This is a genomic window from Labrys sp. KB_33_2 (assembly GCF_052114505.1).
Taxonomy (GTDB): domain Bacteria; phylum Pseudomonadota; class Alphaproteobacteria; order Rhizobiales; family Labraceae; genus Labrys.
On sequence record NZ_JBFREW010000019.1, the window covers coordinates 1 to 55,776 of the forward strand.

Genomic DNA, 55,776 nt, shown 5'->3' on the forward strand with positions numbered 1-55,776 from the left:
ACAATCGAAAGAGGCTGCATTCCTCCATCGGCTACAGGCCTCCCGATGAGTTCGAGCAAACCTTGACCCGCTCATCCGATCTCGTAAAAATCCATCCACAAAACCCTGTCACTCAAATTTGAGTGTCTCACTTCAGGGGTGCACTCCAGCACTGTCACCGTAATTCCGAGGGGAAAATGCGGAAAATTTCTCGTTTCGTCACGATCGTGACGCTGTTGCTTGCTGCTTGTACTGTTCAACCGCGTCAAGCCAGCGTAGGGGCTTCTATCCGCCAGGACTTTCGCTCGAAATGCAAAGTTCCAGACTTCGCAACCCTGATCATTAACGACCGAGCTAAAGCAAAGGTGGAGGCCGCGGTGTATATGCGTTGCCTCAATGGCGAAGCCAGACAGCAGGGGCTACAGCGGGCAAAGCCCGTTTGTGTGGCTAAGGGTGTAAGGGGCGGCACCGCTGAAATGAGGCAATGCCAACTTGCCGAGGGACATGCGCAGTGTCTTCGATCGATCCGCGACTATCAGGGCTATGCCAGCCAATTGGGATCCGCCAATACCAACGGCCCCACCGCAGAGAGCACCTGCGCGCAGATCTATCATTAATCAAAGATTCTGCGGATAGGTTAGTAGTCGCAACAAGCACGCGAGGTAGAACTTACTTCTCTGGTCGAGCTTGATCACGGGGACAGTGCATTTTATTGGCGATGCCAAATCCAATTGAAATTAAATGCACTGTCACCGTAACCCGTGTCTATTGCTGGGGAACTGGTCCACTCCCAAAACTGCTAGTTTGTCTGCATCTAGATTGGCAAGGGCCTTCGCTCCAATTATCTCTTGCAATAGCTGTTTAACGGCCTTCTTTTTCGCTGCTTCAAGTCGATTGATAAAGGACTCTGGATCGTCCAAAATTGCCATAGAAGCTCTATGGCCTATAATAAAACGATCAAGGACTTGAGATAGGTGGCCAATATTCCGCTTCTCCTCAAGGCAATTTCGAAATGATGCCAGGCTCATTATCTTTTCTACAATGGATTCAAGCTTCTTATCAGGCGCTCGAAGCTCGTATTTATCTCCAAATCTTCTTATTTCGCTACCTAAGAACGTTACAGCATCGGATGGAGCCCGAATTGCTGTCTTACTGGTTTCTGACAGCTCAGGAATGTTAAGTCTAACTTTCGTCAATTGATTTTGAATAAACGCGAGCGCGCCTTCGCATTCGCTGCGGCTGGCTGCAAATAGGGCTAAATCATCAGCATATCTTAGAATGGAAATTTTATGCTTCACCAACGTTCTATCAAAATCACGTAAAAGCAGATTGGATATTAGGGGGGATACAGGCATACCTTGCCGAAGCCCTCTGCCCTTTATTATGCCGTTCTCTCTCGCGATTTTTGCTCCATCTCCCCCCCCGTCATCTAATTCGCAATCGACAGCATTGCACAATAACTGAGCAATTACTTTGGAACGCACCCGGGATGATATAATTTTTTTAACCTGATTGCGGGGAATGTTATCAAAGAACTTAATTATGTCGGCTTGAAGCACCCAAGGTTTTGCTTCGCGTTGGGCCCGAGCCTCACGTTGTGCATCGGCTAAAGTTCTGCCCTTAGTAAAGCCATAACTCACGCTGGAAAAAGCGGCTCTTCGGAAGCGCACATCATTTTCGAGATGTGCCAACAAAACTCTCTGAAGCAAACGATCACGTACTGTCGGCACAGATATAATTCGAAAGCCGCCAGAATTTTTTGGCACGGGCGCGAGTCGAAGCTTACTAAAGCTGAAGCTTCCACTCCGCAGCTCCGCGCGGATATGTGCTATTTGAAGGTCAAGATTCGAACCGAACGCCGCCGGCGTGACATTGTCGACACCTGCCGAGCCAGCACGAGTTTTTCCGGTGCTTGATTTACCTTTTGCGTCCCTGCTGCGCCGCCAGACTTCTCGAAAAGCTTCGTGAGATAAAGTCTTTGGCAATCGTCTCACACCATTCTCCCCCAAGTACCAGAGCAAAGCTCCCTGGGGGCACGGCTGGTGGGTTCCGAGTAACCTGCATCCGAGGATGACAGAACGGAACCGTAGTCCGCCTCCTCAGCCTGGCGCTGGGCGCAAGCATTCGAAGTCGGAGAAACGAGGCGACCAGTTGGCAACTTTAACTCAACCGATACTCCAACCATCAGGCCGATGGCAAGAAGCCCCGCGATCACCATCTGAAAACCGCCCCGCAGGCGCGGAACAAATCGTGAACGAACGGTAATCTCGACGCGGAAAGCGTCCCCCACCGTCCGGCCTCCGTCATTTAAGCTGTTAGCTCGAGCCTGGATACGCTTTTCGAGCAACATCTGTCCTCCTTTCATGGGTAGTTCCGAGTAACCTGCATCCGAGGATGACAGAACGGAACCGTAGTCCGCCTCCTCAGCCTGGCGCTGGGCGCAAGCATTCGAAGTCGGAGAAACGAGGCGACGAAGGCCGTAGCGCAGGAAGCGAACCGGGCCTAGTATTCAAATAGATGATTCGCTGACATTTGAACATAGATCTGCCGTGTTATTCTACAGCGAACACCCGAAACAGACTTAAGTTGGGAACAAAGGACTGCAATTACTAGAATAAGGTCTACCTCTTCCACCCACGTCCAGGCTTCCCGCCACCCTTTCGCCTCGCCTCAGCCCCCAACGGCACTTCGCGATCCGTACCCGGGCCCATGCTGTCCAGACCCGGCTTGGTGGCCCGCGTCTTCGGCAGGTTGGCGGCGTCGCCATAGGCCTTCGGGCCCTTATAGGCGCCGGCCTTCTGGCGCACATTGACCTGGCGGGCCGAGCCGTCGTCGGCCACGGCCATTTCGGTCTCGCGCAGGCGCTTGAGTTCGTCGCGCAGGCGCGCGGCTTCTTCGAAGCGCAGGTCGGCGGCGGCGTCGCGCATGCGCTTTTCGAGGTCGGCGGTCACGGCCTCGAAATTGTGGCCGATGGTGGAGACCTTGTCGGCCAGGCCCTTGTCGACGGTGACGCGGTCGCGCTCATAGACCGAGTTGGTGATGTCGGCGATGCCGCGCTTGACGCTCTCGGGCGTGATGCCGTTGGCAGTGTTCCAGGCCACCTGCTTCTCGCGGCGGCGGTTGGTCTCGGCGATGGCGCGCTCCAGCGAGCCGGTCATGTTGTCGGCATAGAGCAACACGCGGCCGTCGACATTGCGGGCGGCGCGGCCGATGGTCTGCACCAGCGAGGTCTCCGAGCGCAAGAAACCTTCCTTGTCGGCGTCGAGAATGGCGACCAGGGCGCATTCGGGAATGTCCAGGCCCTCGCGCAGCAGGTTGATGCCGATCAGCACGTCGAAGGCGCCGAGGCGGAGGTCGCGGATAATTTCGATGCGCTCGATGGTGTCGATGTCCGAATGCATGTAGCGCACGCGGATGCCGTGGTCGTGCATATATTCGGTGAGGTCCTCGGCCATGCGCTTGGTCAGCACGGTGACGAGGGTGCGGTAGCCCTGTTTCGCCACCTGCTGCACCTCGCCGAGGAGATCGTCGACCTGGGTGCGGGCAGGGCGGATCTCGCATTCCGGATCGATCAGTCCAGTAGGGCGGATCACCTGCTCGGCGAAGACGCCGCCGGTGTGCTCCAGCTCCCATTTGCCCGGCGTGGCGGAGACATGCACGGTCTGCGGGCGCATGGCGTCCCATTCCTCGAAACGCAGCGGCCGGTTGTCGAGGCAGGAGGGCAGGCGGAAGCCATATTCGGCCAGGGTCGCCTTGCGCCGGAAGTCGCCTTTGTACATGGCACCGATCTGCGGCACGGTGACGTGGCTCTCATCGGTGAAGACGAGGGCGTTGTCGGGCAGATATTCGAACAAAGTCGGCGGCGGCTCGCCGGGCAGGCGTCCCGTCAACCAGCGCGAATAGTTCTCGATGCCGGCGCAGGAGCCGGTGGCCTCCATCATCTCCAGGTCGAAGGTGGTGCGCTGGTCGAGGCGCTGCGCCTCGAGCAGGCGGCCGCCGGTATAGAGCTGCTGCAGCCGGACCTTGAGTTCGTCCTTGATGCCCTTGATCGCCTGGTTCAGCGTCGGGCGTGGCGTAACGTAGTGCGAATTGGCGTAGACCTTGACGAATTGCAGGTCCTGGATCTTCTGGCCGGTGAGCGGATCGAATTCGGCGATGCTCTCGATCTCGTCGCCGAACAAATTGATGCGCCAGGCGCGGTCCTCGTAATGGGCCGGGAACAGCTCGATGACGTCGCCGCGCACCCGGAAGGTGCCGCGGCCGAAATCGGCGCTGATGCGCTTGTATTGCAGGGCGACGAGGTCGGCGATCAGCTGCTTCTGCTCGACGCGCTCGCCCACGCTCATGCCGAAGGTCATGGCGGTGTAGGTCTCGACCGAGCCGATACCGTAGATGCAGGAGACCGAGGCGACGATGATGACGTCGTCGCGCTCGAGCAGGGAGCGCGTGGCCGAGTGGCGCATGCGGTCGATCTGCTCGTTGATCGAGGACTCCTTCTCGATATAGGTGTCCGTGCGCGGCACATAGGCCTCGGGCTGGTAATAGTCGTAATAGGAGACGAAGTATTCCACCGCGTTGTTGGGGAAGAACGACTTGAACTCGCCATAGAGCTGGGCCGCCAGCGTCTTGTTGGGCGCCAGGATCAAAGCGGGGCGCTGGGTGCGGGAGATCACCTGCGCCATGGTGAAGGTCTTGCCCGAGCCGGTGACCCCGAGCAGCACCTGGTCGCGCTCATGGCTCTGCAGGCCCTCGACCAGGTCGGCGATAGCGGTAGGCTGGTCGCCGGCCGGCTGATATTCCGAGACGAGTTCCAGGCGGATGCCACCCTCGCTCTTGTCGGGGCGCGAGGGGCGATGCGGCGTCCATATCGGCTTGCCGATCATGCGCGGGTCGCCGGTCTCCAGCAGTTCGGAGAGGGCCTTGATGGTGCCGGCCGAACCGCCGAGCTTATCGAGCCCGTCGGGATCGAGCTGGCCGTCGTCCTTGGCGCGGGTCTTCTTGTCAGGTGCCTTGCGCTTGACCGCACGGCCCTCCATCTCGGCGCCCCCGCCGGCCGAGGGCACGCCCAATTTGGCGGCGAGCTCCGGGTCGAGACCGGTGACGGCACCGGCGTCGAAGCCGCTCTGCGGCCCCTCGCCGAAGCCCGGCTTCTCGTCGTCGCGCAGGCTACTTTTGGCCTCCTTGAGCAGGCCGGGATTGAGCAGGGCCTTCAGATGCTCGTCGAGCGAGGGCAGGGCCGGCCGCGACGCCTTGGATTTCGGCGTGCGGAGTTTCTTCGGAGCAGGGGTCTTGCTCGAGGAGGGGGCTTTGGGTGTATCGGACATGCCCTGATAATGGGGTGAGTCACGCGCCGGGGGAAGGGCCGTCGTCGGAAACTTGCTGACAACGTCCTGTCAGCAGGGTGGCGAAGTTTCCTGCGGCACGACAAGGCCGGCCCTGTTGTGCTAGCGACGGGTTCTTCGTTGCCTTCGGAGTTTCGGATGATCCGTCCTGCAAGTTTTATCATGACAGCGGCCCTGGCCGTCGCAACCCTCGCCTGGCAAGGCCCGGCCCAGGCCGCCGGTTTCGACTGCCGCAAGGCGCATAGCGCGGTCGAGAAGCTGATCTGCGCCCATCCGAAACTGTCCCGCCTCGATGACGAGATGAACAGGCTCTACCAGGCCATCGAGGGCGAGACGCGCGGGGTCGACGGCGAGACCGGCGCGGTCAGCGACCCCTTCGGCAAGGACCAGACCCACTGGCGCGAGACGGTGCGCGATGTCTGCACCGACGCCTCCTGCATCGAGCGCGCCTATGTGGCGCGCATCGGCCAGGTCAAGAAGGACTGGGCCTCGGCCCTGGGCGAGGGGCAGTAGGGGAGTTCAGAAGTAGGCCCCTCGTCATCCCCGGCCGAGCGCCTCGCGAGCGCAGCGAGAGAGCTAGGGTATCGTCACAAGCTTCGCTTGTGACTGGGATCCAGGGGCCATGGATCCACGCCTATCGACCCCTGGATCCCCTTCCCTCGGCCTACGGCCTCGCCGGGGATGACAGAGCAGCTATTCTTGAAGGGTACCCGTGCTCTCGTCTTTCCGGCAGTGGTCAGTTGCCGCCTCAGCTGACATGAAAGTCTGTGGCGACCAAAGGCAGGCCAAGGCTGGCGGCGACGGCGCGCGAGGCCAGGTTGTCCCAGGACGTGCTGTAGAAGGGCACGGCCCCCAGCGCCCGCACGGCCTGCGCCCAGCCGGCGACGACCGCGACGGCATGGCCATGGCGGCGGTGGTCGGAGTGGGTCTCGACCCCGGCGCAATGCACGGCATCGGAGATGCGCACGCTGGCGCAGATCGCCACGGCGCGATCGCCCTCGACCACAGCCAGGAAGGGCCGCCTGTGCGGTACGTCCGGCAGCCAGTCGGGGAAGAGCGGCCGCAGCAAGTCCGTATTGCCCTCATCGATGGCGATGGGTTGCCGTTGCGGCGGCGGGACGGCATCCGCTCGGTAGACCGGCCCGGCCCAGATCTGCGTCACCGGAGCCTGGTGGCCGAGCAGGTCGAGATAGGCTTCCTCCCGGGCCGGACGCTCCCTCGGCACCTCGCCCAGCGCCTCGTCGCGACAGAGCTCGCCGAGGCGAGCGACCAGGCCGTCCGGCATGTCGACGCGGCAGCGAAACAGCGGCCCGGCCGGCGTGCGCATCAGATGGAAGCGGGGCGCCGGGTGGGAGTCCCACTCATTGCTGTGCAGCAGGCGCCCGCGGCCATCGGTGGCATAGAGCGTGTCGAGACGGCGGCTCAGCAAGGCCCGCTGGGAATCTGTGTCGAGAGGCATGGACCGAGCCTATCGATGCGGTGCCGGGCAGGCAATCGCAGGGAGCGAACGTCCTGTATCCGCCGAAACTGAGGTCGCCGGTCAAACGGTGCAAGAGATTGCCGCTGCTCTAGATTGTCCCGGCTCCGGCTCGTGCTAGATGTCGGATCGTCCCTCCGGAATTGGAATCACCCGACATGAAGCTTCAGCTCGCCCTCGGTGCCGCTGCCCTGGCCCTGATGCTGCCCACCCAGGCCCTGGCCGAATGCGACATCACCGATGCCCTGCTCAAGCAGGCCTATCCCGACGCGCAGCAAGGCGACAACGGCCTGCTGGTGAAGGGCGGTGGCTATGATCGTTCGATCAACCCGGACGACGTGGTCTGCAAGGCCTGGCCCTACCGCCCCGAACTGATGCTGGCGGCGGTGCCGCTGATCGAGGCCAAGCCGCCGGTCGAGGGCGAGAACAAGGGCGATGTCGAGATCATCATCGCTGATGTCGCCACCGGCAATCCCGTGGCGCGGCGGCAGGAGAAGGGCATGGCGTTCTCGGACGCCATCCAGTTCGGCTCGATGAGCCTCGACACGGCCCGCTACGATGTCGGCGACGGGCTGCGTGCCTTCGGCCTGCGCACCTCGCAATCAGGCAGTTCGCGCGTCAATCCCTATAACGAGCAGGCGCTCTGGATGTACACCTTCGACAAGGGACGCATCGAGCGCGTGCTGGACGGGCTGATCGTCGAGCGCAGCAATGGCGAGAACAATGGCGATTGCGAGGGCGAGTCGACCTTGGTGACGCGCACCGTCAAGCTCGGTCCCAAGGTCGAGCTGGGCTATCGCGACCTCACGGTCGAGCAGAGCGTCACCCATGAAACCTCCAAGAAGGTCGGTGGCGAATGCAGTTTCGACAAGCAGCCCGGCAAGGCGGCGCGGTTTGAGCTGATCTACGACAATGGCCATTACCGCCCGGCCGCCGGCGTCAAGCCGCGCAGCGAGGGCGGCGATATCGAGAAGGACCTGTTCTCCACCATCGAGATCGGGGCACAGCCGTGATCGCACGCCGTCTTGCCTGGCTGCCATCGCCTGTCTCCTGCCGGCCGTCGTCATGCCCGTCGATGACGCTGGGCTGAGGCAAAGAACGCGACGCCAGTCATCCCTTCGCCCCGCTTGCGGGGAGAAGGTAAGGATGAGGGGCAGCGTGAGCTCGCAAATTGTTCGCGGAGCTGAGAACGGGGCGAGGGGCGCTTATGTTGGCCTTATCGGCATCCAATCATCTCGCCCAGCCCTTGTCCTAGAGCAAAGCGCGTTCGAGACCGAACGCTTGTTTGCTCTAACTCCTTGTTTCGACGCGTCTTTGCGATTCTTGACGATTCCATCAAATCACAAAACGCTTTAGCAGCTATGCCGCCTGCCTGGCATTTGTCTCAGGAACCGCTCTCGGCCATGAAGCGGCGGTAGCCGCTGGACCGCAGTTCGCAGGCCGGGCAAGTGCCGCAGCCATAGCCCCAATCGTGCCGATGGCTGCGATCGCCATTGTAGCAGGTGTGGGTCTGTTCGCGGACGAGGTCCACCAGCCGGTCGCCGCCGAGCTCCCGCGCCAGCGCCCAGGTCTGCGCCTTGTCGATCCACATCAGGGGCGTGTGGATGATGAAACGGCTTTCCATGCCGAGATTGAGCGCCAACTGCATGGCCTTCATGGTGTCGTCGCGGCAGTCCGGATAGCCGGAGAAATCGGTCTCGCACACGCCCGTGACGAGATGGCGGGCGCCGCGCCGATAGGCGAGGGTGGCGGCGAAGGTCAGGAAGAGCAGATTGCGCCCGGGCACGAAGCTGTTGGGCAGGCCGTTCTCCTGCATGGCGATCTCGACGTCGCGCGTCAGGGAGGTTTCGCTGATGCGGCCGAGTATGCCGAGGTCGACCAGATGGTCTTCGCCCAGCCGCGCGGCCCAGGCGGGGAAGGCTTCGCGAAAGGCGGCAAGAACCACCGGGCGCATCGCCAGCTCGATGCTATGGCGCTGGCCATAGTCGAAGCCGACCGTCTCCACGCTGTCGAAACGCTCGAGCGCCCAGGCCAGGCAGGTGGTGGAATCCTGGCCGGCCGAGAACAGGACCAGGGCTTTGTCAGACATGGTTTTCTCCATCCCGAACCTCTTCACGACAGCCATTCATGCCCTTGGAATGGCGGGGTTTTTCAGCCTTCTTCAACCGCGGTGGCGAGGCGCGGGCCGAGATGGGCGTGGCCGCGCCGGCGGGCGAGCGTCTCCTGGCGATGGCGTTCGCGCGAGGAGGCTTTCTGTGTCTCGGTGAGGGTTGCGGCGCAATAGGGGCAGCTCACCCCTTCCTCGTAGTCGGGCGATTGCCGGTTCGCTGCCGAGAGGGGCGACAGGCAGCCATGGCAGAGGGTGAAATCTTCTTGCCTGAGGCCATGGCCGACGGCGACGCGCTTGTCGAAGACGAAGCAGGCGCCCTCCCACAGGCTCTGCGCAGGCGGGATCTCCTCCAGATAGCGCAGCACGCCGCCCTTGAGATGATAGACCTCCTCGAAGCCCTCGCGCAGCATCAGGCTGGTCGCCTTCTCGCAGCGTATGCCGCCGGTGCAGAACATCGCCACTTTCTTGTGCCTGGCGGGGTCGAGATTGTCCCTGACAAAAGCAGGGAAGTCGCCGAAGCTCTCCGTCCGGGGATCGATGGCGCCCTTGAAGCTGCCGATACGCACCTCGAAATCGTTGCGCGTGTCGATGACCAGTACCTCGGGATCGGAAATCAGGGCGTTCCAGTCCCCGGGCTCGACATAGGTGCCGACACGCTCCAGCGGGTCGACGCTCTTGTCACCGATGGTGACGATCTCCTCCTTAAGCCGCACCTTCATGCGCAGGAAGGGCATGTCCTCGGCGAAGGAGGTCTTGTGCTCGATGGCGGGCAGGCCGGTGATCGCGCGCAGGCGCGGATGGAAGGCCGCCATCGCCTCGGGCGTGCCGGCCACCGTGCCGTTGATGCCCTCATGCGCCAGCAGGATGATGCCCTTGATGCCGAGCGAGCAGGCGAGCTTGGCCAGCGGCTCGCGCAGATCGGCGAACCCCGGCAGACGGGCGAAATGATAGAAGGCGGCAATTTCGATGGTCGGCATCGCCGCTCTTTAGCGCCAATGGAGGCGGGGGTAAACCTTGCCGGCACCGCCGGCTGGGCGCCGGGGGTGCCGGAGGTCTATTGCGCCGCCTGCCGCGAAGCGACGATGGTGTCGGCCTGCCGCCCCGAGAGCTCGGCCAGATGGTCGAATCTGGATCGGAAAGTGCCGACGCCCGCGGTTGCCGAACGCAGTTCGATGATCAGGTCGGTGATCTCGGCTTCCGGGATCAGCGCCTGTACCACGTCCCAGCCTTCCCAGCCGTCGCGGGCATCGAAGCCGAGGATCTGGCCGCGCCGGGAGGAGACGATGGCGTTGGCCTTGGCCGTGGCATCCGAGGGCACCGAGATCTCCACCGCCAGCACCGGTTCCAGCAGCACGGGGCTGCATTGCGGCATCGCCTCGCTCATGCCGATGCGCGCCGCGGTCTGGAAGGCCATGTCAGAGGAATCCACCGTGTGGTAGGAGCCGTCGGTGAGGGCCACGCCGACATCGACGACCAGGAAGCCGAGCGGGCCGCGCTTGAGATAGTGCTTCACGCCTTCCTCGACCGAAGGGATGTAATTGCGTGGCACCACGCCGCCGGTGATCTTGTCGATGAAGGCAAAACCTTCGCCTCGCGGCAGCGGCATCACGTCGAGCACCACGTCGCCGAACTGGCCATGCCCGCCCGATTGCTTCTTGTGGCGTCCGCGCACGCCCGTCACCGATTTGCGAATGGTCTCGCGATAGCCGATCTGCGGCTGGTTCGAGTCGACGGCGACGCCGAATTTCGAGGCGAGCTTCTCCACCGCCACGCGCAGATGCATCTCGCCCTGACCGCGCAGTATGGTGTCGCCGAGTTCGGCATTCTGCTCCATGGCGAGCGCCTGGTCCTCGTCGGTGAGGCGTTGCAGGGCGGCCGAGAGCTTGACGTCGTCCTTGCGGTCGCGAGCCCGGACGGCGAGCGACATCACCGGTTGGGGGGCCTCGATCTCGGGCGGCCGGGGCACGGCCTTGCCGACAGCCAGCATGTCGCCGGTATGGGCGGCATCGACCTTGCCGAGCGCCACGGTATCCCCGATCTGCGCCTGCGTCGTCTTCTGGGTGGTCTGGCCCAGCAGCCGGGCACAGCCGGCGATACGGCCGGTCTCGCCGGAGGATGTCGTCACCGTCATGCCTTCCTGGAAGGCGCCGCTGAGCACGCGCGTCAACGAGAGCTTGCCGGCATGGGCGGTATGGAAGGTTTTCATGACATAGCCGAGAGGCTCCGATCCCGGCGTTATGCCGAGCCGTGCGGCGGTCTCATGAATGCAGGGCGCCTCATGGCGCAGCGCCTTCATCAGCCGCAGCATGCCGTTGCCATTGACCGCCGAGCCCATCAGAACCGGCACCGCCAGGCCGTCGCGCAACTCGTGGGCGAGATCGTCGAAGACCCGATCGCGGGGGGGCTCGACCTCTTCGAGAAGCTGCTCCATCAGGGCATCGTCATGATCAGACAGTCGCTCCAGCATGGAATAGCGCGCATCCTTGCTTTCGTCGCGTTCGTCGGGCGGGATCTCCACCACCTGGGAGGCCGCGTGTTCCTGGTAGATGAAGGCCCGTTCGAGCGCGAGGTCGACATAGCCGACTGCAACGCCGTTCTTCCAGATCGGGATCTGGCGCAGCAGCAGCGGCAGACGGGAAGCCGGCTGCAGCAAAGGCAGGGCGTCGCGCACGCTCTGATGCGAATTGTCGATCTTGTTGAGGAAGAGAAAGCGCGGGATCTTCTGGTCTTCGAGTTCGCGCAGGATCAATTGGAGGGCCGGGACCTTCTTCTCATCGGCCTCGCAGACCACAACCGCCGCGTCGATCGCCGGCAGCACGGGCCGCATCTCGGCCAGGAACTCGATCGAGCCGGGGCAGTCGATGAAGGTATAGGTCTCGCCCATGAAGTCCACAGAGGCGATATTGGCCTCGACGCTCATGGTGTGGGCGCGCGCCTCGGCGCTGGCATCACCGATGGTGGAGCCGGCCGCCACGGTGCCCTGGCGCTGCAGGGCGCCCATGCGTGCGAGGATGGCTTCCAGAAGGGTCGTCTTGCCGCTTTGGAACGGGCCGACCAGGGCGATACAGCGCGGCCCGCTGGATCGTCTGCCGTTTGGAGTGTTCTGCGTCATTGTCGCGTCCCTCCTGTTCTGGCCGCCGCTCTTTTGGGCGGCTGACCAAAGCGTCGCGCCGATTGGAGGTCGTGGCAAGGGAAAAGTGACATGCGCTGCCGAAGGCGGCGGTGCCTATGCCGCCTGGCGGACCATTCTCTGTTTTTCATTTGAGCGAGATTGGGAGTGTCGGCCTCCCGGCTGACATCTTGGAACGAGGGCTTGTCGGCCAGTAAGATGTCAGCCGGGAGGCTCACACTCCGCATATCGGGCGGCGCTCCCTCATGAACAGACGACCGTCATCCCGGAAGGCGGAAATCGGCTCGCCAGCCAAGCTCGTCGGAAGCCTTGACGGTCGACAGTTCAGCGCTTGCTTCTGCGACATTATAGGCGCCGGGCCGGCCACGATCGATCGCGAGCAGCGCCGCCTGCGCCGCAGCATCGACATGCACGGACATCRCCCGGCTGGGGATGTCGCTGCCGGTGCCGGGCCCATAGAGATAACCGTAGCGCAGAACCACGCCTTCGATCGGCGCCTGGAGCACGGCATCCTCCAGGGCGATCACCCCATGCACGCTGACCGCGCCCGGGCCCTCGGCCCCGTGATTGAGGGGATCGGTTTCGATGTGCGGCAGCGGGCCGGGTGCATAGACCCAGGCAATGCTCTGGGCGATGATCCGCCGGGCTCCGGCCGCGAGAGCGGCAGCAACCAGATTGGCGCTGCCTTCGCGGCGAATGCGGGCATTGCGCGGCACGAATTCCGCCATGCGGGCCGGATCGAGGGCCGGGGGGAGATCGGTGAGCTGGTGGATGACGATTTCGGGTCTGGCGGCTGTCACGGCGGCGATCAGGGCGTCGCGGTCGAAGACGTCGACCACGACCGGTTCGGCGCCGAGTTTCCGCAAAATATCGGCTTTGGCAGGCGTGCGCGTCGTGCCGACGACCCGGTGACCGGCACGAAGGAGCAGGCGCGTGAGCGGCGCCCCGACGGCACCGGTGGCACCGGCCAGGAAAATGGTTCGAGGCAAAACGGTTGGGTGCGAAGCGGTTCGGGACATGGCTAACCTCGTTTCAGAGCGACTGGCTTCTGAAATAGCCTTGGCATGAGGTCAGCGAAAAGTGCCAAGAATTGCGTGAATGGCTGTACCAAAATAAAAATGCGCCGGATGGCGGGGGGACCATCCGGCGCGTTAGGCGACCAGTTCAATTCGCTTGCGGGGGGACTAGGCGAAGAACCCAATGGTCGCTGTTACTACTGTTGCAGTCGCGAGAAGTCCGACGAGCCAGAGCGCCAAGGTCAGTTGACGTTCTGCTTCAGCCGCCGAAACGCGCATGGCGCGGGTGTCGGCCTTGAGCATATGTGCGGTTGCCTGATTGACGGCCATCGTGATCTCCTCGAAACGCTCGACTGGAAAACATCTAACGTCCTGTCGTCTAAAACTTCGTCCGGCGGAACGAAGTGCGAAAACGCACGCGGCACTCAACTCGGTTACTTCCAACCACGCATCACGCCGCCAAGAACTCGAGTGGCCATGAAGCGCATCGGCTACAGTCAAAGCATCGCTGCCGATCACGGCAGGCTTTTGCGCGTTCTCGGGCGGCGGTGAGGAAGTTTCACGGCTTTGTTGTGTCGATGTTGCCCGGAGCCGGGCGCGTTCATGGCTGAACGCGCCTGCTCCATAGCTCTTTGGTTTGACACGCCTTTGCGGTTCTCGCCGTCACCGTCAAATCCCAGGATGGTTTAGGAATGAACCCGCGCAGCCTCTCCGGCAAGTTGTGCATTGGACGTAATCTTTGCGCTTGAACGGAGGCTGGCCCGCGCCTAAGCAGAAGCGCGCCCTTCGGGGCGGGCAGGGGGCCGCCCGTGAGGCCGCCTCGCGTTCCCTACACCCGCTTCATCCACGGCTTACAGGAGTTTCCAGCCATGGCTTTTCTCGCCGACGCCCTCTCGCGCATCAAGCCTTCCGCGACCATCGCGGTGAGCCAGAAAGCGCGCGAACTGAAAGCGGCGGGACGCGACATCATCGGCCTTGGCGCCGGCGAGCCCGACATGGACACGCCCGACAACATCAAGAAGGCCGCGGTCGACGCCATGATGCGTGGGGAAACGAAATATCCGCCCGTCTCCGGCATTCCGCAGTTGCGCGAAGCTATCGCCGCCAAATTCAAGCGTGAGAACGGCCTCGACTACAAGCCATCGCAGACCATCGTCGGCACCGGCGGCAAGCAGATCCTGTTCAACGGCCTGATGGCCACGCTGAACACAGGCGACGAGGTCGTCATTCCCACGCCCTATTGGGTCTCCTATCCGGAGATGGTGGCCCTGTGCGGCGGTACGCCGGTCTTCGCCGAAACCACGCTGGCCACCAATTTCAAGCTGTCGCCCGAGGCGCTGGAAAAGGCGATCACGCCGAAGACGAAATGGTTCATCTTCAACTCGCCCTCCAATCCGTCAGGCGCCGCCTATAGCCGTGACGAATTGAAGGCGTTGACCGACGTGCTGCTGCGCCATCCCCATGTCTGGGTGATGACCGACGACATGTATGAGCATCTCGTCTATGGCGACTTCGCCTATTACACGCCGGCCCAGGTCGAGCCCAAGCTCTATGACCGCACCCTCACCATCAACGGCGTCTCCAAGGCCTATTCGATGACCGGTTGGCGCATCGGCTATGCCGCCGGCCCCGAGGCGCTGATCAAGGCGATGGACATGATCCAGGGCCAGCAGACTTCGGGCGCCTGCACCATCGCGCAATGGGCGGCGGTGGAAGCGCTCAACGGCACGCAGGACTTCATCCCCGAGCGCCGCAAGATCTTCGAGGGCCGCCGCGATCTGATCGTGGGCATGCTCAACCAGGCCAAGGGTATCCAGTGCCCAACGCCGGAAGGCGCCTTCTACGTCTACCCCTCCTGTGCCGGCACCATTGGCAAGAAGGCGCCCAGCGGCAAGGTGATCGAGACGGATGAGGACTTCGTGTCGGAACTGCTGCAGGCCGAAGGGGTTGCCGTAGTGCATGGCTCGGCTTTCGGCCTCGGCCCGAATTTCCGCATCTCCTACGCGACCTCGACCGAGGCGCTGGAAGAGGCCGGCCGCCGCATCCAGCGCTTCTGCAACACGTTGGTCTGATCTTCCGGCATCAAGATATAATCAGGCCTGCCTCCTCAGGGGGCGGGCTTTTTTATTGGGCGGAGGGCATGACGACGCTGCGATAGTAGCTCACTGCTCGCTCTTCTCCGTAATCCGGGTCAGGCAGCAGCCCTCCTTTCCCGGGGACCAAAGCTCGATCTCATAGTCGAAGCCCGCTGCTTCCAGGGTCGCCTCGTCGAACGCCGAGGCGCAGTAAAGCAAGGTAACGATTTCCTCCTCACTGCATCCGGCCTCAATCCATGCATCCTTGATGGGGCACGCCATCATCTTCACTTCGAGGCATCTGCTGTCGAGCCGCCGGATGTCCGGGCAAAACACGGATCCATCATCGGGCGATCTTGCAAAGCCTCTCGCCATGCATTCGAAGTCCCTCGGGGCGCAGCCCGCGAGCGACTTGCCGATCCGAAGGCCGTGGGCACGGCTGGCGCTGCGCATCACATCTTTGGCTTCGTCTTCGCCGTAGCGGGCGTTGAGTTCCCGAAAGACCATGAGATAGGCGGTGCCTCGGTCCTTGATGGCGTCATACAGTAATTTGTTGGTCGGTCTGTTGATCAATACCCTTTCCTCCCAGCTTTCGGCCGGCGCAGGCTTCTCCTATTCCGCGATGGTTTCTGCATCTGCCTTCCGCCACGATTGTGAGCCGCGCTTCCTGGTTTGGCACGATCGCACTTTCGGGTCCGGATTTTCCGTATGCCCGTCTACGGCAATGATCATGCTTGGCGAACAGGAAGGCGCCCTCGAGATTGACCATCAGGCAATGCCGCCAATCCGCGACCTCGATATCCTCGATTGGAGCCGTGGGGCCGGCGATGCCGGCATTGGCGCACAAGACATCGAGCTGTTCGCGTTCCCAGGCTGGCGGGCAGGAGGCCAGGGCGTCTGCGTCGACGGCCCAGACATGCGCGCCCGCCTTATGAAACGTCTCGGCCATGGTCCGGCCGATGCCGCTGCCTCCCGCCGTGATCAGAACGCGCTTGTCCATGGTGCTGCCCCCTTGGTTCGCCCGCCGGGCTAAGAGGAGGCTACGCTTGTGGGTACCCGGCGCAGGGGCGGGAAGCGACGGAAAGCGTGCCTGCTGCGACCTGAATCCGGGCTCCGACTGTCTCAGGGGCTATCGCCGCCTACGACCGCTGCTCAATGGTACAGGTCCCTTCAGCGCTGCCGAATTCCGGCCGCGAGCCACAGGCCGGACACCAGGACCACCACCAGCGCGGCATGGAACATCTTGTCGCCGCTCGTCTGCGGTCCGATGCCGATGGCGATCATCACGGTGCCGACCAGCGTACCGAGAAGCGCAAGGCCTTGAGCTGCGAGGGCGGTGAGGCGGACGAGGGACGGGCGAGCCAAGGCGGTGACGAGACCCAACGCCAGCACCACGGCGATGATCCCCTCCGCAGTGGCGGCCCTCGAATCGAGCCCTCCAATGGGCAGGAGGCCGCCGTGTACCATGGAAGCGCCGGCAAAAAGTGCGATGTCGAGGGCGAGCAGGGTTGCGATCCGCGCCATCACGGCACTGGCACCGCGTTTCCGACCGCTCCCAGACCGAGGAGGCGCACAGCGGCGGACAGGGCTTCGGCGGGTTCGGTTTTCCCCTGAGGCGAACGCCAGGCGACGAAGCCGTCCGGCCGCACCAGCACCGCTCCATCGGGATCGAGGCCATAGGCGGTAGGCCAGCGGCCGTCGATGTCGACGATATCACTATCCGGGCCGATGATCTCACAAGCGAGCGGCATGGAGAACTGCTGGCGAGCCTCCTCCACGGCCTGGCGCCAGACAGCCTTGCTGGCCAGCAGCACGAAATCGCCGCCGAAGAGATCGAGGCTGGACAGGCGCCGCCCGTCGCATTCGAGCCAAAGATGCGGGGCGCGGGTGCCGGGCCGCCCCGCCAGCATCGTATGCGCCTCGAAGGGACCATCCGATGCAGGACCTGCGGGCAGAAAGGCACCGGCGTCGAAGCGCTGGCCGAATACGACGTCATAATCCGGCACGAGCGGTGCCGCCGGTGGCAGGCGCTTGGTGGGATCCTTGAACCAGCTTTGCAGGCGCGCGAGGGCCTGGGCCAGCGTCGCCTGCGCGACAGGGCGGCGCTCGACGTCATAGCTGTCGAGTAGGCTCGGCCCCGCCTCGCCCTTCAGCACCATGGCCAGCTTCCAGGCAAGGTTGTGGGCGTCGTGAATGCCGGTATTGCCGCCGAAGGCGCCGGTCGGCGGCATCAGATGGGCGGCGTCTCCGATGAGGAAGGTTCGGCCCTGGCGAAAGCGATCAGCAATGGACGCGGCAACGTCCCATGCCCTGATGTCGATCGGCTCTGCCTTGATGTCGGAGCGGCCGGCGGCGCGGATCGCGAGGTCGCGGCAGCGGGCCGCATCGAAGTCCTCCACGCGCTCGCCCTTCTGCGGATAATATTGCAACGCCAGCAGCCAGCGCCCGCCGGCCCGCGGCGTGACAGCGCCGTTGAGATCGGTGATGAAACAGGAAGTGAAGCGCCGGTCCTGCAGGATCGGCGGCAGGTCGGTATCGAAGATGATGCTGATCCAATGCTGCAGCGAGCCGGGGCCGCTGCAGCCGATGCCGAGCCGCTCGCGCATGCCGCCATTGGCGCCGTCGGCCGCTATCGCATAGTCGGCGTACACGACCTCCTCTTCCCCGCTGGCGAGGTTGCGGATGCGGGCGCGCACCCCTCGGGCGTCCTCGTCGAAACCTTCGAGTTGGCTGTTGAAGCGGATGTCTGCGCCATGGTGTTCCGTATGGCGGCGCAGGATCGGTTCCAGCACGTGCTGGTCGCAGGTGGCAGGCTGGGTGGGGCTGAACGGATGGGCGTCCGGCCAGCCAAGATCGCTCCAATGGATATCGGGGTCGGCGAGGTTTTTCGCCCGTGCAATGCCACCACCTTGCTGATCGCCGGTCCGCTCGGCGCGAATTTCGGCCTCCAGGCCGATGCTGCGAAAGATTTCCATGCTGCGCGGCGAGATGCCGGTGAATTTGTACTGGATCGAGGTGCCGGGGTGCCGCTCCACCACAAGGCAGCGTACGCCCCGACAGGCCAGCAGCGCGGCCGCGGTCAGGCCGGTGAGGCCGCCGCCGACGATGAGCACCGACGTTCTGATTTCCGGTGTGGTTCCCATGGCTATCGTCTCCTTTTGATATTATTTTGATTGACTAAAATATTTTAATAGTCAAATATTTTTATTGAACGAATTTCGGTGCCTTGGAGAATGCCCGCATGACGCCGTCGGATCGCAACCCTGAATCCGCGTCTGCGGCCTGGCGGTTGATGTTCGATTTTCTGATGCGCTCTTCGCCACAGCGGCTGGAGAGCCTGCACAGCCGCGGCCTGACCCCCAACGACTCACGGGTTTTATTCACGCTGGACCAGGAAGAGGCGCGTCCGATCGGCACGCTGGCGCGGCAATGGGGTTCCGATCCCTCGACGGCAACCTGGCTGGTTGATCGGTTGGAGCGGGCAGGCCTTGCCGAGCGCTCGCCGGCGCCTGGTGACCGCCGGGTGAAGCTGGTGCGGCTCACCGAAAAGGGAGAGGCGACCCGCAAGGCACTGATGGAGGAATATTATCGCACCCCGCTCGAGGTCGCGGCTCTTTCCGCCGGCGATCTGGAGGACCTGATCCGGATCTTCTCCAAATTGAACCAAAGTGGGGAATGATCAGGCCTCATTGCGGCGCTTGAAGTCCGGGCAACAGTAAAAAACAAGCAACGACAAAAGAAAAAGGGCAGCCCGAAGGCCGCCCCAATTCGCTCGTCTTCTCGTTATTGCTCGCTTAGCGGGATGCGAGACGCTCCATCTTCACCTTGGCGGTGCCGGAGGACACCATGCCGACGGCGCGGGCCGCGCCGAGGGACAGATCGAGGACACGGCCCTTGGCGAAGGGACCCCGGTCGGTGATGCGCACCACGACCTTCTTGCCGTTGCGCAGGTTCGTCACCTGCAGCTTGGTTCCGAAGGGCAGGGAGCGATGCGCGGCAGTCAGGCCGCCCGGATTGAAACGTTCGCCATTGGCCGTGCGGCGACCGCTAAATTCCTTGCCGTAGTAGGAGGCCACACCGACGGAGTCAGCATAGCTAGTTCCCGTCATCGTTAGTAGAGTAATTGCTGCGGCAAAAAATGTAGCGTTCGTCGTTTTAGACGTCATTCAGTCAAGCTCTCAAATGTTGGGGATGTGCGGGGTTATAAGGTGAATTGTGTTCTCAATATGATTGAAAAAAAAGCACCGATAAGCTCAGGGACTTAGCTTTATTGTCGGAGCTGTGAGACATTAGTCTCGACTGGATTTCGAGATGAAATTCGCTTCTGATTTGAGCCGTGATGGCGCGCGCCGGCAGGGACGTGCTAAGAGCGCCGTCATGGCTCTGATTTGGACCCTCACGGACGGCAAGGCGGGCGATGCTCTGCAGTGCCTCGGCGTCGCCGAGGCGGTGCTGGCGCAGGCCGGCGGTAGCATCGTGGAACACAAGGTATCACCGCGGCGCCTGTTCGCTCTTGCCATGCCCTGGGGACCGCCTGATCCCCTCGATCTCAAGGGACTGACGCCTCCCTGGCCGGATCTGGCCATCGCCTCCGGCCGGCGTGCCGTGCGCTATCTCGCCTGGCTGAAGCGGCGCTCGCCATCGACGCTCACCGTGTTCTTGAAGGATCCGCGCACGGGAACCGGTGCGGCTGACATCATCTGGGTGCCGGCGCATGACCGCCTGCGGGGTGCCAATGTGCTGGCGACGCTGACCTCGCCGCATCGGCAGGCACCGGCCGTGTTGGCGGCGGCACGCGCGGATGTACGCGCCGAACTGTTCGCCTTGCCGCAACCGCGCGTCGCCGTGTTGGCGGGCGGCCCCTCCAAGGACGTGGCCTTTGGCAGCGATGATGTCGACGGCTTCGTCTCGGCGCTGTCACGTCTGGCCGAAAGCGGGGCGGGGCTGATGGTCACGCCCTCGCGCCGGACGCCGCCCGCCATGGCGCAGGCGATCGCGCAAGCCCTCACGGGCAAGCCGGCCTGGATCTGGGACGGGAAGGGTGCCAATCCCTATGCGGAGATGCTGGCGTTGGCCGATGCTTTCGTGGTTACCGCCGATTCAGCCAACATGCTCAGTGAGGCGGCGGCGACCGGAAAGACCATCCATGTCTATCTGCCAAAAGGCGTTCCGGCCAAGATCATGCGGCTTGTCGATGGCCTGATTGCGCACGGGGCTGTGGTGAAGTTCGATGGGCATCTTGAAAACCACCCCTATGAACCCCTAGATTCAACCCCTTTGATTGCTCAAGAAATCCTCGCGCGCCTTCGCGCTGCATCCTGATTGGAAACCCGGTATGGCTACCCGTCACTCCAAGCTCATCATCCTCGGCTCGGGCCCGGCGGGTTATACCGCAGCGATTTACGCTGCGCGCGCCAATTTGTCGCCCCTGCTGATCTCCGGCATCCAGCCCGGCGGCCAGCTCACCATCACCACCGATGTCGAGAACTATCCCGGCTTTTCCTCGGTGATCCAGGGCCCCTGGCTGATGGAGGAGATGCGCAAGCAGGCCGAGCACATGGGCACGGGCATGGTTTCCGACCATATCTCCAAGGTCGACCTGTCGCAGCGTCCTTTCCGCCTGGAAGGGGATACGGGTGACGTCTATTTCGCCGATGCCCTGATCATCGCCACTGGCGCCCAGGCCAAATGGCTGGAAATGCCGTCGGAGGAGAAATTCCGCGGCTTCGGTGTCTCGGCTTGCGCGACCTGCGACGGTTTCTTCTTCCGCAACCGCAACGTCATCGTGGTCGGTGGCGGCAACACGGCGGTGGAAGAGGCGCTCTACCTCGCCAATATCGCGGCCAAGGTGACGGTGGTGCATCGGCGTGACCATTTCCGTGCCGAGAAGATCCTGCAGGACCGGCTGTTCAAGCATCCCAATATCGAGGTGGTCTGGAACAGCGCGCTCGACGAGATCGGCGGCAACGAGATCCCCCTGGGTGTCACCCACGTCAATCTGCGCAATGTCGAAACCGGCGTCGTGACCAAACACGATACGGACGGCGTCTTCATCGCTATCGGCCACAAGCCCGCCTCCGAGCTCTTTGCAGGACAACTTACCTTCAAGAATGGCGGCTATATCCAAACCGTTGTTGGTACGACGGCGACCAGCGTGCCGGGCGTCTATGCTGCGGGTGACGTTGCCGACGACGTCTATCGTCAGGCCGTCACCGCGGCCGGCATGGGCTGCATGGCGGCGCTCGAGGCGGAAAAATGGCTTGCTGCCGAGGAAGTCCACAGGGAAGCAGCGGAATAAATCGATTTCCGCCCTAAATTCGCCACCCGTTTCAAACTTCTAGGCAATCATCATATACTCTGCGCAAATCAGATCTTCGCGCGTCGCCAAATATGACGTTGAACCAAATACGACGTTGAATTCGGGCGGCGTTGAACCGAAGCAAAGCAAGGGTCGAAGCGCAGAATCTGGAGCGGGGCTGAACTGGGTGCTTCATGGATTGGGATAAGCTCAAGGTCTTTCACGCGGCTGCGGAGGCCGGCAGCTTCACGCATGCGGGCGACGTGCTCGGATTGTCGCAGTCGGCGGTCAGCCGGCAGGTCTCCGCTTTGGAGGGGGACCTGCGCACGCCGCTGTTCCATCGCCATGCGCGCGGGCTGATCCTGACCGAACAGGGTGAGATGCTGTTCCGCACCACCCAGGATGTCATGCTCAAGCTGGAAGCAGCGATGGGCGCCCTCAGCGACAGCCGGGAAAAGCCGAATGGCGAATTGCGCCTGACCACCACGGTCGGTCTCGGCACCTATTGGCTGACGCCGCGCATCGGGGAGTTTCTCGACCTCTATCCCGATATGCGTCTCAAGCTTCTGCTGACCGAGCAGGAACTCGATCTGGGCATGCGTGAAGCCGATGTCGCGCTGCGCATGCGCCAGCCCGAGCAGGGGGATCTCATCCAGCGCCGGCTTTTCACGGTGCATTTCCATGCCTATGCCGCGCCTGAATACATCAAGCGCTTCGGCCAGCCGCGCAGCATTGAGGATATCGACCGTCATCGCATCATCAGCTTCGGCGGTACGGCTGGCAGCTTTCTGCAGGCCATCAACTGGCTGAACACGGTGGGTCGTGATCCCAAGGATCCGCGCGAGCCGGTATTCGAGGTCAATAATCTGGGTGGCGTCAAGACCGCGGTGGAGAAGGGGGTCGGTCTCGCCGTGCTGCCCGATTATCTCGTCGGTCGCGAGTCGACGCTGGTCCAGGTGCTGACCGATGCGGAAATGCCGCAGCTCGAGACCTATTTCGTCTATCCCGAGGAGATGAAGAATCTGGCTCGTATCCAGGTTCTCAGGGATTTCCTGGTCAGCAAGGCCCAGCGCTGGGCCTTCTAGGCTCAAAGCCACTCATTCGAGCATCGTCGAGTTTGCACGATCTTTGTCCAGGGCAATCGGGTGAAGGCGTTTTGTCATCCTCAGCCCCGACTTGCTTTGCAAGTCGTGGCGGGGACGCGCTGCAGCGCGAAGCGCTGAAGTGCAGATCCGGGATCGCATGACGGAAAAAGCGCTCCTATCGGCTTGCGATCCCCGGACCAAACTATTGTTTGGTCTGACTGCGCCGCGTCATGAATGACGCAACGCGCGCGGGATGACCGCATGGGCGTTCATCCGATTGCCCTAATCTTTGTCATTGCCGGGCTTGACCCGATGCTTGGTTCCACGCCCGGCTTTTTGAATAGCGGGGTCAAATCCGGCTATGCCACATCGGAACGTTGCTCACTTAAGTGAGTTTCGTGGCTGCTAAACCAGGTACGTCGGCCATCTTGCCTGTTTTTGCAGCAAGGGTGTATTGCGCGGCCGCCTGATCAAGGATTAGGCGAAGAGGGTGCGCATTTCAGTGGCAATTGCATCTATGCGCAGCACGCAGGGCCGGCATGTGAAAGAATGCATTGCAGCAGGGGGCCGGCAAATATAATCTCAGCCTTGTCAGACGTTCGGGCCATCATCCTCCCGGTGGCGACCTGGAGCATCTGACGTTCCCCTCTGGATGGTGACTTTTGGACTTTGTCCAAGCTACGGCCGGGTTCGTCCCGGCCGTCTTTTTTTGTCCAAAGCGCAAGACGGTAGCTTTCTACAGCCTGTTTCATCAGCACATTGCTACATGACAACTTTGTAACAACGCTGACAGGGAAAGTTTTTATTTCCGTCATTATTGGCGCGTGCCCTGATTGCAGGGCGTGATTCTGGATCGGGACGTGTCCAACCCCCTCAATGTCGATGGAAGAATGCTGCTTAGCCGGCATCTATGTACCGCTGGACGGTTCTGTCAGGATTGAACCCCGGCGAGCGCGGGAGCAGCAGGATTATGTTTTGGGCAGCTCGCCCCGGGATGCCCGGCGCGATTTGGCCGCAAGACAACCCACTCACAGGGAACGATAGTTATGGGCATGTGGTTCGTTGTAACCATCTGAATCGCTTGGTTTCTGGGGGAGGCACAGCATGGACCGATTCACCGGTGGTTGCCTGTGCGGCAATGTCCGACTCGTGGCATCGGGACGCCCATATCGGGTCGGCCTTTGTCACTGTCTCGACTGCCGCAAACATCATGGGGCGCTTTTCTATGCTGCCGCCGTGTTCCCTCAGGAGGCGGTGATGATCGGTGGCGAGACCCGTGACTATGCGGGGCGGTTTTTCTGTCCTCGCTGCGGCTCGTCTGTTTTCGCCCGCAGTGGGGACGAAATCGAAGTGCATCTGGGGAGCCTCGATGCTCCTGACCAGTTGATGCCGACCTATGAAAGCTGGACCGTCCGTCGCGAGTCGTGGTTGCCGTCGTTTCCGCTCACGAAACGATATGAGCATGATCGTGAAGCCACGGGCCGCTTCGAGGACGAGGGCTAGAAAAATTGCGATTTCCACGAATCGCGATTTTTCATGCCGGAAGACCGGCCTTTCGGCAGCCGTCGACGAAATGCTCAAGTGTCGTGGCGTCACGGAAGGGCTCCGTCTCGGCCCAATGGCGGATTGTGAAATGCGGGTTGCCGACGAGAAACAGTTCGACTTCCGCGCGGGCTTCGTCGAGCCGGCCCAGTTGGGCAAGGCTTGCCGCGAGGAAACGGCGCGAACTTGTACGATAGGTCTCGTCCCGGCGCAGGGTCTCGATCGCAGCTTCGTAGTCGCCGGCGGCATATTGCGCCTGGCCGAGCGTCAGATAGTACCAGCTCGCCGGAAACGGGTTCAGCCTGAAAGCCTTGCGGATATGCTCGAGGCCTTCCTCGACCCGCCCGGCCAGGACCGAGATGTCGGATAAAACAGCCCAGATGTCGGCCTCGTTCGGGTCGAGTTCGATTGCCTTGGCGAATTGAGCATCCGCCTCGGCGAAGCGGCGCTCATAGGCAAGCAGGTAAGCCAGGACCCACCGGCACCCGGCATCGTTTGGACCGAGTTCTACGGCCTTGCGTGCCAGCTCCAATGCAATGCCGCGGGACGCTTCGGTTGGCCCGCCCGAATGCACCCATCCCATCCAATGGTTCATGGCAAGCCAGCGGTACGGCTCCGCATAATCAGGATCGAGCGAAACCGCGCGCATGAGCATCAGATGCGCTTCCTGAGCCGTCTGCGGCGAATCATCCATCAATTTGCGCGCCCGCACGCACAGATCGTAGGCCTCGAGATTTCTGGGTGGATTGCGTGGCAGCGGCGCGCGCAGCCGGCCGAGCAAAGCTTCCACGATCTTGCCGGTGACCTCGTCCTGAACGGCAAAGATGTCTTCCAGGCCGCGGTCGAAGCGCTCGGCCCACAGATGGTCACCGCTCACGGCGTCGACTAACTGCGCGTTGATGCGCACGCGTCCGGCAGAGCGTCTTGCGCTGCCCTCCAGCAGGTAGCGCACGCCCAAATCCTGCGCGATGCCGCGTACGTCCATCGCCTTTCCCTTATAGGCAAAGGCCGAGTTGCGGGCGATGACGAACAGGCCCGAGATCCCCGACAGGTCGGTGATCAGGTCCTCGGTCAGCCCGTCGGTGAAGGATTCCTGCTCGGGATCGTTGCTGACATTCACGAAGGGCAGCACGGCTATCGATGGCTTGCCGGGCAAAGGCAGGGGCTTTCGCTGCTCTCGACCAAGCTGTTCGACGGCGCCGGTGAACCGGTAGCCGACGCGAGGAACCGTGACGATCCATTCGCCACCATCGGCGGCCGGGCCGAGGAGCTTGCGCAGTTGCGCGATCTGGACGGTGAGATTGCCTTCCTCGACCGCCATGCCCGGCCAGGCCGCATCCATCAACGCGGCCTTGCGCAGGATCTCGCGGGGGTTTTCGACGAGGGCCGCGAGCAACTTCAACCCGCGATAGCCAATGGCAACGGGAGCCTCGTCCCGAAGGAGCGTTCCCGCGCCGGAATCGAACACGAACGGACCAAAGGCAAAGCGCGATCCCTGCATGGGGCGCAATCTATAGCCCTTTTGGAAGTTTTGAGAACTATTTGGGAAAGCTTAAGTACGACGCCGTTCGTATCCCGCAGAATTCAACCTCATTCAGGTCGAGGGTCCCCAGACCCGAACCCTATGGAGGTTGTCATGAACGATATTCCCACCCTTGGTTCGGCGCCGCATCAGGCGGCATGGTCAGGACCGTGTGACATGCCGCGCCGGCGCTTCAGCCTGGCGATGCTGCCGAGAATGATCGCGGCCTGGCGCAAGCGGATCTATTTTCGCAGGGACCTGGAGGAAATGGCGAAAGCCAATCCCCATTTGATCGACGATATCGGCATGAAGAAGTGGCAAGTCGAGACAGAGATCGCCAAGCACTTCTGGGAACGATAGGGGAATGTTCCGGCAACGCCCCCAGCCTGTCGAGGGGCATCTGGGAGCCCGGCTTTGGCCGACTGAAATCCCGCTCAGATGATAAGCGGCTTGACAGGCGAGCCTTCGCTCGGCCACTTCCTCGCCATGGCCGAGATCAAGACCCTTTTCGTTACCAAGCTCTACCGTGCCGAACTCGGCGAGGCGCAGGCGCCGCTCGCCGAGATCGACGCAACCTGCCGCTCCCTTGCCGAAGACGACGAGGCCGGTCAGGCCTGGTGCCACAAGCACGGCTATCCAGGCTATACCTCCTACGCTTCCCTGAACGACCTGCCCTGGCGCTTTCCGGCGATCAAGCAACTTGTGAAGGCGCTCGATGGCCATGTCGCTGTCTTTGCCAAGGAGCTCGAATTCGATCTTGGCCGCGACAAGCTCAAGCTCGACGACATCTGGGTCAATGTGCTGCCGGAGGGCGGTGTGCACACCTCGCATATCCACCCGCGCTCGGTGATCTCGGGCACCTATTATGTGGCCACGCCGAAGGGCTCCAGCGCGCTCAAGCTGGAGGATCCGCGGCTCGGCCTGATGATGGCGGCACCCCCGCGCAAGGCCAAGGCTGGCGGGGAACAGCGGCCCTTCGTCTATGAGGCGCCCCAGGCCGGCACGGTGCTGCTGTGGGAGAGCTGGCTGCGCCACGAGGTGCCGATCAACCAGGCGGACGAGGAGCGAATCAGCGTCAGCTTCAATTATCGCTGGCGCTGAGGCGGGCCCGACTCAATAGGTAGCGCGGCCGCCAGAGGCATCGAAGACCGCGCCGGTGGCAAAGGAGCATTCTTCGCTCGCGAGCCAGGCGATCATGGAAGTGACTTCATCGACCTTGCCGAACCGGCCCATCGGGATCTTGGACAGCATGTAGTCGATATGGGCCTGCGCCACCTGCTTGAGAATGGGCGTATCGATCGTGGCCGGCGCGATGACATTGGCGGTGACGCCGCTCTTCGCCAGTTCCTTGCCCAGCGCCTTGGTGAAGCCGATCACCGCGGCTTTCGAGGCCGAATAGGCCGAAGCGGTGGGATTGCCTTCCTTACCCGCAATCGAGGCCAGATTGACGATGCGGCCATAGCCGCGCTTCTTCATCATCGCCGCGATGAAACGGTTGGCATAGAACAAGCCGTTCACATTGATCTCGAAGATGCGCTTCCATTCGTCGATCGGATAGTCGATCACCGGTGCGTTGCGCCCGGCGACACCGGCCGAGCAGATGAGCGCATCGATCTGGCCGAGATGGCGTTCGGAGGTCTTGGCGGCGGCCTCCACCGCCTCCGGATTGGTGACGTCGACCACCAGGCCAAAAGTGCCCGAGCCGATCTGCGCTTTCGCCGCGTCGATACGGGTGGCGTCGACGTCCCAGATCATGATCCGACCGCCCTCGGCGGCAATGCGCCTGGCGCTGGCGAGGCCGATGCCGGACGCCCCGCCGGTGATGACGGCGCTTCGGCCTTTGAAACGATCGGCGAAGAGGGCCATGGCAGCGCTTTCTCCCGATGGTGACGGCAGGATGACATCCTATTGCACCGCCGCCGCCCTGCAAGCCGGAAATCCTCCCATTTCTCGCGCCGGTTCATTTCCTCAAAGATTGCCTCCGACCCGCACGACCTGGCTGTCGCGGGCGATGCTGACGGGGGTAACGATGCCCTGATGCTGGATCAGAGTCCAACAGGCCGCGGCATTCCCCGCCGCGCCCCTGCAATCGGGATGACTGGCCCAGCGCGTGGCGAAGAGCGCCTTTACCGCAGGGTTGCGCACGGACAGATTACCGAAACGCTCGACGCGCCCAAGGCTGATGCCGACGCTCCTGAAGGCGTCGTAAGGCAATTCGCTGCAATAGATGGCGTCCGGATCGAGGCGAAAATAGAGATCATAGGGCCGGCCGAGATAGGTCCGCGCCGCTGCGACGGCGGCATCCGCCTTGGCTGGAACGAGCTGGCGCAGCCTGTAAACGGCGAAGCGGCCCTTCGCGCCGCGGGCAAGGAAAGCCTTGAGCGGTGTTTGACGAACGACATCGGCCGCCTCGATCACCACCGGTCCTGCGGGCGTGAGGGAGATGATGCCTATATGCGTGTAGGTGCTGCCCGAGGCCAGGCGGATCGCCTCGCTCTGCGGGCTTTTCGATTGCTGGAAGACAAGGTCGCCCTGACGCAAGGGGGGGAGGTTTTCTGCCAGAGCCTGGCCTGCCGTCAGCGCAAGGGCGATCGAGAGAAGGGTTGTTGCGCGCATCGGCCCTCCGGCATTGTGGCGCGAAGGGTAGGCAACGGAATGCTGCCTGTCGAGCCTGCATGGTATGGAAAATCCATGTATGTTCGTGATGCTGCCACGCGAACGCAGACCGCTCCTCTGTTCGAAACGCCGCTTCTTGGGGAGCAAGATTGACCTTCCCTTGCGTCTTCGCGTCGGGCTATGACACCTATATGGCTTCACGGGAGGTTCCATGCTGTCGAAACGCGATTTCGTGACGCTCGCCATCGCAGGGGGGGCATCAGCCGCCACGGGTATCGCCAGCCGTACCGGCTCTTCGCAAATCCTCGTCTTCGTCATCGGCGCCGTGGCTCTTGCCGGGCTAGCCTCGCTGATCGGCGAGGCCACCGACCATCTCGGGCGCTATCTCAGCCCGGCCGCCACCGGCATCGTGCAATCGGCGGTCGGCAATCTGCCGGAATTGTGCGTGTGCATCTTCGCGCTGCGGGCCGGGCTGATCGAGGTGGTGCAGGCTTCGCTGATCGGCTCGATCCTCGGCAACAGCCTGCTGGTGCTCGGCATCGCCTTCATCGCCGGCAGCGCCCGCCACAAGGTGCTGGTCTTCGATGCGGCGGGGCCGCGTATGATCGCGGCGCTGCTGCTTCTGGCCGTTTCCGCGCTGATGCTGCCGACGCTGGCTTCGGTGATGCATCTGCCGGCGGGCGCCCATGAAGACAAGCTGGCGTTGGTCTGTGCCGGTGTCCTGCTCCTGGTCTTCCTGGTTTCCGTCAAGGTCATGCTCGGCGGCAGCGAGCGCACTGTGCCGGCCGAGGCGCATGGCCAGCAGGAGGCCGGCTGGCCGCTCTGGCTGGCATTGACCATCCTGGCTCTCGCCGGCGTCGCCGCCCTGTTCGTGTCCGACTGGTTCGTCGAGGCGCTGAACCCGGCCATCGAGACGCTCGGCATTTCCCAGGCCTTCGCTGGCCTTGTCATCGTGGCGATCGTTGGCAATGCGGTGGAGAATGTCGTGGGCATCCAGTTCGCCCTGCGCAACCAGGCCGAACTCGCCATAAGCGTGATCCTGAACTCCTCGCTGCAGGTGGCGCTCGCCCTGATTCCCGTGCTGGTCTTCGTCAGCTACGCCATGGGCGGGACGCCCTTCACCCTGGTGATCCCGCCGATGCTGGCCGTGGCCCTGATGCTGTCGGCCATCATCGGCGTGGTCGTCACGGCGGACGGCCGGGCCGACATGGCGGATGGCGCTGCCCTTATCGGGCTCTACGTCATCATCGCTGCGATCTTCTGGTGGGGGTAGGGCGCTTGGCAGCGCCCTCCCGGCTCAGGCGAACCACGCCTTTTCGGCGACCCGCTGGTCGCACATGTCGAAACGGGCGTGGGGCGCCACGCCCGCCACCTTCTTGGCGTAGCCGTCGAGATAATCGCTGACGGCAAAACAGATCGTGCCGCCGTCATCGTGGATCATTGTCTGGGCCTCGGCATACATCGCCTTTCGCTTGGCCTCGTCCTCCTCCACGCGTGCGGCGATCACCAGCTTGTCGAAATCGGGACGCCGCCAATGGGTGTCGTTCCAGGCAGCGTTCGACAGGAAGGTCTGCGAAAGCTGAATGTCGATAGCGGGGCGATCGGCCCAGTAGACGGCGCAGAAAGGTTCCTTCAGCCAGATGTTCGCCCAATAGCCGTCGGACGAGACGCGCGTGACCGTGAGCTCGATGCCGGCCTGCTTCATAGCCTCCTGATAGAGCACCCCCGAGTCGGTGGCGCCGCTGAAGGCGCCCTCGGATACCTTGAGCTCCAGCTTGGGGCTGCCGGCCTTCTTATAGTGGAAGGCGGCCTTCTCGGGATCGTAGGGTGTCTGCGCCAGGTCCTTGGCGAAGTATTTGTTCGTCGGGCTGATGGTGATATCGTTACCGACCGTGGCATAGCCCTGATAGACGGTATCGACGATCTTCTTGCGGTCGATGCCATATTTGAGGGCCCAGCGTAGGTCCGCATTGGCAAACGGCTCGGTGTCACACAGCGCCACGAAGCAATAGCGATTGCCGGTGCCCTTGGTCTGCACCACGCTCACATCGGGCGAGCCAGTCACCAGGTCCATGGTCTTGGGATCGAGCCGGTTGATGGCATCGACCTGGCCCGAGATAAGCGCCTGCAGGCGCGACGCTGAATCGCCGATATATTGCAGTTCGACGGCGTCGAAATTGCCGCAGCCCTCCTTCCAGTAATGGCCGCTGTTCTTGGTGACCACGCGCACGCCGGGCTCGAACACTTCAAGCTTGTAGGCACCCGTGCCATCCGGCTTGGAGAAATCCTTGAATTCGTTGGGAATGCCGAGGATGTGGAAATCGGTGAGATTGTAGGGCAGGTTGAGATTGCCCTCGCCCAGGGTGATCTGGATCTGGCTGGGCGAGAGCTTCTTGATTTCGGTGATACCAGACAGCACATCCTTGGCGGCGGATTTGGTGTCGCCGCGATGCAGGTTGATCGAATAGATGATGTCGTCGGCATCCAGCGTCTTGCCGGAATGGAAGGTGACGCCCTTGCGCACATTGAAGATCCATTCCTTGGCGCCGGGCTTGTATTCCCAGCTCTCCAGCAATTCGCCGACCGCGTTGCCATTCTTGTCGACTTCGATCAGTCCGTTCCAGATCTGGTAGCTGTAACTGACAGGGATGGAATCGGCGACGGCGCGCGGATCGAGGGTGTCCGATGCCGAGCCGCCCTCCATGCCAAGCCGCAGCGTGCCGCCCTTCTTAGGCGTCTCGGCGGCCAGGGTCGGCCCTCCGAAAGGTCCGATCAGGCCGTAGCCGAGGCCGAGCGCGGCGGCTCCTTTCATCAGTTCGCGGCGATCCACGATCAAGCCTTGCGCTCCCGACTTGCCGATCCTGTCTGTCATGCCTGGCTTTCCCCTGTGATGGACGGATGGGCTTGGCCGCGGGCGGCATACCCTTCACCTGACCATCGTGTTGCCTTGGGTCCGTTACGAATGACCCATAAGCGACGCTGCCTTTGGAGGGGGCGACGATATCGCGTCTTTGCTGGCTCCGAGGGAGAGACGAGAACCGAGGGGCTTTCGGCCGGGCCTGGCGCGGTGTAGGCTGAAAGCCCGAGGTGCCCGGCGAACCATGCCCGGCTGACCCTCGCGCGAAGGCTGATGCCACGCGCCCAAAGTGCGGATCGAAAGCCCTATCCCCATTTTCTGGCCCACTCGTGCCGCCGCCTGGCGTTGCGAGTTCCATCCGAACCCTTGTCATCATTATCGAGAGGAGATCGAGCCTTGTCTCAGATCGATCGTTTCGTCGTCGTCACCGGGGGCCCGGGGTCAGGCAAGACCAGCCTGATTTCGGCCCTGGCGGCCGAGGGGCTGCGTGCCATGCCCGAAGCGGGCCGCGCCATCATCCAGGATCAGGTCGCCATTGACGGCAATGCCCTGCCATGGGCCGACCGCGCGGCTTTCGCCGAGCTGATGCTGGCGTGGGATCTGCGCTCTTATCGTGAGGCGCGGGGGCTCGACGGCCTGGTGCTGTTCGATCGCGGCATTCCCGACGTGATCGGTTATCTCCAGCTTTGCGGCCTGACGGTGCCGGAGCCGACCCGGAAGGCCGCCGCGCTCCGGCGCTATCGTGCGCAAGTCTTCATCGCGCCGCCCTGGCCGGCGATCTATGCCGGCGATGCCGAGCGCAAGCAGAGCCTGGAGGAGGCGCAGGCGACACATGAGGCCATGCTGCGGGTCTATGCCAGCCTCGGCTACGAGTTGGTGTCGCTGCCGCTCCTGCCCGTCGCCGAACGGGCGGCATTCATGTTGCGAGAACTGGGGCAGGGCGCATGAGGCGCTGGTTCAGAAGGTCAGCCATGCTTTGTTCGATCTGGCGAAGCCGGGACGGAAGCTGCTATAGCCTGACCATTGCACGCCGTCCGGTCGGTGAAACAAGCATATTCAGGATAATATTCCGGAACGAGGAAACTCCCCGTGTCAGCTTTGCCCCGTGAGGCCGATAGGCCTGGCGACGTCGATTCCGCCTATTCCTGGCTGCGTCTGGTTCTCACTCTCATCCTTGGTACGGTGGCTTGTGTCGGCAACTGGTCAGTGGTGGTCGTGCTGCCGACTCTGCAAGTGGAGTTCGACACGCTGCGGGGCGGTGCCTCCTTGCCCTATACCTGCACCATGCTGGGCTTTGCCGTTGGCGGGGTCGTCATGGGCCGCCTGGCCGATAGGGCCGGCATCGTCGTGCCGATCCTGATCGGGGCGGTGCTGCTCTGCGCTGGCTATGTGCTGGCCGCCTTCACCTCCAATATCTGGCAGTTCGCTGCCCTCTCGATTGTGATCGGCCTGGGTTCGGCTGCCGGTTTCGCGCCGCTGATCTCAGACCTTTCGCATTGGTTTCGCAAGCGCCGGGCGCTGGCGGTGACGTTTGCAGCTTCGGGCAGCTATCTTGCGGGCGCCGTCTGGCCGCTGGTGATCGAGCACTTCCAATCCGATTATGGCTGGCGTGCCACCCATATCGGCATCGGCCTGTTCGCGCCTGTTGCAATGGTGCCGCTCGCTTTGGCGTTGACCCGCCGGCCCGCGACCACCACTTATGCGGCTGCCGAGGCCGCGACGGAGGCCGCCCGCGGAGAACTCGGTCTTTCGGCGAATGCCCTGCAGGCGATCCTGGTGGTGGCCGGCTTTGCCTGCTGCATGGCGATGTCGATGCCGCAGGTTCACATCGTCGCCTATTGCGGGGATCTCGGCTATGGCGTGGCCATCGGGACCCAGATCATCGCGCTCATGCTGGGCCTGGGCGTCGTCAGCCGCCTTGCTTCCGGCGTGGTGGCCGATCGCATCGGCGCCGGGCCGATGCTGCTGATCGGCTCCGCCATGCAAGGGGCGGCGCTGCTGCTCTATCTCTTCTTCAACAGCCTCTCTTCGCTCTGGGTGATCTCGGGCCTGTTCGGCCTGTTCCAGGGCGGCATCGTGCCGATGTATGCGGTGATCATCCGCCAATTCCTGCCGCCGCGCGAGGCCGGTGCCCGCATCAGCCTGGTGCTGATGGCAACCGTGCTCGGCATGGCCTGCGGGGGGCTCGCTTCGGGCTTCATCTATGACGCCACCCAGTCCTACCGGCTCGCCTTCCTGCACGGCTTCCTGTGGAATGTGGTGAACCTCGTCCTGGTGGGCTGGCTGATCCTCTGGCCGAAACGGCGCCAGCGCAGCAAGGCGGCAATGGCGCGCTGAGCAGCCTTTGCCGGCCGCTCAGTCGTTCATGGCGATATCCGTCAGCAGGAAGCCCGCGGCTGTCCTGGTGAACACGAAGATGTTGTCACCGCAGCCGATGGAAAAGGTGTGGTTGCCGTCTCCATCGCGATCATGGACCGGCTTTTCGCGCTGCAGGCAGGCTCTGGTCTTGGCGGTGAAATCAGGCTTGTAGACCTTGGCACGAAACTGCGCGGCATCGGCGATGGCGGCGTCATTCTGAAATGGCAGTTTCGCCATGCCGGCGATGGCTGCTGCATCATTGGCCTTCAGCGCAGCCCGGAATTTCGCGATGAAGCCGTTGAATTCCTTCTGTGCGGCGGCAGATGCCGCCGCGCTTTTCGGCGCCTGGGCGGAGGCCGGGATGATGGAAAGCAAGGCGGCTGCCAGCGCGGCACACGATACCAGTTTCATCATTACGCTTCCCCTCCGCCGGCTGTTTTGAAGCCTACACCTGCGCCGCGAACCGTCAATCCCTCGCGCCTTCCCCTGTGTGTACGGCGGACCAAGTCCCGTGCAGTTCACTCGTGAGTTTTCGAGTCTGCAGAACCTTTGTCGTTGCCGGGTCAAGCCCGGTTATGACAAATCGGAGTGTCTCCTCCTCAAATGAATTGCATTGGGACTAAGCCTCCGACTTCAGGCGGTCGATCGCGCCGTCGAGGCGGGCGGCGAGCGCGGCGCTTACCGGGGTCATCGGCAGCCGCAATTCCCCGCTGTCGATCAGGCCCGTGCGCCAGAGCCAGTACTTGACCGCAGCGGGATTGGGTTCGGCAAAGAGCAGCGGCACAAGCTCGGCAAGGGAGCGCCAGGCGATGTCGGCGGCCGGTTCATCGCCGAGAGCGAAGGCGTCTCGGATGGCGATGAAGCTGGCGGTCTCGAGATGGGCGGAGGCGAGGATGGCACCATCCGCGCCGGCAGCCAGGGCAGCGTGGTAGAAGGCATCCTCGCCCGTCAGCACGGAAAAGCCGGGTGGCCGGAGCCGGATCAACTCGGCCGATTGGGCGGGATCGGCGCAGCAATCCTTGGCGCCGACGATGTTGGGCCGTTCGGCGAGCCTGAGCATCGCCTCGTTGCCCAGATTTACGCCGGTGCGGTAGGGAATATTGTAGATCAGGATCGAGTGCTGGGTGCTATCCGCCAGCGCATTGAAATGGGCAATCAGCCCGGCTTGGGACGGCCTGCTGTAATAGGGGCAGGCAATAAGGCAGCCCTCGATCGGCCAGTCTCCCAGGCGGGGGAGCCGCTTGGCGAGCTTGCGTGTATCGCTGCCCGAAAGGCCGAGATAGAGCGGCAGTCGGCGGCCTTGCCGGGTAAGCTCGTCGGCGCTGACCTCGACAAGCTGCCGCGTTTCATCCTCGTCCAGTGTCAGGCTTTCGCCCGTGGTGCCGGCGAGAACGAGGCCATCCAGTTCGAGCGTGCCGTAATGGCGGATGAGACGTCTCAGCGAGGTCTCGTCGAGCGCGCCGTCGCGGAAGGGCGTGATCAAGGGCAACCACAAGCCCTGCGGGGAGGCCAGCGATCGGGCGGAAGAAGAGGGGATTTCCATGGAGCATCTCCGATTTGCCGGAGACGGCAGCAAAAAAGAACCCCGTCGAACCGGCGGGGTACATTTTCGATCTTGGTTCGCTGCTTATGGCGCGCGCGACGATCACCTGCCCCCGATGAGGAGGTGCTGTTTCGAAGCGGAAAAGGTGATGTAAGCGCAGGCCATGTTTTAAACTGACAGGGGGGCCAGTGCCTTGTCAAGCGGGTCACTCCCGTCGTGTATGGGCATCATTCCCGGGAGCGCGGATGTTCTTGCCCGTTCTTGGAAGTGCTGTGTCTGTTGGAAAGATGCGGATCGTCCGACACTCACTCGAGTGTCGTCCGGCACTCACTCGAGTGCCGCGGGGATGTCCGCGCTCTTTGAGGCGGCATTTCATCGGGACGCAAAAAACACGGAAGAACAGGAAGTTGACAATGGAATTTGATGTAATCGGCGACATCCACGGCCATGCCGATGCATTGCACAGGCTGCTGGCGAAGCTCGGCTACCGGGAGGCGCGCGGGGTCTATCGGCATGCCGACCGGAAGACGATCTTCCTGGGCGATTTCATCGATCGCGGGCCGGAACAGGTCGAGGTCCTGCGTGTCGTCCGCGCCATGGCCGGAGCGGGGACGGGCCGAGCGATCATGGGCAACCACGAGTTCAACGCTCTCGGCTGGGCCACGCCGGACGGCGCCGGTGGCTTCCTGCGGCCCCACACCGAAAAGAACGAGAAGCAGCATGCCGCCTTTCTCGCGCAGATCGGACAGGGATCACCCGCCCATCGCGAGGCATTGACCTGGTTTGCGTCCCTGCCGGTGTGGCTTGATCTCGGCGGCCTGCGGATCGTGCACGCCTGCTGGCATGGAGCCTCGCAGGCCTGCCTGGCCGCGACCTGTCTCGATGCAGCCGGATGCTTTCATGACGAGGGCCTGCGCAAGGCCTATCGCGGGGGCACGCCGGAACATCTCGCCGCCGATATCCTGCTCAAGGGGCCGGAGGTGCGGCTGCCCGGCGGGCACTCTTTCCGCGACAAGGACGGCCACACCCGGCACGAGGCTCGCCTGCGCTGGTGGGATCGGGCGGCGACGACTTTCCGGCTCGCGGCCCTGGGGCTGGATGAACGAAGAAGCGAACTGCCGGACGATCCCATACAGTCCGATTATCACTATCAAGAATCCGTGCCGGTGATGTTCGGCCATTACTGGATGTCGGGCCGGCCGCAATTGTTGTCGCCAACGGCGTCGTGCCTTGATTTCAGCGTTGCCAAGGGCGGTGTGCTGACCGCCTATCGCTGGTCCGGCGAAGCGGTTCTCTCCAACGACAAGCTTGTTTGGGTGGCGGCCTGAAGGCTCACGCGAAACGTCGCACCCCGCGAAGCGGCTTTGACATCAAACTGTCATAATGAGAAGGAGAGCACTGAAAGCGCACGCAAAATCGACGCTGCGCTTTGCCGGCCCCTCCTTTGCGTATCACCGGTCAGCGGCCCCTTTGCCGTCTGTCGGGCGCTCGATGTCCTGAAGTCGCTCCCCCATGGAATTGCAACTCCCCGTCTTCCTGGCCGTGCTGACCGCGGCGGCCCTGCATGCCGGGTGGAACGCGCTGGTCAAGATCAAGCTCGACCCCTTCCTGGCGATGACGCTGATCGCGGTGTCCTGCGGGGTCATCGCCTTGCCGGCGCTGGCGATCACCGGGCTGCCCAACAAGGAAGCCTGGATGTGGGTGGCCCTGTCGACGGTTCTGCACCTTGGCTATTACCTCTTCCTGGCCGAGGCCTATCGTCGTGCCGACATGAGCCAGGTCTATCCAATTGCCCGCGGAGCCGCGCCGCTGGCCACGACGGCGATTTCCCTGGTTTTCATTCATGATCCGATGACCCTGGGCAACGTCGCCGGCATTGCCGTGCTTGGGTTGGGGGTCCTGCTGATTTCGCTCAGGGGGCAGCGCGGCTCACTGGTCCCGAACCGGACAGCCGTGATCTATGCTCTGCTCACCGCCGTCACCATCTCGCTCTACACCATCGTCGACGGCATCGGCGCACGTGCTGCGGGGAGCCCCAATTCCTATGCGGCCGCACTCTTCACGCTCGATGCCTATCCGATGCTGGCGATATGCCTTTGGCGCAAGGGGTGGACGGGCGTGCGTCCCGCCTTGAAATTTTTGGTGCCGGGATTCGCAGGCGGGGCGATGTCGCTCGCCGCCTATTGGATCGTGATCTGGGCGATGACGGTGGCGCCGATCGCCCTGGTTGCCGCCACGCGCGAGACCAGCGTGCTGTTCGGCGGCCTAATCGCCATGGTCTTCCTGAAAGAGCCCCTTACACCGGTGCGCGGGTTGTCTGCCCTGCTGATCCTGGGGGGCCTCGTGCTGATGCGGCTGGGGTAGGGAGGCGGAGCGGCTGGGACGTCCGCGGTCCCAGCCTTGGCGTTATCGGAGCGGAGAAGGTGAGGCCTTCTCCGCCCGTACCCTCACAGCAATCCGTTCGTCTTCAAAATGGCGTCGGCATTGTCCTTGGTGATGGTCTGCGTATCCAGCACCAGCTTCTTCTCGACCGTCCCGCCGCCCAGCATCTTCAAAGCCTGACGCAGGCCCTCGGCGCCGGGCGTCGGATAGAGGAAGGTGGCGGCGAGTACGCCATCATGCACATATTTGACGCCCTCATTGGGCAGGCCGTCGACACCGACGAACAGGATGTTCTTTTCCCGGCCGGCATCCTTGGCGGCGAGATAGGCGCCATAGGCCATGGGATCGTTGTGGCCATAGACCAGGTTGATGTCCTCGAAATTGCGAAGGGCCGTCGACATCACTTCATAGGCCTTGGCCTGCTTCCAATCGGCCGATTGCTGGTTGAGCAGGTGCTTGATGCCGCTCTCCTTGTCCGCCTTCTCATGATAGCCGTTGGAGCGGTCATGGCTCGCCTGCGTGCCGAGGCCGCCCCAGATTTCGACCACATTGCCCTTGGCCTTGCCGGCCCCGCCCAGGGTCTTGACCACGAAGTCGCCGACCGCCCGGCCGATCACCACATTGTCGCCGCCGATCCATTGGGTGTATTTCTCGGAATTGACGTTGCGGTCGAGCACGAAGACCGGGATCTTGGCGTCCATGGCCTTTTCGACCACGGCGGTCAGGCCGGCCGATTCCTTCGGGCTGATCAGGATGGCGTCGACCTCCTGGGTGATGAAGCTCTCGGTGTCTGACACCTGCTTCTCGGTCTTGTCCTCGGCATCGGCCATCAGGAGCTTGACGTTCGCATGCTTCTCGGCCTCGGCCTTCAGATCCTTGTTGAACTGGACGCGCCAGGGTTCGAGCGTCGTCGCCTGCGAAAAGCCGATCGTATATTTCTTGTCGTCGGCGAGGGCGCGCGGCGTCCAGCCGGCAGGGATCAGCATGGCGCCGCCGCTGGCGAGCGCGGCGTGGATGAAGCTTCGGCGATTGATCATGGGGTTTCCTCCAGCTTGTTGTAGGTCTTCTCATCCTGTGCCTCGGCTCGCGGGCTCGTGCGGAGCGACGCGAAGATCTGGCCAAGATTGCGTTCCTGCAGCAGTACGGTGAGGATGATGATCAGCCCCTTCATCACCAATTGGACGTTGGTGGAGATGTTGTGAAGCTGCAGGATATTGGTGAGCAGTCCGAAGATGAGTACGCCGACCAGCGTGCCGGCCAGGCTCCCGCGCCCGCCCATCAGGCTGGTGCCGCCGATCACCACGGCGGCGATGGCGTCGAGTTCGAGGCCGACACCGGCATCAGGCTTGCCCTGGCGGTATTGCGCCACATAGAGCACGCCGGCGATGCAGGCGAGCATGCCTGAGAAAGCATAGGTTGCGATCTTCACCGGTGTGACAGCGATGCCGGAGAGGCGCGTCGCCTCCTCATTGCCGCCGATGGCATAGACATAGCGGCCGAAGGCGGTGAATTTCAGCACCACCATGAAAAGGGTGAGCGCGGCGAGGAAGAACAGGCCTGGCACCGGCAGCACGCCCCAGAGCACGGCGCGCAGGAGATCGATGTCGGTGGTGGCGTTGGTGCCGGAATAGACGGCGACCACGGCGCTGTCCTGGCCGGCGACCAGGCGTGCAAGGCCAAGCATAGTCACCATCATGGCCAAGGTGACGATGAAGGGCTGCAGGCGGCCGCCGACGATGATGGCGCCATTGAGCGCGCCGACCGCGAGCCCGATGCAAGAGACGGCAATCAGTACGCCGGGCATGCCGAACTGGCTGCCGGCCTGGGAGGCGAGCCAGAGCGTCAAAAGCCCTGCGACGACGATGCCTGCGACGAGGGGCAACCAGATTGCCGAGAGGGTGGATCTACGGCGGCTTCGATGGATTGGCGCCGCCGTTGTGGCGGATCGGCCCGCGCCGAGCTGAGCGGAGACGAAGGAGACGATCAGGGCGACGCCGACCATCGCGACCAGGAAGGTTACGGGCAGGGCGATGCCGGCTGCCACGGTGAGGCCCGGTTGCGTCAGCAGCAGCGCGGCCAGCACGGTGCCCAAGGCCAGGATCGAGCCGACGGAGAGATCGATACCGCCGATCAGGATCACCATGGTCATGCCGACGGCGACCAGGCCGGTGATCGAAACCTGGCGCAGCACGTCCGAGAGATTGCCGGAGGTCAGGAAGATGTTACGCCCCTTGGAAGTGACCGGCGAAAAGGCGACGCCGATCAGGAAGAGGGCAGCGAGGCCCCAATACAGCTTGGTCCGCGACAGAAGTCTCAGAAAGGTCATTGACGGCTCGTTGACGGCTCATTGGGGGCAGGTAGGAAAGGTGAAATTCCGGCGGATACGGCAGAGAGCTCGGGTAGGGCGGCGGACCGCCTCGGCGAAGCAAGGGTCATGATCGCCTCCTCGCTGGCCTCCCGGCGCTCGAGGATGCCGGCCTGGCGCCCTTCCTGCATGACGAGGACGCGATCGGAGAGCAGCAGCAATTCGGGCAGTTCGGAGCTGACGACGAGGATGGCCATGCCCTGCCCGGCGAGGCGGAAGATCAGGTCGTAGATCTCTTTCTTGGCGCCTATGTCGATGCCGCGGGTCGGCTCGTCGAGCAGCAGGATGCGCGGGCCGATGGCAAGCCATTTGCCGATTACCACCTTCTGCTGATTGCCGCCGGAGAGATGGCCGACGATCTGTTCGTCCGAACGGCAGCGCACGGAAAGGCTATCGATCGCCGCGCGGGCAAGCCGGGTTTCCAGGCCGTCATCGCGTAGGCCAAGGCGTCGCTGCAGCGGCTGGGAGGGCAGGGAGACATTGTCGCGAATGGTCGATTGCAAGAGGAGCCCGGTTGCCTTGCGGTCCTCCGTCACCAGAGCTAGGCCGTGCCGGATGGCCTGGCGCGGATTGTCGATCCGGACCTCTTCGCCGTCGACCACGATGCGGCCCTCGCGCCGTCCACTGCTCGCGCCGAAGATGGTTTCCAGAATTTCGGTGCGGCCGGAACCGAGCAGGCCGGCAATGCCGAGGATCTCGCCGCGATGCAGGCTGAAGGAAACGCCGCGCAACACGCGTTTCCAACCGCCGCGCACCTGGGGCAGGCTCAGGCCGAGACCGTGCACCGCGAGGGCTTCGGTGGCGCGATCGGGCGTATGGGGCGGCGTGGCAAGGCTGAGGTCGCGCCCGACCATGCTGGCGATGATGCGTTCGGGCGTCAGCTCCGTCATGGGGGCCGTCAGCACGCGCCGCCCGTCGCGCATCACCGTGACGCGGTCGGCGAGCAGGGAGACTTCGTCCATGCGGTGGCTGATATAGACGATGYCCACGCCCGAGGCGGCGAGCTTGCGGATGATCCCGAACAGGCGCTCGCACTCGCTTGGCGACAGAGCCGAAGTCGGCTCGTCCATGATCAGGACCCGCGCCTCCAGCGAGAGGGCCTTGGCGATCTCGACCAGTTGCTGCTCGCCGACCCGCAGCGACCCCACGCGTGCTTCGGGATCGAGGGCGACGCCGAAGCCCGTCAGCAGGTCGGCGGCGGCGCGGGCAAGAGCGCGCCGGTCAACGAACAGGCCGGCAATGCGAGGTTCGCGGCCGAGAAAGATGTTCTCGGCCACGCTCATTTCGGGAATGAGATTGAGCTCCTGATGGATGATGGCGATGCCGGCAGCCTGGGCGTCTCGTACCGAGGCAAAGCGCAGGCCACGGCCCTGGCTGAACAGGCTGCCGTCGAACTCCGTCAGGATACCGCTGACGATCTTCATCAGGGTGGACTTGCCGGCGCCGTTCTCACCGACGAGCGCATGCACCTCTCCGGCCGCGACCGAGAAGTCGACATCGTACAGGACGGGGACGCCTGCGAACCGTTTCGAGATGCCTCGCGCCTCCAGCGCAGCATCACTCGGTTCGAGCCGGGTGGCGAGCATTGTGCGTTTCCAAAAGTGCTTTGTTTCGGACACCCTTGTTACATCGGTGTCTTTTATTTATAGAGGACACTAACATGCGTTGCTGGGGGCGGCAAGGGCACAAAGCGTCGTGTAGGCATTGGGCCGGCTGTCTCAGCTCTCGCTTGATTGTGCAGCCATGAATCGCGTCTAAGCGGACCTCGCAGGGACGCCCGAACGCCCAGCGATGACGAAATGCGATTGCAATCCTGAGGAACGGCGATGCCGCGCCCGCGCAATGTCTCGATGAAGGCCACCAATCTGGCCCTCGACATCATGGCGAAGCTGCAGCCCGGCGCGCAGTTGCCGCCGGAGGCCGTGCTGGCGCGCGAGGTCGGCGTGAGCCGTACGGCGATGCGCTCAGCCCTCGAAGGCCTGGAACAGGCGGGGCTGGTCCGGCGCGACGGCCGGCTCACCCTGCTGCACCGGCTGCCGGCGGCCTCGGATTATTTCGGCCTGGCTGAAACCGAGAGTCGCTCGGACCTGGTGGAACGGCGTTTCCTCGAAATGGCCGTCGCGGGCGACCTGATGCCCGGACGCAATTTCTCGGAGGCCGAACTCGCACGGACCTTCGGCGCGAGCACGGTGAGCGTACGCGAATTCCTGATCGGCTTTTCGCGTTACGGCCTGGTGGAGAAGGCGCCACGCGGAGGCTGGCGGCTCTGCGCTTTCGATGCCTCCTTCGCCCGGGAGCTCGCGGCAACGCGGCGCACTTTCGAGATCGAGGCGATCGGCTTGTTTGGCGGGCGTGGCGATGACGATCCGGTCTGGCGCGAGATCGGCCGACTGGTCGAAGCCCATGAGGCGATGAGCCGGGGCGGCGAGGAGGTTATCCGCCAGTTTCCGCAGCTCGATCGTCGCTTCCACCGCTTCCTGGTGGACCAGCTCGACAATCGCTTCGTCACCAGCTTCTACGACGTGGTCTCCTTCGTCTTTCACTATCATTACCAGTGGCGCAAGGACGACGAGATCGAGCGCTACCGTACGGCATTGGCCGAGCATCTGAGCATCCTGCTCGCGTTGAGATCCGGCGTGATCGAAGAGGCGCAGAAGCGGCTCGAAGAACATTTGCGCACATCGGTGCGCACGCTGCTGGAGTCGGCGATCGGGGCGGGGAAATAGCGAGCAGAATAAGCCTTGAATGCGGAGGGCAGTTGCCCGCCCTCCGCCGTGACGCTCTCAGTCGAGCAGACGGTTGATCACGCCGGCCCCCACCGTGCGATTGCCCTCGCGGATGGCGAAGCGCGTATTGGCTTCGAGCGCGATGGCTTCGTTGAGGGCAATGGTGAGCACGACGGTGTCGCCGGGCATCACCATCTCGACGTTCGGCGGCAGTTCGATGCCGCCGGTGACGTTGGCCGTGCGGAAGAAGAACTGCGGCCGGTAATGGCCGAAGAAGGGCGTATGACGCCCGCCTTCCTCCTTGGTGAGAACATGAACCTCGGCCTCGAAGCGGGCATGCGGCTCCACCGTTCCCGGCCTGGCCAGAACCTGGCCGCGCCGGACCTCCTTGAGCTCGACGCCGCGCAGCAGGCAGCCGACATTCTCTCCGGCGAGACCCTGGTCCAGGATCTTCTGGAAGGTCTCGATGGAGGTGACCACCGTCTTGCGACGGGCACCGAAGCCGACGAGCTCGACCTCGTCGCCGAGCTTGACCGCACCGCGCGCGATCAGGCCGGTGATCACCGTGCCCCGGCCGGAGATGGTGCGCACGCTCTCGATGGGCATCAGGAAGGGCCGGTTCTCGGCGCGCTCGGGCAGTTCGATCGTGCTGTCCAGCGCCTCGAAGAGCCGGAGGATCGCCTCATCCGCCAGCTCGCCCTTGAGCCCGTTCAGGGCCTGCAGGGCGGAACCCCGGATGAAGGGCACCTTGTCGCCCTCGTAGTTCTGCCGCGTCAGGAGCTCGCGGATCTCGAGCTCGACCAGGTCGATCAGTTCGTGATCCTCCACCGCATCGCACTTGTTGAGGAACACCACGATGCGGGGCACGCCGATCTGCCGCGCGAGCAGGATGTGCTCGCGCGTTTGCGGCATCGGGCCGTCCAGGGCCGAGACCACGAGGATCGCGCCGTCCATCTGCGCCGCGCCGGTGATCATGTTCTTCACATAATCGGCATGGCCGGGGCAGTCGACATGGGCGTAGTGGCGGTTCTCAGTCGAGAACTCCACATGCCCGGAGGCGATGGTGAGGATCTTCGAGGCATCGCGCGTGCCTTGGGCAGCGGAAGCGCGGGCCACGTCCTGATACGAGACGAAAGCTCCCCAGCCTCGGTCTGCCGAGACCTTGGTGAGCGCCGCGGTCAGCGTCGTCTTGCCATGGTCGACGTGGCCGATGGTGCCCACATTGCAATGGGGCTTCAACCGGGTGAACTTTTCCTTGGTCATGCTACACCTGTGGTGCTTGCCGGCCCTCGCTTGGGGAGGTTGCACGGCTCTGGGCACCACGAGAGCCAAAAAAGTGCCCGGAACCGCTTTTGCGTCCGGGCTGGCTCGATCTCAGGTGATTTCGGTCCGGCCTAGGGCAAAGCGCGTGCGGCCGAGGAATCGATGTTCCTCGGGATCATCAGCGATATCGACGATGACGTCCGCATGGGTCCGGTGCCTTGTGGCGGGTGACGAATTGGGATGGCGCAGATAGGCGCTTGGCGAAGGAAATGCAAGGGGAAAGGCCCGCGTCTTCCTTCATCCCCTTAGGAGAAGCTAGAGTAGCAGCGTGCCAAAAAAGGGCGCCGATTTTTGGTAGAAAACGATGCGATAATAAGATCTTACAGCATCGGACCTGATTCCTGGATGAGGTCCGATGCTGTAGCTTCCTTGCTAGAGCGAATAAGCGTTCAAGTGGGAACGCTTATTCGCTCTAACTCTTTGTTTCGACGCGTCTTTGCGATTCCGTCTAATTGCAAAACGCTTTAGCGGCCACGCCTTTTGTCGGTCTTGTCACCCTGCCAGGGCTTTTCGTCTTGCCGGGGCTTTTCGTCTTGCCAGGGCTTGGTGGTATTCTTCGCGCTACCTTTGGGCGGGCCCTTGCGGTGCGGCTTGGGCTCGGGAGCCGATTCCTCGCCACCCCGATCGCGATAGGGCTGGATGCGGATGTTCTCTTCGTCGGGCTTGCGCACGTTGACGGCAAAATGCTCGGCGGCTTCCTTGGAGATCTCGACCACGGTCTCGTTGTCGAGAATCTTGATGTTGCCGATATCGCGGCGCTTGACGCCGCCGCGGCGGCACAGCATCGGCAGCAGCCATTTAGGGTCGGCATTGTTGCGGCGGCCGATGCTCAGGCGGTAGAGCACCATATCGTCGCCGGCGGACGGCACCTCGTCACGCTCGAAGCGCGCAGCACGCTCGGGACGTTCGAAACGCGGTGCCCGATCGGACTTGTCGAAGCGCGGGGCGCGTTCGCCCTTCTCGAAGCGGGTAGGCCTGTCGTCCCTGTCGAACCTGGGCCTGTCGTCCCGGGCAGGCCTGTCGTCCCGGTCGAAGCGGGAGGGCTTGCGACCATCTCGGCGCTCGAAATTGTCTCGACGCCCGAAGCCGTCGCCGGGATCGCTGACTTCCTCCGGCTCGGGCAGGCGCGAACGGTAGACGCGGGCGAGGGCGGCGGCGATATCCTCGGCGCTGCGATTCTCGAGCAGCAATTTGGCGATGGCCAGATCTTCCTCGCCGGGGGCTTCGGTCAGCAAGGGGTCCTCCAGCATGCGCTGCTGGTCGAGCACGCGGATTTCCTCGGCAGTCGGCGGGCCCATCCACTGGGCCTTCACGCCAGCCTGGTTGAGCATGATTTCGGCCTTGCGGCGGCGCGACATCGGCACCAGCAGAGCGCTGATGCCCTTGCGGCCGGCCCGGCCGGTGCGGCCTGAGCGGTGCTGCATCTTCTCGGCATCGGTGGGCAGGTCGGCATGGATGACCAGGCCGAGATTGGGCAGGTCGATGCCGCGCGCGGCCACGTCGGTGGCGACGCAGATCTGGGCATGGCCGTCGCGCAGGGCTTGCAGCGCCTGGTTGCGCTCGTGCTGGCCAAGTTCGCCCGAAAGCAGCACGGCCGAAAAGCCGCGTTCGCGCAGGGTGGCATGCAGATGGCGCACGGATTCGCGGGTATTGCAGAAGACGATCGTAGTGGGGGAGGCGACGAGGCGGAGCAGGTTGACGACGGCGTGCTCGGTCTCCTTGGGGGAGACGCGGATAGCGCGGTATTCGATGTCGGCGTGGCCTGATACGGCAGCCTTCACCTCGATGCGCAGCGCATCCTTCTGATAGGTGCGCGCGATGGCGACGATGCCCTTGGGCATGGTGGCCGAGAACAGCAGGGTACGCCGGTCATCGGAGGTGGATTTGAGGATGAATTCGAGATCCTCGCGGAAGCCGAGGTCGAGCATCTCGTCGGCTTCATCGAGCACTACGGCGCGCATGGCCGAGAGATCGATGCCCTTGCGCTCGATGTGGTCGCGCAGGCGGCCGGGCGTGCCGACGACGATATGGGCACCATCGGCGAGCAAGCGGCGCTCGCGGCGCGGATCCATGCCGCCGACGCAGGAAACCACGCGTCCGCCGGCCTTCTGGTAGAGCCAGAGCAATTCGCGTTCGACCTGAATGGCGAGTTCGCGGGTCGGCGCGATGATGAGGGCGAGAGGGGCATCGGCCTGTTCGAAGCGCTCGTCGTCGCCGAGCAGGTCGCGCGCAATGGCCAGTCCGTAAGCCACCGTCTTGCCCGAACCGGTCTGGGCGGAGACGAGCAGGTCGCGGTCGGCGGCCTCGTCGGCCAGCACGGCCGATTGCACGGGGGTCAGTTCTTCATAATTGCGATCGGTCAGAGCCTGGCGAAGGGCCGGGTTCAGAGAAGGAAGGGTCACGGGGAAAGCCTGTCGATGAGGAAAACCGGTCATGTGAAATGCCGGGTCGGGGGCGGCGCGCCCACGGGTATTAAGTCCGCGCGCCAGCGTCCACTTCTGCAGGATTTCACTGATGAAGCAGCCCAATACAACAAAGCGCGGACAATTGCGAGGGCGATCGCGCGATACTGCTGCGCGTTTCCGGCATGACGGCGAGCACGTGGCCAGCGGAGACGAGGTCGTTGGGCTTTACCAGCGGGCCTCTGGCCGACAGTGCAGCTTGGATTGATTGCCGGCTGCACCAAACCTGGCAAGAGCCCCCGTTGTCGCCCGAATCCACATTGCCAAATAGACAGGCGCTCATGCAAACATCGGGGAGAAATGGCGGGAGAGGAATGGCCAACCGATGGAAGAGTCTGCGACGGAGCGTGAACCCTTCTCCCGCTATTACGCTCGCTATCTGGTCGCCAAACGGGGCTACAGGCTGGGAGCCTTGCCGCAATCGGAAGAATTACTGCAGCATTGCGATTACGTCCTGACCAGATCGGCCGGCAACCGCATCTCGATCGTGGGGATCGTCAATTGCGACAGCGCCGAGGGCAAGATTTTCACTATGCCGGCGCAAGGCCTCTCTGCTCTCGCGCAGCATATCGTCGGCGCGCTGCCGGCTTCCGCAAAACTCGCCATCACGATCTACGAGATTGGCTCCCGCGCGATCGGCAGAACCGATAAGTCCCGTCTGTCCGGCCATAAGAGCGGTGGCAGACGCCATGCCACCAGAGCGATCGCCGTCGACGTTTCCAAGCGCCGCGCCTGGCCCTTGCCCTTGTTCGGACGCAGGTTCAGCCTTGCCGGGCAGATGCAGAAGCTGCTTCGTGCGCCCCGGTTGTCCGCAGCGGAATTGGTGACTCCGGAGCGGGCGGTCAAGTTGGGAAGGCCAATCTTCGTATGGGTGCTGATGGCTCTCCTGCTGGCGGTTTTCATTGCTGAGCAGGTCTTTGCCTTCGGCAAGACTGGCAAGCCGGCCGTGCCGACCATCGAAACTCTGCAGGTCCTGGGGGGCCTGAGCTATCCGCTGGTGGTCGGGGAGGGAGAATGGTGGCGCCTGTTCACGGCGCCGCTGCTGCATGCCGACCTCTCCCATATCGGCTTCAATGGCCTGGTGCTGCTTCTGATTGGCAATTCGCTTGAAACCTTGATCGGCTGGCGCTGGACGGCAGCGGCTTTCTCCGTGTCGGCGGTCGCCGGTTCCCTGATGTCGCTGGCGGCCAATCCCGTCAACATGGTGAGCGTCGGCGCGTCGGGAGGCATTACCGGACTGCTTGCCACCGCTCTCGTGATATCCTTCAGAATTCCCGCAGGCGCCATCCGTGCCCGGCTGATCAGCCAGGCCCTCTACGGTCTGGTACCGGCATTGCTGCCCTTCCTGAACGCCGCGGTCAGCGGTGGAAAGGTCGATTACGGCGCCCATTTCGGGGGCGCCATCGGCGGTGTGACCATGGGTTTCCTTTTGCTGGGCCTGTGGCCCAGTCGCCTGCCACGGCCCCGATTGAACAATCTGGCTGCGCTCGTCGCTATTGTGTTCTTTTCCGTCGCCGCGGGGGCGTGCCTGCCGATCCAGGACCATTATCGGCGCCGGATGCAGCTCGTACCTGATCTGTCGGCCGCGGCGACTCCATCGGATGCATCCGTCGAAAGCCTCCTGCGCGCTTATCCGCAGGATCCGCGCCTGCACTTCCTGCGGGCCCAGACCTTACTGCGCAAGAATGACATCCAGGGCGCCGAGGCAGACTTGCGTGCAGCGCTGGCGGACCGGCCGCTTGTTGCGGAAGTCGGTGGATCCGATTTCGAAAACAGGGTTCGGGCCGTCCTTGCCGCCGTTCTGAAGAGCAAGGGAGATCGGGGCGGAGCGGCGACCATGGCTGGGCCTGCATGTGCTGCCGAAAAGAGCGGCCCAATCGCCGATTATCTCAACAAGTTCGCCCTGTGCCGGTAATCCGTTTCTGCACTTTTGCGGCTATGGAAAGTGCTGGGAATTTCGCGTGACGCCTGGCGATGGCGGTCCTGTCGAGGCTTATGGTGTCGGACGGTCACATGCTCTTGTGCATTGCAACAATATTATTGACAAATCTGTCCGAAACAGTGTTTCTGGGGCCATGGCAAGACCGAGAGAATTCGATCGTGACGAGGCGCTGAAGCGCGCCACCGCCGTGTTCTGGGCCAAGGGCTTTGAAGCGGCGTCGACCGACAATCTACTTGTGGCGATGAAGATCGGCCGCCAGAGCCTCTATGACACGTTCGGCGACAAGCGTCGCCTCTATCTGGAGGCGCTGGGTCGCTATCAGGCGGTCAATCTCGCCAATCAGCTCGCGCAGCTCGACGCGGAAGCATCGCCTCTCGCCGGCATTCGCAGGATGCTGCTGGCTGTGGCGGAAGCCGACCCTTCCTTTCGGGCGCTCGGCTGCATGAATGTCGGCGCGATCGTCGAATTCGGACGGAACGACGAAGAAATCGCTGCCATGCTTACCGAGAACGAGGCTGCGCTCGACGCGGCGCTGGAGGGCAGCCTGCGCAAGGCCAAGGCGGAAGGCGAGATCGGCACGACCACCGATATCAAGGGGGCCGTGCGCTTTATCCAGGCGACGCTGCGTGGCCTCAAGGTCAGCGGCAAGGCCGGCGCCGATACACAAAGCCTGCGCCAGACCGTCGAATTCGCGCTCGCTGCACTGACCAAGGATACACGCCGAAGCTGAGGCAGCGTTCACAGGCCGGCGAGCCGATGAACAAGGCCAAAGGCGGCGATCCCGACCAGCAACAATCCCGCACCGCGCCCGGCCCAGATGGTGAGGGCGGGACTTGAGGTCAGCGCCTCGCGTCCGCGTGCGGCCATCAGGGCCAGCCCGCCATAGATGGCAAGCTGCACCAGTACCGTCATCAGGCCCATCACCACAGCCTGAGGCCAGAGCGACCCGAAGCTCGGGTTGAGGAATTGCGGGTAGACCGCCAGTACGAACAGCCAAGCCTTCGGATTGAGCAGGCAGGTGGCCAGCCCCTGACCGAAAATGCGTGCGAGCGCGGCTGTATGGCCGAATTCAACCTTGCCGACGGTGATGGAGCTGCGCAGCAGCCGGATGCCGATCCAGATCATATAGGCCGAGCCCGCCAGGATCATGCCGGTGGCAAGGGCCGGGACGAGCCGGCTGAGGGCGGCGACCGCGACCGTGCCGAACAGGGTATGGCAGACGCCGCCCGCCATGATGCCAGAGGTCGCGGCAAGGCCCGCACGCCGGCCGCCTGTCAGCGCATTGGCGAGCACGAAGAGCATGTCCATGCCCGGCACGATGATGATGCCGGTGAGCAGGATGAGGAAGAGCCAGAGATTTTCAGTATAAGTCATGTCAGTTGCCAGCCAGTGGCGAGGCATGTTCGGTGACATCCTTGCCGCTTTTTCAAAGGGTTGGTTGCCTCTATAGAGAGAGGCAACTGACAGGGATGTGTCAGTTGTGAAGGGGGCGCGATGCGCAAGGCGGCACGTTTGTTCGAGATCATCCAGATTCTCAGGCTGGCGCGAAAACCTGTTACGGCTGCCGCGATCGCCGAGGCTCTCGAAGTCACCGTCCGTTCGATCTATCGCGACATCGCCGCGCTACAGGCCATGCGGGTGCCGATCGAGGGAGAACGGGGTATCGGCTATGTCTTGCGCTCCGGCTTCGACCTGCCACCCCTGATGTTTTCGATCGAGGAGACCGAGGCTCTGATGCTCGGCCTGGCCCTGATCGAACGCGCCGGCGATCCTGAACTGACGCAGGCCTCGCGGGGAGCCGGCGCGAAACTGGCGGGCGCGGTGCCCGGGCCTCTGCGCCAGTTGTTCTCCTCCCGTACGCTGCATGCCTGGGGCGACATCGCGCCGACGCCCGAGCGCATCGACCTCGGCCTGGTGCGTCGGGCCATCCGCGACGAGGAGAAGCTCGATCTCGATTATCGCGACGATCAGGGACGGCATACGCAGCGGACGATCCGGCCGCTTGCGCTGATCTATTATTCGCAGGCCTTCGTTCTGGTGGCCTGGTGTGAGCTGCGCCAGGCGATCCGCAATTTTCGCGCCGATCGCGCCTTGTCCTGTACGCCGACCGGAGACTATTTCCGCCATGAGGGCGACAGACTGCGCGAATTATGGATTTCCGGTTGGCAGATCGACCAGGGGCAGGCGGGATAAGGGCGCAGTTTCCCACGAGCGCAGACATCGGCGCTCTTGGGTCAGAGGTTTCGGGTTGCCGGACTCGGCGTGGTATGGTCGGTTGGCGACCGAGAACAAATCGGGAGAATTCGCATGACTGGCCAAATCCGCGTCGGCATCGGCGGCTGGACCTTCGAGCCGTGGCGCGGCAGCTTCTACCCCGCCGACCTGACCCAGAAGCGGGAGCTCGAATATGCCAGCCGCCAGGTGACGGCGATCGAGATCAACGGCACCTATTACGGCTCCCAGAAGCCGGAAAGCTTCGCCAAATGGCATGCGGAGACACCGGATGATTTCGTCTTCGCGATGAAGGCGAACCGCTTTGCCACCAACAAGAAGGTGCTGTCGGAAGCCGGAAAATCGATCGACATGTTCATCGGCAGCGGCATCGTCGAATTGAAGAAGAAGCTCGGGCCGATCAACTGGCAGTTCATGCCGACCAAGAAGTTCGATCCGGCCGATTTCGAGGGCTTCCTGAAGCTCCTGCCCAAGAGCCATGAAGGCCATGCCCTGCGCCATGTCGTCGAGGTCCGGCACGACAGCTTCAAGGTGCCTGAGTTCATCGAGTTGGTGCGGGCCTATGATGTCGGCATCGTCCTGACCGACAAGGCCGATTTCCCGCATATCCACGATGTCACCGCTCCCTTTGTCTACGCGCGCCTACAAGCGGCGAAGGAGGACGAGGAGCTCGGTTATCCCACTGCTGCGCTGGACAAATGGGCCGAGAGGGCCAAGTTGTGGGCTGGCGGCGGTGAGCCTGCTGACCTCGACAAGGCATCGGACAAGAAGGCGCCGCAGGCGGGCAGCCGGGATGTCTTCGTCTTCATGATCAACGGTTTCAAACCCAAGGCTCCCACGGCGGCCAAGGCCTTGATCGAACGCTTGTAAGCGCCGCCATCGGAGACCAGGGAAGAGATCGCTAACCCTGCCGTTGGGTCACATAGCCGCCCAGATTGTGGGCCAGAACAAAGCAATGATGGATCTGTTCAGTTTCGACGAGCCCAACCGCCTCGACATTGCCGAGGGCGCCGTGCTGCTCGTCGGCCGTGCCCTTGGCCGGGAGGAGGCATTGCTCGCCGCCCTTGATACCGTGGTGGCGGCCGCTCCCTTCCGCCATATGGTCACGCCCGGCGGCTTCACCATGTCGGTGGCGATGAGCAATTGCGGCCAGCTCGGCTGGGTAACCGACAGGCGTGGCTATCGCTACAGTGTGGAAGACCCCGAAACGGGCCAGCCCTGGCCGGAGATGCCGGCCGCCTTCGCCACCCTCGCGCGTGAGGCGGCGGCGGAGGCGGGCTTTGCCGGGTTCGAACCGGATGCCTGCCTGATCAACCGCTATGAGCCCGGTGCCAAGATGTCGTTGCATCAGGACAAGGACGAGCGCGATTTCGGCAACCCCATCGTATCAGTCTCGCTCGGCCTGCCCGCCGTTTTTCAGTTCGGCGGCCTGTCACGCAGCGACAAGCCGCGCAAGCTGCCGCTGCAGCATGGCGACGTAATGGTATGGGGCGGCCCGTCGCGCCTGGCCTATCACGGCATCTTGCCGCTGAAGGAAGGGCAGCATCCTCGCCTGGGACGCAATCGCATCAATCTGACTTTCCGTAAGACCTGACCAACGACGGTAAATCGCCACCATGTCACGCTGGCCCGGGTGATCGAGAGATTACCCCTGCATCGGCCCAATCGGCGAAGCTCCTCGCCACCCAGTCGATGAAGACACGAACCCGCGGCGAGAGTTGGCGATTCTGTGGGTACAGCAGGGAGACGGGCGTCGGTGTCGGCGGATGGGCCGGCAGCACTTCGATCAGCCTGCCGTCTGCGAAATAGGGCAGGAGATGGTAGCGCGGCACCTGGATGAGCCCCAACCCCGCCAGCGCTCCTCCGAACAGAGCTTCCGAGCCCGTGACCGTCAGTGCGGTGGGCAGGTTGACATGGCGTATGGCGTCACCCACCTGAAATTCGAGCGGTATCACGCTGCCTGTCGCCGAGGATAGGAAGCCGACCATGCGATGGCCGTCGAGGTCATCCGGCGTGCTCGGCACGCCGTGGCGGGCGAGATAGGCGGGACTTGCGCAGGTGGCCTCGGCGAGCATGGCGACCCGCCGGGCGACCATCGAACTGTCCTGGAGATCGCCGGCGCGGATCACGCAGTCGATGCCTTCGCGCACGAGATCGACCAGGCGGTCGCCCTCGCCGATATGGAGCCGCAGGCCCGGATAGCGTTCCAGGAAGTCGGCGAGGCCAGGCAGCAGGAAATGCCGGGCGAGCGTGCCATGAACATCGATCCGCAACAATCCGTGGGGCTTGGCGTCGCCGAAGGCGGCCTCGGCATCCTCGATGTCGGCCAGGATGGCAAGGCAGCGACGATAATAGGCTTCGCCGTCCAGCGTCGGGCTGACGACGCGGGTGGTACGTTGGAGGAGGCGGACGCCGAGGCGTGCTTCCAATTGGCGGATCGCTTCGGTCACGGTCGAACGCGGCAAACCCAGGTCCTGTGCCGCCTGCGTGAAGCTGCGGCGCTCGACGATCCGGGTGAAGAGCCTGATGGCGTCGAAACGATCCATTGTTCGCAAATTCCGAATAGTCATATCAGATTTTGCATGATTATCCGAGATGGCAGAAGTTGGATAGTGCCGTCCAGCGATCAACCTCACACCAAGGAGAGCAAAATGACTATGAATGGCAGCAAGGTTGCCCTCGTCACCGGCGCCTCGCGCGGGATCGGGGCTGCCATCGCCCGTCGCCTCGCGCAGGACGGCTTCTCGGTCGTCATCAACTATGGTGGCAATACCGAGCGGGCCGAGGCGCTGGTGCGTGAGATCGAGGGCACAGGTGGGCGGGCGCTCGCCCTGCAGGCCGATGTCAGCGACCCCGTGGCCGTGGCTGATATGTTCGAGGCGGTGCAGACGGCTTTCGGCGGCCTCGACGTCCTCGTCAACAATGCGGGAATTATCGCATTGTCTCCGCTTGCCGAGACGGAAGACGGCGGTTTCGACCGTCTGGTGGCCGTCAATCTCAAGGGCAGCTTCAACACCATGCGCGAGGCGGCGAGGCGATTGCGCCAGGGCGGGAGGATCGTCAATTTCTCGTCCAGTGTCGTCGGCCTGCGCCAGCCGAGCTATGGCGTCTATGCCGCCACCAAGGCTGGCATCGAAGCACTGACCAGCGTCCTGGCCAAGGAGCTTCGCGGCCGCTCCATCACCGTGAATGCCATCGCGCCTGGTCCAACGGCGACGGATCTCTTCTTCGACGGCAAGTCGAAGGACCTCGTCGAGCACTATGCCCGCATGGCGCCGCTGGAGCGACTCGGCACGCCGGACGACATTGCCGCGGCGGTCGCCTTCCTGGTCGGCCCGGACGGTGGCTGGATCAACGGGCAGACCTTGAGGGCCAATGGCGGGCTGATCTGAGGTCGCAGAGATGTGGCGCGCCCTGACGACGGCCGGCGAGGCCGCCACACTCGCAAGGGCCTATTGCTCCGCCGCCGCTTTGAGATTGGCGAGGCCCTGTTCGAAGTCCTTGCCGATCATTTGGTCCATATTGATGAACAGCCCCATCAGCCTGGCGATGAAAGGTGCGGCGCCCTGCATCGACCAGGTGACGCGCGTGGCATCGCCGGCCGGCGTGAAGGTGAAGGCGGCGTGGTCATTCGCCCGGAACGGGCGGATGAAATCGAGCTTCATGTCGATACCGCGCTCAGGTGCCGCCTCGACAATCTCCATGCGGCCTGCACCGGCCTTGCCATTGCCTTCCCAGGCATAGACGGCACCCTTGCCGGATTCGGCACCGGAGAAACTGCGTTGCATGGCAGGATCGAGCTTTTCGTAGGGCGACCACCGGCTCCATTGGTGAAAATCGGCGAGCAGGAGATAGATCCGCCCGGGCGGCGCCTGGATTTCGAGCGAGCGTTTCACCTCGAAACTCGGCGGGCGCATAGCGGCGAGGATCAGGACGACTACCAGCACGACGATGAGGATGGCAAGCACATAGACCACGGTGGCTCCTCCGGCAGCGGGAAGCAGGCCTCACGCCTGCGCTGCGTTATCCTTCAACAGCCTATCCAGATGCTGTCGGATGTGATTGGCCTCGGCTGCGGTGGTGGCGAGGGCAATGGCCTGGTCGAAGGCCCGATGGGCCTCCTTGCCTCTGCCGAGCTTCAGCAGCAGCCCGCCTTTGAGGCCGTGGAAGTAGAAATAGCCGGACAAGCGGGATTCCAGGGGTTCGATCATCGCGAGCGCGGCTTCCGGCCCCTGCGTCTTGGAGACGGCCACGGCCCGGTTGAGCGTAATCACAGGTGAGGGTTGGATCTCCTCCAGCAGCGCATAGAGCAAATCGATCTGGCGCCAATTGGTGTCTTCCGGTGTCGCTGCCCGGGCGTGCACGGCGGCGAGGGCCGCCTGCAACTGATAGCTGCCGGGGCGTCCGTGGCGGGTGGCCTTGTCGATCAGGGCAAGGCCCTCGGCGATCATCTGGCTGTTCCATAAGCGCCGGTCCTGATCCTCCAGCAGCACGATCTGGCGCTCGGCGTCGAAACGAGCCGGCGAGCGCGCGTGCTGGAGCAGCATCAGCGCCGCCAGTCCCATGATCTCGGGTTCCGTCTGGAACAGGCGCAGCAGCAGGCGGGCAAGACGGATGGCCTCGTCGCAGAGCTGGGCCCGGCTGCCGTCATCCTCTGCGCCGGCCGAGTAGCCCTCGTTGAAGATCAGATAGACCATGGCGGCCACGGCGCCGAGGCGTTCCGAGCGCTCCACGGCGCCCGGTGCCTCGAAGGGCACGTCGGCGCTGGCGATGCGCGCCTTGGCCCTGGTGATGCGCTGTTCCATCGCCGCTTCGCCGACCAGGAAGGCACGGGCGATCTGCTTGACGGTGAGGCCGCAAACGATGCGCAGGGCGAGCGCGATCTGCTGGGTGCCGGGCAGGTCCGGATGGCAGCATATGAAAAGCAGGCGCAGGATATCGTCACGGTAATGCTGGCCATCCAAACGCTCGGTCAGCTCCGCCTCGGCATCGCTGAGGTCAGAGATCTGATCTTCGTCCGGCAGGGCCTCCTGCTTTTTCTCGCGGCGTTTGGCGTCGATGCCGGAATTGCGGCCGGCAAAGATCAGCCAGGCGGTAGGATCGCGGGGCGGGCCGTTTTTCGGCCAGCTCTTCAGCGCGCGCAGGCAGGCTTCCTGATAGGCTTCCTCAGCTGTTTCGAGGTCACGGAAATAGCGCAGCAGCGCTCCCATGGCCTGCGGGCGGGCGGAAGTGAGCGCGCTGCTGATCCAGGCCGCATCGGTCATGTTGCATGCGCCTTCTGTTCGAGCACCCCGGGCTGGAAGATCGAAAGCGGACGGATCTCGTAGGAACCGATGCTGGGATTGGCCTTGGCGAGATCGCGGGCGATATCGAGCGCTTCCTCGAGATTGTCGC

Annotated in this window: 52 protein-coding genes (1 of these 52 only partly in view); 23 read left to right on the forward strand and 29 right to left on the reverse strand. The window is 63.2% G+C overall.

What is annotated here, in order from left to right; translation table 11 throughout:
- The first annotated feature begins 176 nt into the window (after positions 1 to 176).
- Positions 177 to 596, forward strand: a complete 420-nt coding sequence (locus AB4037_RS28070; RefSeq protein WP_441773728.1) for a hypothetical protein — start codon at positions 177 to 179, stop codon at positions 594 to 596.
- 132 nt (positions 597 to 728) lie between these two features.
- On the opposite strand, the gene AB4037_RS28075 is transcribed toward AB4037_RS28070, so the two are convergent.
- Both AB4037_RS28075 and uvrB read right to left on the reverse strand, forming a co-directional pair.
- On the reverse strand, positions 729 to 1,973 hold the full coding sequence (locus AB4037_RS28075) for a reverse transcriptase domain-containing protein (RefSeq protein WP_441773729.1): 1,245 nt from the start codon (positions 1,971 to 1,973) through the stop codon (positions 729 to 731).
- A gap of 627 nt (positions 1,974 to 2,600) precedes the next feature.
- Complete coding sequence (gene uvrB, locus AB4037_RS28080) at positions 2,601 to 5,303, reverse strand: excinuclease ABC subunit UvrB (protein WP_441773730.1); 2,703 nt, start codon at positions 5,301 to 5,303, stop codon at positions 2,601 to 2,603.
- A gap of 156 nt (positions 5,304 to 5,459) precedes the next feature.
- Between uvrB and AB4037_RS28085 the strand changes: the two genes are divergently transcribed.
- A complete protein-coding gene (locus AB4037_RS28085; protein ID WP_441773731.1) occupies positions 5,460 to 5,834 on the forward strand; it encodes a lysozyme inhibitor LprI family protein in 375 nt (124 codons plus the stop codon).
- A 235-nt stretch (positions 5,835 to 6,069) separates the two neighbouring features.
- On the opposite strand, the gene AB4037_RS28090 is transcribed toward AB4037_RS28085, so the two are convergent.
- Complete coding sequence (locus AB4037_RS28090; RefSeq protein WP_441773732.1) at positions 6,070 to 6,780, reverse strand: GNAT family N-acetyltransferase; 711 nt, start codon at positions 6,778 to 6,780, stop codon at positions 6,070 to 6,072.
- A 176-nt stretch (positions 6,781 to 6,956) separates the two neighbouring features.
- On the opposite strand from AB4037_RS28090, the gene AB4037_RS28095 reads away from it, so the two are divergent.
- On the forward strand, positions 6,957 to 7,811 hold the full coding sequence (locus AB4037_RS28095; protein ID WP_441773733.1) for a hypothetical protein: 855 nt from the start codon (positions 6,957 to 6,959) through the stop codon (positions 7,809 to 7,811).
- 371 nt (positions 7,812 to 8,182) lie between these two features.
- Here AB4037_RS28095 and queC read toward each other — a convergent pair whose 3' ends face one another.
- The 5 genes from queC to AB4037_RS28120 form a co-directional block, all read right to left on the reverse strand.
- Positions 8,183 to 8,887: a 7-cyano-7-deazaguanine synthase QueC gene (gene queC, locus AB4037_RS28100; protein ID WP_441773734.1), complete on the reverse strand. Its 705-nt coding sequence runs from the start codon at positions 8,885 to 8,887 to the stop codon at positions 8,183 to 8,185.
- Between the two features lie 62 nt (positions 8,888 to 8,949).
- Complete coding sequence (gene trhO / locus AB4037_RS28105; RefSeq protein WP_441773735.1) at positions 8,950 to 9,885, reverse strand: oxygen-dependent tRNA uridine(34) hydroxylase TrhO; 936 nt, start codon at positions 9,883 to 9,885, stop codon at positions 8,950 to 8,952.
- A 77-nt stretch (positions 9,886 to 9,962) separates the two neighbouring features.
- Positions 9,963 to 12,020, reverse strand: coding sequence for an elongation factor G (locus AB4037_RS28110; RefSeq protein ID WP_441773736.1), 2,058 nt, complete (start codon positions 12,018 to 12,020; stop codon positions 9,963 to 9,965).
- A 278-nt stretch (positions 12,021 to 12,298) separates the two neighbouring features.
- Complete coding sequence (locus tag AB4037_RS28115) at positions 12,299 to 13,057, reverse strand: NAD-dependent epimerase/dehydratase family protein (protein ID WP_441773737.1); 759 nt, start codon at positions 13,055 to 13,057, stop codon at positions 12,299 to 12,301.
- A 165-nt stretch (positions 13,058 to 13,222) separates the two neighbouring features.
- Positions 13,223 to 13,384: a hypothetical protein gene (locus tag AB4037_RS28120; RefSeq protein WP_187829720.1), complete on the reverse strand. Its 162-nt coding sequence runs from the start codon at positions 13,382 to 13,384 to the stop codon at positions 13,223 to 13,225.
- 539 nt (positions 13,385 to 13,923) lie between these two features.
- Here AB4037_RS28120 and AB4037_RS28125 point away from each other — a divergent pair.
- Complete coding sequence (locus AB4037_RS28125) at positions 13,924 to 15,126, forward strand: pyridoxal phosphate-dependent aminotransferase (protein WP_441773738.1); 1,203 nt, start codon at positions 13,924 to 13,926, stop codon at positions 15,124 to 15,126.
- 90 nt (positions 15,127 to 15,216) lie between these two features.
- Here AB4037_RS28125 and AB4037_RS28130 read toward each other — a convergent pair whose 3' ends face one another.
- The 4 genes from AB4037_RS28130 to AB4037_RS28145 all read right to left on the reverse strand — a co-directional run bounded on the left by AB4037_RS28130 (position 15,217) and on the right by AB4037_RS28145 (position 18,272).
- Entirely contained in the window at positions 15,217 to 15,702 is a 486-nt protein-coding gene (locus AB4037_RS28130; protein WP_441773739.1) for an L-2-amino-thiazoline-4-carboxylic acid hydrolase, read from the reverse strand.
- Entirely contained in the window at positions 15,668 to 16,129 is a 462-nt protein-coding gene (locus AB4037_RS28135; protein WP_441773740.1) for an SDR family NAD(P)-dependent oxidoreductase, read from the reverse strand. The genes AB4037_RS28130 and AB4037_RS28135 overlap by 35 nt, the downstream gene beginning before the upstream one ends.
- 170 nt (positions 16,130 to 16,299) lie before the next feature.
- Positions 16,300 to 16,653 (reverse strand): hypothetical protein, encoded by a 354-nt coding sequence (locus AB4037_RS28140; protein WP_434959605.1) that lies wholly within the window; start codon positions 16,651 to 16,653, stop codon positions 16,300 to 16,302.
- Positions 16,653 to 18,272 (reverse strand): FAD-dependent monooxygenase, encoded by a 1,620-nt coding sequence (locus AB4037_RS28145; protein WP_441773741.1) that lies wholly within the window; start codon positions 18,270 to 18,272, stop codon positions 16,653 to 16,655. The genes AB4037_RS28140 and AB4037_RS28145 overlap by 1 nt, the downstream gene beginning before the upstream one ends.
- A 98-nt stretch (positions 18,273 to 18,370) precedes the next feature.
- On the opposite strand from AB4037_RS28145, the gene AB4037_RS28150 reads away from it, so the two are divergent.
- Positions 18,371 to 18,808: a MarR family winged helix-turn-helix transcriptional regulator gene (locus AB4037_RS28150; protein ID WP_434955592.1), complete on the forward strand. Its 438-nt coding sequence runs from the start codon at positions 18,371 to 18,373 to the stop codon at positions 18,806 to 18,808.
- A gap of 115 nt (positions 18,809 to 18,923) precedes the next feature.
- Here the strand turns inward: AB4037_RS28150 and AB4037_RS28155 are convergent, their stop codons facing one another.
- On the reverse strand, positions 18,924 to 19,295 hold the full coding sequence (locus AB4037_RS28155; protein WP_434955593.1) for a septal ring lytic transglycosylase RlpA family protein: 372 nt from the start codon (positions 19,293 to 19,295) through the stop codon (positions 18,924 to 18,926).
- 211 nt (positions 19,296 to 19,506) lie between these two features.
- Between AB4037_RS28155 and AB4037_RS28160 the strand changes: the two genes are divergently transcribed.
- The 4 genes from AB4037_RS28160 (at position 19,507) to AB4037_RS28175 (ending at position 24,015) form a co-directional block, all read left to right on the forward strand.
- Positions 19,507 to 20,451: a mitochondrial fission ELM1 family protein gene (locus AB4037_RS28160; RefSeq protein ID WP_441773742.1), complete on the forward strand. Its 945-nt coding sequence runs from the start codon at positions 19,507 to 19,509 to the stop codon at positions 20,449 to 20,451.
- A gap of 13 nt (positions 20,452 to 20,464) precedes the next feature.
- Positions 20,465 to 21,427, forward strand: coding sequence for a thioredoxin-disulfide reductase (gene trxB / locus AB4037_RS28165; protein ID WP_434955595.1), 963 nt, complete (start codon positions 20,465 to 20,467; stop codon positions 21,425 to 21,427).
- 194 nt (positions 21,428 to 21,621) lie between these two features.
- The gene (locus AB4037_RS28170) at positions 21,622 to 22,512 is read left to right on the forward strand and encodes a LysR family transcriptional regulator (protein WP_434955596.1); all 891 of its coding nucleotides are present in this window, start codon (positions 21,622 to 21,624) and stop codon (positions 22,510 to 22,512) included.
- A 1,104-nt stretch (positions 22,513 to 23,616) separates the two neighbouring features.
- The gene (locus AB4037_RS28175) at positions 23,617 to 24,015 is read left to right on the forward strand and encodes a GFA family protein (protein WP_441773743.1); all 399 of its coding nucleotides are present in this window, start codon (positions 23,617 to 23,619) and stop codon (positions 24,013 to 24,015) included.
- A 31-nt stretch (positions 24,016 to 24,046) separates the two neighbouring features.
- Here the strand turns inward: AB4037_RS28175 and AB4037_RS28180 are convergent, their stop codons facing one another.
- A complete protein-coding gene (locus AB4037_RS28180) occupies positions 24,047 to 25,555 on the reverse strand; it encodes a winged helix-turn-helix domain-containing tetratricopeptide repeat protein (RefSeq protein WP_441773744.1) in 1,509 nt (502 codons plus the stop codon).
- Positions 25,556 to 25,690: 135 nt separating this feature from the next.
- Here AB4037_RS28180 and AB4037_RS28185 point away from each other — a divergent pair, with 135 nt between their 5' ends.
- Both AB4037_RS28185 and AB4037_RS28190 read left to right on the forward strand, forming a co-directional pair.
- Positions 25,691 to 25,936: a DUF1127 domain-containing protein gene (locus AB4037_RS28185; protein WP_434955599.1), complete on the forward strand. Its 246-nt coding sequence runs from the start codon at positions 25,691 to 25,693 to the stop codon at positions 25,934 to 25,936.
- A gap of 90 nt (positions 25,937 to 26,026) precedes the next feature.
- Positions 26,027 to 26,677 (forward strand): TIGR02466 family protein, encoded by a 651-nt coding sequence (locus tag AB4037_RS28190; RefSeq protein WP_434955600.1) that lies wholly within the window; start codon positions 26,027 to 26,029, stop codon positions 26,675 to 26,677.
- 12 nt (positions 26,678 to 26,689) lie between these two features.
- Here the strand turns inward: AB4037_RS28190 and AB4037_RS28195 are convergent, their stop codons facing one another.
- Together AB4037_RS28195 and AB4037_RS28200 are read right to left on the reverse strand one after the other, a co-directional pair.
- Positions 26,690 to 27,442 carry an SDR family NAD(P)-dependent oxidoreductase gene (locus tag AB4037_RS28195; RefSeq protein WP_434955601.1) on the reverse strand — a complete coding sequence of 251 codons (753 nt, stop codon included), beginning with the start codon at positions 27,440 to 27,442 and terminating at the stop codon, positions 26,690 to 26,692.
- 102 nt (positions 27,443 to 27,544) lie between these two features.
- Positions 27,545 to 28,192, reverse strand: a complete 648-nt coding sequence (locus AB4037_RS28200) for a YiiX/YebB-like N1pC/P60 family cysteine hydrolase (protein ID WP_441773745.1) — start codon at positions 28,190 to 28,192, stop codon at positions 27,545 to 27,547.
- A 211-nt stretch (positions 28,193 to 28,403) separates the two neighbouring features.
- On the opposite strand from AB4037_RS28200, the gene AB4037_RS28205 reads away from it, so the two are divergent.
- Positions 28,404 to 29,465 carry a calcium:proton antiporter gene (locus AB4037_RS28205; RefSeq protein WP_434955603.1) on the forward strand — a complete coding sequence of 354 codons (1,062 nt, stop codon included), beginning with the start codon at positions 28,404 to 28,406 and terminating at the stop codon, positions 29,463 to 29,465.
- A 24-nt stretch (positions 29,466 to 29,489) separates the two neighbouring features.
- On the opposite strand, the gene AB4037_RS28210 is transcribed toward AB4037_RS28205, so the two are convergent.
- Complete coding sequence (locus AB4037_RS28210; protein WP_441773746.1) at positions 29,490 to 31,064, reverse strand: ABC transporter substrate-binding protein; 1,575 nt, start codon at positions 31,062 to 31,064, stop codon at positions 29,490 to 29,492.
- Between the two features lie 381 nt (positions 31,065 to 31,445).
- On the opposite strand from AB4037_RS28210, the gene AB4037_RS28215 reads away from it, so the two are divergent.
- Positions 31,446 to 31,997 (forward strand): AAA family ATPase, encoded by a 552-nt coding sequence (locus AB4037_RS28215; protein WP_441773747.1) that lies wholly within the window; start codon positions 31,446 to 31,448, stop codon positions 31,995 to 31,997.
- A 141-nt stretch (positions 31,998 to 32,138) separates the two neighbouring features.
- Positions 32,139 to 33,386: an MFS transporter gene (locus tag AB4037_RS28220; protein ID WP_434955606.1), complete on the forward strand. Its 1,248-nt coding sequence runs from the start codon at positions 32,139 to 32,141 to the stop codon at positions 33,384 to 33,386.
- 18 nt (positions 33,387 to 33,404) lie between these two features.
- Here the strand turns inward: AB4037_RS28220 and AB4037_RS28225 are convergent, their stop codons facing one another.
- On the reverse strand, positions 33,405 to 33,818 hold the full coding sequence (locus AB4037_RS28225; protein ID WP_441773748.1) for a hypothetical protein: 414 nt from the start codon (positions 33,816 to 33,818) through the stop codon (positions 33,405 to 33,407).
- 208 nt (positions 33,819 to 34,026) lie between these two features.
- Positions 34,027 to 34,950, reverse strand: a complete 924-nt coding sequence (gene dapA / locus AB4037_RS28230; RefSeq protein WP_441773749.1) for a 4-hydroxy-tetrahydrodipicolinate synthase — start codon at positions 34,948 to 34,950, stop codon at positions 34,027 to 34,029.
- A 413-nt stretch (positions 34,951 to 35,363) separates the two neighbouring features.
- Here dapA and AB4037_RS28235 point away from each other — a divergent pair, with 413 nt between their 5' ends.
- Together AB4037_RS28235 and AB4037_RS28240 are read left to right on the forward strand one after the other, a co-directional pair.
- The gene (locus AB4037_RS28235; protein WP_441773750.1) at positions 35,364 to 36,278 is read left to right on the forward strand and encodes a metallophosphoesterase; all 915 of its coding nucleotides are present in this window, start codon (positions 35,364 to 35,366) and stop codon (positions 36,276 to 36,278) included.
- Between the two features lie 184 nt (positions 36,279 to 36,462).
- On the forward strand, positions 36,463 to 37,314 hold the full coding sequence (locus tag AB4037_RS28240; RefSeq protein ID WP_441773751.1) for an EamA family transporter: 852 nt from the start codon (positions 36,463 to 36,465) through the stop codon (positions 37,312 to 37,314).
- A gap of 83 nt (positions 37,315 to 37,397) precedes the next feature.
- On the opposite strand, the gene AB4037_RS28245 is transcribed toward AB4037_RS28240, so the two are convergent.
- From AB4037_RS28245 to AB4037_RS28255, 3 genes are read right to left on the reverse strand one after another with little or no spacing between them, the layout of a single operon-like run.
- Positions 37,398 to 38,366, reverse strand: a complete 969-nt coding sequence (locus AB4037_RS28245) for a substrate-binding domain-containing protein (RefSeq protein WP_434959607.1) — start codon at positions 38,364 to 38,366, stop codon at positions 37,398 to 37,400.
- Positions 38,366 to 39,658 carry an ABC transporter permease gene (locus AB4037_RS28250; protein WP_441773752.1) on the reverse strand — a complete coding sequence of 431 codons (1,293 nt, stop codon included), beginning with the start codon at positions 39,656 to 39,658 and terminating at the stop codon, positions 38,366 to 38,368. The genes AB4037_RS28245 and AB4037_RS28250 overlap by 1 nt, the downstream gene beginning before the upstream one ends.
- Positions 39,655 to 41,283 (reverse strand): sugar ABC transporter ATP-binding protein, encoded by a 1,629-nt coding sequence (locus AB4037_RS28255; protein ID WP_441773753.1) that lies wholly within the window; start codon positions 41,281 to 41,283, stop codon positions 39,655 to 39,657. The genes AB4037_RS28250 and AB4037_RS28255 overlap by 4 nt, the downstream gene beginning before the upstream one ends.
- 240 nt (positions 41,284 to 41,523) lie before the next feature.
- Between AB4037_RS28255 and AB4037_RS28260 the strand changes: the two genes are divergently transcribed.
- Entirely contained in the window at positions 41,524 to 42,423 is a 900-nt protein-coding gene (locus tag AB4037_RS28260) for a GntR family transcriptional regulator (RefSeq protein ID WP_434955612.1), read from the forward strand.
- A 57-nt stretch (positions 42,424 to 42,480) separates the two neighbouring features.
- On the opposite strand, the gene tuf is transcribed toward AB4037_RS28260, so the two are convergent.
- Both tuf and AB4037_RS28270 read right to left on the reverse strand, forming a co-directional pair.
- Positions 42,481 to 43,686, reverse strand: coding sequence for an elongation factor Tu (tuf, locus tag AB4037_RS28265; protein WP_441773754.1), 1,206 nt, complete (start codon positions 43,684 to 43,686; stop codon positions 42,481 to 42,483).
- Between the two features lie 524 nt (positions 43,687 to 44,210).
- Positions 44,211 to 46,148, reverse strand: a complete 1,938-nt coding sequence (locus tag AB4037_RS28270; RefSeq protein ID WP_441773755.1) for a DEAD/DEAH box helicase — start codon at positions 46,146 to 46,148, stop codon at positions 44,211 to 44,213.
- A gap of 385 nt (positions 46,149 to 46,533) precedes the next feature.
- On the opposite strand from AB4037_RS28270, the gene AB4037_RS28275 reads away from it, so the two are divergent.
- Both AB4037_RS28275 and AB4037_RS28280 read left to right on the forward strand, forming a co-directional pair.
- The gene (locus tag AB4037_RS28275) at positions 46,534 to 48,123 is read left to right on the forward strand and encodes a rhomboid family intramembrane serine protease (RefSeq protein ID WP_441773756.1); all 1,590 of its coding nucleotides are present in this window, start codon (positions 46,534 to 46,536) and stop codon (positions 48,121 to 48,123) included.
- Positions 48,124 to 48,283: 160 nt separating this feature from the next.
- Positions 48,284 to 48,880 carry a TetR/AcrR family transcriptional regulator gene (locus AB4037_RS28280; protein ID WP_441773757.1) on the forward strand — a complete coding sequence of 199 codons (597 nt, stop codon included), beginning with the start codon at positions 48,284 to 48,286 and terminating at the stop codon, positions 48,878 to 48,880.
- Positions 48,881 to 48,888: 8 nt separating this feature from the next.
- On the opposite strand, the gene AB4037_RS28285 is transcribed toward AB4037_RS28280, so the two are convergent.
- Positions 48,889 to 49,524, reverse strand: coding sequence for a LysE family translocator (locus AB4037_RS28285; RefSeq protein WP_441773758.1), 636 nt, complete (start codon positions 49,522 to 49,524; stop codon positions 48,889 to 48,891).
- A gap of 120 nt (positions 49,525 to 49,644) precedes the next feature.
- Here AB4037_RS28285 and AB4037_RS28290 point away from each other — a divergent pair, with 120 nt between their 5' ends.
- The 3 genes from AB4037_RS28290 to alkB all read left to right on the forward strand — a co-directional run bounded on the left by AB4037_RS28290 (position 49,645) and on the right by alkB (position 51,976).
- Positions 49,645 to 50,343 carry a helix-turn-helix transcriptional regulator gene (locus AB4037_RS28290; protein ID WP_441773759.1) on the forward strand — a complete coding sequence of 233 codons (699 nt, stop codon included), beginning with the start codon at positions 49,645 to 49,647 and terminating at the stop codon, positions 50,341 to 50,343.
- A 108-nt stretch (positions 50,344 to 50,451) separates the two neighbouring features.
- Entirely contained in the window at positions 50,452 to 51,252 is an 801-nt protein-coding gene (locus AB4037_RS28295) for a DUF72 domain-containing protein (RefSeq protein WP_441773803.1), read from the forward strand.
- 85 nt (positions 51,253 to 51,337) lie between these two features.
- Positions 51,338 to 51,976 carry a DNA oxidative demethylase AlkB gene (gene alkB / locus AB4037_RS28300; protein ID WP_441773760.1) on the forward strand — a complete coding sequence of 213 codons (639 nt, stop codon included), beginning with the start codon at positions 51,338 to 51,340 and terminating at the stop codon, positions 51,974 to 51,976.
- Between the two features lie 25 nt (positions 51,977 to 52,001).
- Here the strand turns inward: alkB and AB4037_RS28305 are convergent, their stop codons facing one another.
- Positions 52,002 to 52,928: a LysR family transcriptional regulator gene (locus AB4037_RS28305; protein ID WP_441773761.1), complete on the reverse strand. Its 927-nt coding sequence runs from the start codon at positions 52,926 to 52,928 to the stop codon at positions 52,002 to 52,004.
- Between the two features lie 105 nt (positions 52,929 to 53,033).
- Here AB4037_RS28305 and AB4037_RS28310 point away from each other — a divergent pair, with 105 nt between their 5' ends.
- Complete coding sequence (locus AB4037_RS28310) at positions 53,034 to 53,774, forward strand: SDR family oxidoreductase (protein ID WP_441773762.1); 741 nt, start codon at positions 53,034 to 53,036, stop codon at positions 53,772 to 53,774.
- Between the two features lie 60 nt (positions 53,775 to 53,834).
- On the opposite strand, the gene AB4037_RS28315 is transcribed toward AB4037_RS28310, so the two are convergent.
- From AB4037_RS28315 to AB4037_RS28325, 3 genes are all read right to left on the reverse strand, one after another.
- Positions 53,835 to 54,299, reverse strand: coding sequence for an SRPBCC family protein (locus AB4037_RS28315; RefSeq protein WP_441773804.1), 465 nt, complete (start codon positions 54,297 to 54,299; stop codon positions 53,835 to 53,837).
- Positions 54,300 to 54,389: 90 nt separating this feature from the next.
- A complete protein-coding gene (locus AB4037_RS28320) occupies positions 54,390 to 55,646 on the reverse strand; it encodes an RNA polymerase sigma factor (RefSeq protein ID WP_441773763.1) in 1,257 nt (418 codons plus the stop codon).
- Positions 55,643 to 55,776 carry the 3' portion of a YciI family protein gene (locus tag AB4037_RS28325; RefSeq protein WP_434955624.1) on the reverse strand. It continues 256 nt past the right edge of the window, so only the last 134 of its 390 coding nucleotides appear in the window; its start codon lies off the right edge, out of view; the stop codon is at positions 55,643 to 55,645. The genes AB4037_RS28320 and AB4037_RS28325 overlap by 4 nt, the downstream gene beginning before the upstream one ends.

Excerpts from the sequence above, each read along its gene's own strand:
- AB4037_RS28070 (WP_441773728.1), top strand. The coding sequence starts at position 177 with ATGCGGAAAATTTCTCGTTTCGTCACGATCGTGACGCTGTTGCTTGCT.
- uvrB (WP_441773730.1), bottom strand. The coding sequence starts at position 5,303 with ATGTCCGATACACCCAAAGCCCCCTCCTCGAGCAAGACCCCTGCTCCG.
- AB4037_RS28085 (WP_441773731.1), top strand. The coding sequence starts at position 5,460 with ATGATCCGTCCTGCAAGTTTTATCATGACAGCGGCCCTGGCCGTCGCA.
- AB4037_RS28090 (WP_441773732.1), bottom strand. The coding sequence starts at position 6,780 with ATGCCTCTCGACACAGATTCCCAGCGGGCCTTGCTGAGCCGCCGTCTC.
- AB4037_RS28095 (WP_441773733.1), top strand. The coding sequence starts at position 6,957 with ATGAAGCTTCAGCTCGCCCTCGGTGCCGCTGCCCTGGCCCTGATGCTG.
- queC (WP_441773734.1), bottom strand. The coding sequence starts at position 8,887 with ATGTCTGACAAAGCCCTGGTCCTGTTCTCGGCCGGCCAGGATTCCACC.
- trhO (WP_441773735.1), bottom strand. The coding sequence starts at position 9,885 with ATGCCGACCATCGAAATTGCCGCCTTCTATCATTTCGCCCGTCTGCCG.
- AB4037_RS28110 (WP_441773736.1), bottom strand. The coding sequence starts at position 12,020 with ATGACGCAGAACACTCCAAACGGCAGACGATCCAGCGGGCCGCGCTGT.
- AB4037_RS28120 (WP_187829720.1), bottom strand. The coding sequence starts at position 13,384 with ATGGCCGTCAATCAGGCAACCGCACATATGCTCAAGGCCGACACCCGC.
- AB4037_RS28125 (WP_441773738.1), top strand. The coding sequence starts at position 13,924 with ATGGCTTTTCTCGCCGACGCCCTCTCGCGCATCAAGCCTTCCGCGACC.
- AB4037_RS28135 (WP_441773740.1), bottom strand. The coding sequence starts at position 16,129 with ATGGACAAGCGCGTTCTGATCACGGCGGGAGGCAGCGGCATCGGCCGG.
- AB4037_RS28140 (WP_434959605.1), bottom strand. The coding sequence starts at position 16,653 with ATGGCGCGGATCGCAACCCTGCTCGCCCTCGACATCGCACTTTTTGCC.
- AB4037_RS28145 (WP_441773741.1), bottom strand. The coding sequence starts at position 18,272 with ATGGGAACCACACCGGAAATCAGAACGTCGGTGCTCATCGTCGGCGGC.
- AB4037_RS28150 (WP_434955592.1), top strand. The coding sequence starts at position 18,371 with ATGACGCCGTCGGATCGCAACCCTGAATCCGCGTCTGCGGCCTGGCGG.
- AB4037_RS28155 (WP_434955593.1), bottom strand. The coding sequence starts at position 19,295 with ATGACGTCTAAAACGACGAACGCTACATTTTTTGCCGCAGCAATTACT.
- AB4037_RS28160 (WP_441773742.1), top strand. The coding sequence starts at position 19,507 with ATGGCTCTGATTTGGACCCTCACGGACGGCAAGGCGGGCGATGCTCTG.
- trxB (WP_434955595.1), top strand. The coding sequence starts at position 20,465 with ATGGCTACCCGTCACTCCAAGCTCATCATCCTCGGCTCGGGCCCGGCG.
- AB4037_RS28170 (WP_434955596.1), top strand. The coding sequence starts at position 21,622 with ATGGATTGGGATAAGCTCAAGGTCTTTCACGCGGCTGCGGAGGCCGGC.
- AB4037_RS28175 (WP_441773743.1), top strand. The coding sequence starts at position 23,617 with ATGGACCGATTCACCGGTGGTTGCCTGTGCGGCAATGTCCGACTCGTG.
- AB4037_RS28180 (WP_441773744.1), bottom strand. The coding sequence starts at position 25,555 with ATGCAGGGATCGCGCTTTGCCTTTGGTCCGTTCGTGTTCGATTCCGGC.
- AB4037_RS28185 (WP_434955599.1), top strand. The coding sequence starts at position 25,691 with ATGAACGATATTCCCACCCTTGGTTCGGCGCCGCATCAGGCGGCATGG.
- AB4037_RS28195 (WP_434955601.1), bottom strand. The coding sequence starts at position 27,442 with ATGGCCCTCTTCGCCGATCGTTTCAAAGGCCGAAGCGCCGTCATCACC.
- AB4037_RS28200 (WP_441773745.1), bottom strand. The coding sequence starts at position 28,192 with ATGCGCGCAACAACCCTTCTCTCGATCGCCCTTGCGCTGACGGCAGGC.
- AB4037_RS28205 (WP_434955603.1), top strand. The coding sequence starts at position 28,404 with ATGCTGTCGAAACGCGATTTCGTGACGCTCGCCATCGCAGGGGGGGCA.
- AB4037_RS28210 (WP_441773746.1), bottom strand. The coding sequence starts at position 31,064 with ATGACAGACAGGATCGGCAAGTCGGGAGCGCAAGGCTTGATCGTGGAT.
- AB4037_RS28225 (WP_441773748.1), bottom strand. The coding sequence starts at position 33,818 with ATGAAACTGGTATCGTGTGCCGCGCTGGCAGCCGCCTTGCTTTCCATC.
- dapA (WP_441773749.1), bottom strand. The coding sequence starts at position 34,950 with ATGGAAATCCCCTCTTCTTCCGCCCGATCGCTGGCCTCCCCGCAGGGC.
- AB4037_RS28235 (WP_441773750.1), top strand. The coding sequence starts at position 35,364 with ATGGAATTTGATGTAATCGGCGACATCCACGGCCATGCCGATGCATTG.
- AB4037_RS28240 (WP_441773751.1), top strand. The coding sequence starts at position 36,463 with ATGGAATTGCAACTCCCCGTCTTCCTGGCCGTGCTGACCGCGGCGGCC.
- AB4037_RS28250 (WP_441773752.1), bottom strand. The coding sequence starts at position 39,658 with ATGACCTTTCTGAGACTTCTGTCGCGGACCAAGCTGTATTGGGGCCTC.
- AB4037_RS28260 (WP_434955612.1), top strand. The coding sequence starts at position 41,524 with ATGCCGCGCCCGCGCAATGTCTCGATGAAGGCCACCAATCTGGCCCTC.
- tuf (WP_441773754.1), bottom strand. The coding sequence starts at position 43,686 with ATGACCAAGGAAAAGTTCACCCGGTTGAAGCCCCATTGCAATGTGGGC.
- AB4037_RS28275 (WP_441773756.1), top strand. The coding sequence starts at position 46,534 with ATGGAAGAGTCTGCGACGGAGCGTGAACCCTTCTCCCGCTATTACGCT.
- AB4037_RS28280 (WP_441773757.1), top strand. The coding sequence starts at position 48,284 with ATGGCAAGACCGAGAGAATTCGATCGTGACGAGGCGCTGAAGCGCGCC.
- AB4037_RS28285 (WP_441773758.1), bottom strand. The coding sequence starts at position 49,524 with ATGACTTATACTGAAAATCTCTGGCTCTTCCTCATCCTGCTCACCGGC.
- AB4037_RS28290 (WP_441773759.1), top strand. The coding sequence starts at position 49,645 with ATGCGCAAGGCGGCACGTTTGTTCGAGATCATCCAGATTCTCAGGCTG.
- alkB (WP_441773760.1), top strand. The coding sequence starts at position 51,338 with ATGATGGATCTGTTCAGTTTCGACGAGCCCAACCGCCTCGACATTGCC.
- AB4037_RS28305 (WP_441773761.1), bottom strand. The coding sequence starts at position 52,928 with ATGGATCGTTTCGACGCCATCAGGCTCTTCACCCGGATCGTCGAGCGC.
- AB4037_RS28310 (WP_441773762.1), top strand. The coding sequence starts at position 53,034 with ATGACTATGAATGGCAGCAAGGTTGCCCTCGTCACCGGCGCCTCGCGC.
- AB4037_RS28315 (WP_441773804.1), bottom strand. The coding sequence starts at position 54,299 with ATGCGCCCGCCGAGTTTCGAGGTGAAACGCTCGCTCGAAATCCAGGCG.
- AB4037_RS28320 (WP_441773763.1), bottom strand. The coding sequence starts at position 55,646 with ATGACCGATGCGGCCTGGATCAGCAGCGCGCTCACTTCCGCCCGCCCG.